This is a genomic window from Vibrio sp. Vb1127, assembly GCF_033338735.1.
Classification (GTDB): Bacteria; Pseudomonadota; Gammaproteobacteria; order Enterobacterales; family Vibrionaceae; genus Vibrio; species Vibrio alginolyticus.
Genome location: NZ_JAWOTF010000001.1, coordinates 57,672 through 115,342 on the forward strand (window position 1 = coordinate 57,672; position 57,671 = coordinate 115,342).

A 57,671-nucleotide genomic window follows, 5' to 3' on the forward strand; every position below is an offset into this window, starting at 1 on the left:
TTTTGCATTGCAGCGACGCTTTCGACTTCTTGAAAAGCAAGAATGTCGGCTTGTGTTTTATCCACATAGTGGGTCAGTTTTTCAAAATCTTGTGGTGTTCTCGACACTTTTCCACCATCTATAGATAACCATTCTATGTTCCAACTGGTTAGATTGATGGAGTTTTGAGCAAATGAAAGAGAACTAAAAAGTAATATTAACGTAACAAAAAGTGATCGCATTTTGGCCTGTTGCACTCCTATCTTTTAGCGTATTCCTTTCCATCCTTTATCCTACAAGACCTCCAAAAATAGCAAGTAGATTTAGTACCAATTTTGCAATTTTCATGGTTTTCTTCGCAACTGAGATCAACGCCAATAAGATCGATTTCTTCTTGTTCGCTAGCCAATCTTTATTGATCAAAATCAATGTTTTTGAGTGGTGCTTCTCGTTAAATACGCCACAATATATTGTGTTGCTAGAATAAAAAATAACCCCATATAGTGTGTTTGTGGATAACTCTGTGAGTATGCTCGGGTAAGGAGAACAAGGTGAAACCAATCGTAATCAAACGCGACGGATCAAGAGCTCCGTTCAACAGGGATCGTATCCAAGCAGCAGTTGAAGCAGCAGCGGAAAACAAAGATAAAGATGTCGCTATTTATGCTCTTAATGTGGCTCTTGCTGTCGAGTTACAGTTAAGAGAACACGATGAAGTTCACATCCATGAGATTCAAGACTTAGTCGAAAATGAACTCATGCAAGGTCCTTACAAAGCCCTAGCGCGTTCTTACATTGAATATCGCCACGATCGCGACATCGCTCGTGAGAAGCAAAGTGCACTAACTCGCGAAATCGAAGGTTTGATTGAAGAAAGTAATCTGGATCTAATCAACGAGAACGCGAACAAAGACGGCAAAGTAATTCCGACTCAACGTGACTTGTTGGCTGGTATCGTAGCGAAACACTACGCGAAGACGCACATTCTTCCTCGCGATGTGGTTCAAGCGCACGAAGTGGGTGACATTCACTACCACGATTTAGACTACGCACCGTTCTTCCCAATGTTTAACTGTATGCTTATCGATCTTAAAGGCATGCTGACGCATGGTTTTAAAATGGGTAACGCTGAGATTGATACGCCAAAATCAATTTCGACTGCAACAGCGGTAACAGCACAAATCATTGCTCAAGTCGCGAGCCACATTTACGGCGGTACAACCATCAACCGTATTGATGAGGTTCTAGAACCGTACGTAATCACAAGCTACGAGAAACACCTAGAGATTGCAAAAGAGTGGAACATTGCTGAGCCAGAAGAGTTCGCAAAAGCGCGCACTGAGAAAGAGTGTTACGACGCATTTCAATCTCTAGAATACGAAGTAAACACGCTGCATACAGCGAACGGTCAAACCCCATTCGTTACGTTCGGTTTTGGTCTTGGTACAAGCTGGGCATCACGCCTGATCCAGAAATCGATTCTGAAGAATCGTATTGCAGGTCTAGGCAAGAACCGTAAAACAGCGGTATTCCCTAAACTTGTATTCGGCATCAAAGATGGTTTGAACCACAAATCAGAAGATCCAAACTACGACATCAAGCAACTTGCGCTTGAGTGTGCGTCTAAGCGTATGTACCCAGACATTCTTAACTACGACAAGGTAGTGGAAGTAACCGGTTCATTCAAAACGCCAATGGGTTGCCGTAGCTTCCTTGGTACTTACGAAGAAAACGGTGAGCTGATTCACGAAGGTCGTAACAACCTTGGCGTCGTGAGCTTGAACCTTCCTCGTATCGCTATCCGTGCAAACGGAAGCGAAGAGAAATTCTACGAGCTTCTAAATGACCGCCTACGTCTTGCTCGTAAAGCACTAGAGACACGTATCTCTCGCCTTGAAAACGTGAAAGCACGTGTGGCCCCAATCCTATACATGGAAGGCGCATGTGGTGTTCGCTTGAAAGCAGACGACTCAATCGCAGATATCTTCAAGAACGGTCGTGCGTCTATTTCTCTTGGTTACATCGGTGTACACGAGACAATTAACGCGCTATTCGGTACAGAAGCGCACGTTTATGATGACGCTGTTTTGCGTGAAAAAGCGGTCGCTATCATCAAGCATCTAAAAGATGCTGTGAATCAATGGGCTGACGAAACTGGCTATGGCTTCAGCTTATATGCAACGCCAAGTGAAAACCTATGCAGCCGTTTCTGCCGCATCGATGCAAAAGAGTTCGGTGTGATTGATGGCGTAACAGACAAAGGTTACTACACCAACAGCTTCCACTTGGATGTAGAGAAGAAGGTGAACCCATACGACAAGATCGACTTTGAGATGCCTTATCCAGAAATCTCAAGCGGCGGCTTTATCTGTTACGGCGAGTTCCCGAACATGCAACGCAACGTTGAAGCACTAGAAAACGTATGGGATTACAGTTACACCCGAGTGCCTTACTACGGTACAAACACGCCAATTGATGAGTGTTACGAGTGTGGCTACAACGGCGAGTTTGACTGTACAAGTAAAGGCTTCACTTGCCCAAGCTGTGGCAACCATGATTCAACCAAAGTATCAGTAACACGTCGAGTTTGTGGCTACCTAGGCAGCCCAGATGCACGCCCGTTTAACTTCGGTAAGCAAGAAGAAGTGAAGCGCCGAGTTAAACACCTGTAAGGTTTACTACCACTCGTTTTAACACTTTGAAAATCAACTTTAAACAGGTTGATTTTCTCTTTCGCGATAACACAGAGACGCATTATGAATTACCACCAATACTATCCAATTGACGTTGTTAACGGACCGGGTACGCGCTGCACGCTGTTTGTGTCGGGTTGTGTGCATCAGTGCCGTGGCTGTTATAACCAGTCGACGCAACGTTTGGATTCTGGTGTACTTTTCACGCAAGAAGCGGAAGACAAAATCATCGCTGACTTAAACGACACGCGTATCAAACGCCGTGGCTTATCGTTGTCGGGTGGAGATCCGCTTCACCCTGCTAATGTGCCTCATATTTTGAAGATAGTGAAAAGGGTGAGAGAGGAGTGCCCAGGTAAAGACATTTGGGTTTGGACTGGCTACACGCTGACGGAACTGAATGACGCGCAAAGGGAAGTGGTGCAATACATCGATGTTTTGATTGATGGTAAGTTTGAACAAGACAAGAAAGACCTCAATCTCGAATGGCGTGGCAGTTCAAACCAAATCATTCATCGATTTACGGACATCTAATCAAGCATTCTCCGCACATAAAAAGGGCTCACGCGTGCATAACGGGTGAGCCCTTTTGGTGTGAGTTCGTTAATGTCTTTTTGGTTACGCTGTCACCGATTGGTCATCTTCAACCATATTATTTATCCAACGTTTAGATTGAATACGGTAAGTCGTCAGTACGCCTTTCACTAACTCTTCTGCGAGCAGAGACATCAAGACAAAATGCAAAGGCAGCCCTAACACCATGCCTGTGTAATAAGTAAGGGGGATGCCAATAGCCCACTGACCGAACGTGTCGATGAAAATGCTATAGCGAATATCAGCGCCACTCTTTAGTACGCCGCCAATCCCAACCATGTTAAACACCCTCAAAATCATACCTAGCGCCATGACTAAACATACGTTAAGTGCCATGTCTGCATCGGTTAACGGGCTCAGTACCAATAGGTGATGAATCATGGGCGAGCTCAACCACACTAGGAAAAACAGCAAGGTGGCTAAGATTGCGCTGGTTAACACATACCACCACGCCGTTTTCTCGACTCGGTCATAATGTTTTGCACCAATATCATTCCCAAGAAGAACGGATGCAGCGACCGCAAATCCCATAAAGGTTGAAATCAGTACCCCTTCAATCGGTGATAAGAATGAGATGATCGCCAGTTCTGAAACGCCCAATTGACCATAGATGATGCTGTAAACGATCAATCCACCAGTCCAAAGCGCATCGTGGACCAACATGGGTAAAGAAACCTTAAAGTACTTTTTTCGATACTGTTTTAAGCGGCCTTGTACCCAATCGAACTTAGTCGGAATTAGGTAAGCATATCGTTTGTAGAAAAAATAAATCAAGACGGCGGTTTGGAAAAATCGAGAAACAAAACTACCTACGGCTGCACCAAATACGCCCCATTGAGGGAAACCAAATAAACCAAAAATCAAAACATAATTAAGCGCGACGTTAACGACAATGGCGGAGATACTAACGTTGGTTGCCAGTTTGGTTTGGCCCACGGAGCGCAATACCGCTTCAATCGGTACTACTATCGCCGTAGCAATGAGGCTAAAGCCCGTAACCACAAGATAATCACTTGCATAAGTGACGTATTCAGGATCGTCTGACATAAAAGAGACGATCTCTTCATCAAAAATCGCATAAAGAACGATAAACGGCAGCGTCACCAAAATGGAAATAAACCAAGATTGCGCCAAAGTTCTGCGAATTCCGGCTAGGTTTCCTGAGCCGTAGTATTGAGAAGCAAGTACGGTAACTGCACCGCACAGGCCAAAGACAACCGCTAGGTTGAAGAAAAAGATACGATTTCCAACTCCAACTGCTGCCGTTGCAGATTCTCCGAGTAGGCTTACCATGAAAATATCCACGACACCGAGCAAAGCAAAAAGCATGGACTGAAGTGAAACAGGTAGGCCAATCGTAATCAGCTTTTGCCAAAATGCTTTATCGATGTATTCGCGTGTTAAGAGCATCGCATTTCTCCTTAAAGATTAATGCGAGTAGTTTATCCTCATGATTTGGCGGTGTATTTTTCAAAGGAATCCAAAACCTTTGTAAAACTCTCTACTAACGCACATGTGAGCCAATAAATCATGGAAGATAAACAAGAACGCTACGCGATTTCAGAAAAAACTTATCAAGAGTTTATTGATCACAGTCGAGTATTAGCACTTGAGGAGAGAGGCATTGTGCAGTGCGGCATTGCCACTTGTCGTGACTTCTTCTCTGTTTATCGTAAAAACCAAAAGAAACACATGCTGCTCTATACGGTGCGTGGTAAAGGGTGGCTAGAGAGTGGGACTTATCGATACGATTTGGAACCGGGCTCGTTGATTACAGTACCCGCAGGTGTTGAAAACGGTTTTGGTATAGAAGAAGAACCTTGGCAGATCGCGTGGCTTTTTCTTGCTCCTGATAGAGAGTGGCCGATATTAGAATGCGATGTTCGCTACCAGCTTTCATCTACACCTGAAGTGATGTATGCATGTATCCAAACGTTACTACGCAGCATTAACCTTCCAATCGATTATGGTGGTGCGGTAGGTGAGCATAGTGTGGCTCAGTTAGAGCTGATGTTAAACATGCCGCCCTCAGAGTCGATATCACGCAGCCAATTGAGGCTTCGGCGTGTATTTGACCTTGTCCAACGTCAGCTCCATAAGGATTGGAGCGTTGAGCAGGTGGCGGCTCTATATCCATGTTCGGAGCCTCATTTGCATCGACTGACTCAAAAGCAGTTTGGTCGAAGCCCAATGGCACATTTAACGCGTATGCGCATGGAATATGCTGCTAGGTTACTTCGTTCAACAGAATGGCCAATTCAGCATATTGGAGAAATAGTCGGATATCCGACCAGCGCTAACTTTAGTACACGTTTTAAAGCGTGGTCGACCATGACACCAAGAGAGTTTAGAAAAAACGGTAGAGTGGATTGGTACAACGAGGAGTGAATCGTTCTTTTTCTGAACGATAGAGCGCACAAAACTCACCGCAATCCAGAATTTTGTTCTCTAATTGATGAAATAAGTGAAAAATCATTTCGTCATTTTTTGCGATGGTGTTAACGTGAGGTTCGGTACTTGAATTTCAAAGGGTTATGACTTTCATGTTTTCTAATCTCCCAACTCCCGTATTAGATCCTATTTTATCTCTATCCGTTGCATACCGTAACGATGAACGTCCAAACAAGGTTGACCTTGGCATTGGCGTATACAAAAACAGCGCAGGCGAAACGCCGATTATGAAAGCCATTCAAATGGCGCAGGATGTCGTTGTTGAAACTCAAAAAACCAAGTCTTATGTTGGTCTTGCAGGTTGCGAAGAATTTAATAAAAGCATGATCGATTTGCTACTGACGGGAACGTCTGCAATGGATCGTGTTGCAGCAATTCAAACGCCAGGTGCAAGTGGTGCGCTGCGTATGCTCGGTGATCTAATGAAGATCGCACAGCCAGATACGACGGTTTGGATTTCCAACCCAAGCTACGTAAACCACAAGCCAGTGATGGAAGCAGCAGGCCTTAAAGTTAAGTTCTACCACTATTTCTCTTCGGAAACGAAACAAGTAGACACCGAAAAAATGATGGATGATCTTGCGAAAGCTGGGCCTTCAGATGTGGTACTTCTTCATGGTTGTTGCCACAACCCAACTGGTGCGGATATTGACTTCTCTGCTTGGCAAGCCATTACAGAATTGTCGCAGAAGAACGGTTTCATCCCATTTGTGGACATTGCTTACCAAGGCTTCGGTGATGGCCTAGAAGAAGACGCAAAAGGCCTTCGTTTTATGGCAGATAACGTTGAAGAGATGTTGATTACTACTTCATGTTCGAAGAACTTTGGTCTGTACCGTGAACGAACTGGTGCAGCGATTGTGGTTGGTAAGAACATGCATGATGTAACCAATGCAAAAGGTAAACTCCTCACTCTAGCTCGCTCGACTTACACGATGCCACCCGACCATGGTGCAGCTTTAGTTAAGACCATTCTGCAAGATGACAATCTCACTTCCGTTTGGAAGCAAGAATTGAGTGAAATGCAACATCGTTTGGTTAGCCTTCGTCAAAGTTTGTGTAACGAGTTGAGAAACAACCATAATACAGATCAATTTGATTTCATTGAGGGTCACAAAGGCATGTTTACTGTGCTAGGCTTTAGTGGAAACCAAATGGCGCAACTGCGTGAAGATTATGGCATTTATGGTGTTGGCGATGGTCGAATTAACATTGCCGGACTTACCGAAACTCATATTCCATACGTAGCGGACGCAATTAAGAAAGTATCTCAAGCTTAATTGGAGTGTGGATGAAAAACTGGAAACTGATTCTGCCGCTTATGATGAGCGGCAGTTTAATTGCTTGTACGTCAACTCAAACGACGCAGGAACCTGTTGAGCCAGAGTCGCCAAAGGTCGAAGCGCCCGTTAAAGTCGAGCCAGAAGTGAAACCTGATGTAGATCCAAAGCCAGAGGTGGAGCCCAAACCAGAAGCGAAACCTGAGAAAAAGCCGGAACCAAAGCCTAAGAAGCCAGTCAAGGTCACAAAAACACCCGATGGCATGTTAATTCTTGGTTCTGAAGAATGGGTTTATGTTCCTGAAATTGACCAGACTTTCAAGGCTAGAGTCGATACAGGTGCGACAACATCATCAATTAGTGCGACTGACATTGTTCCGTTTGAGCGTGATGGTAAAGACTGGGTTAAATTTAAGATAGATTTAGGTGACAAAGACACCAAAGAATTTAAAGTACCCGTTGAGCGCTGGGCTAAAGTTAAGCAGTCTTCGTCAGAAGAGGTGGATAAACGAGCGGTGGTAAAAGCCTACATTACCGTTGGGGATCACAAAGAAAAGACAGAGTTTACGTTAGCGGATCGCGGACATATGACGTTTCCAATTTTGCTTGGTCGAAGCTTTTTTAGAGATATCGCCGTTGTAGATGTATCGAAAAAATATGTGCAAGATAAACCTAAAAAAACCGCTAAAAACTGATGTATTACAGCTAGTTTCTGCTACAAGCTAATAATTCGTGATTAACAAAAAATGGCCTCCAAAATTGGAGGCCATTTTTATTGAATCATATGCTTGCTTGTGATGCCCTGGTAGTCATAGTCATGTCCACTAAAATGCAAAACGAGCAGACATTACAATTTGCTGGCCATAGACACCATTATTTTTGAAATCTGCACCAAGCGATAGTTGCTGAGTTGAGTGGAATCGTGCGCCCAGATTGTAAATGGTGTTCGAATCGTCATTATCTATGATTTGGCCGATACGGCCATGTAGCTCAACATTTTGCATAAACCAAATACGAGTACCAATATTCACTTCCGTGCGCCACTCGTCGCCCACTTTATCACTGCCGTTCTCTTTAATGTTGTGTACCAACATTTGGCCATAAATATCTGCAAATTGGCCTGCTGGCCCATTAAAGCCTATACCACCAGCAATGTCCCAGTCTCCGCTGAATTCACTGTCTGCGCGAGCAATGAAATGGGTATTCTCTGTAAAGTAGGTATTGAACTCGCCACCAAATGTACCAGGGCTAGTGCCCATGCGAAATTCCATCGTGTTGTAGTTGAAATTATTTGCATGTGCGGAAAGTGGCAAAATAGCACACAAACCAAAGGCTGCAACCTTTAGAGCTTTACCTAGCATGGTGTCTCCGGGCAAGATGATTAAAATGAACAAAAAAATGGTCTGCAAAAAGCAGACCAAGATTGATAAAGCTATCATTTTAAGTGCTTGCCGTCACTATTTAGCTGTAATCGTCACTACATCATGTTGATATGCACAGCAATCGGGGTTTGTTTTACATGACCACGAGTTGTTCGACTTCAATCTCTGGTTTGTTCCCGCCTTCAAATTCGCCAAACAGACGGACTTTAGTCGTGTGATCAATCGGAGTATTTAGCTGAATATCGTCATCGAGTTCGACCATCACTTCACCGGAACCATCGCTAAAGACAAACTTATCCGCGCGAACTTGACGCAATAAGTTACCTTCAACGACCACATCTTTTTCAGTAAACATATTGGAGTCGTTTAGCAAGGCATCCAATTTTTCCACAGTGACAGGACCGTTAAACTGCAAGTTTGATTGGTTTTGAGCGTTATCTTTCGCGAATGCGATAGAAGGAGCAATAGCTAAGGCGGCGATTGTTGCGATAATTGTATTCTTTTTCATGTTACATCCTCATCGGTTTGTTTTGATGGGGTCATTAAAGCAGGGCTTGTTTGAACCAATGATGATTTCAACATTCATATTCTATTCATTTGCTTGAGTAAGTGGGGACGATGACGTTATGATTATTCATCTTCCTCTATTCCTTACAAATGTTCATGAAATCAGCGATCCCATCTTTAATGGTTCAAGGCACCACTTCGGATGCCGGAAAAAGTGTCCTTGTGGCAGGTTTATGCCGTGTATTAGCACGAAAAGGGATAAATGTTGCCCCATTTAAGCCACAAAACATGGCACTAAATAGTGCGGTAACCAAAGATGGCGGTGAAATAGGTCGAGCACAGGCCGTTCAGGCACAGGCGTGTAATATTGAGCCAACTGTACATATGAATCCGGTTTTAATTAAACCTAACAGTGATACAGGTGCTCAGATCATTTTGCAGGGTAAGGCGATTTCCAATATGGATGCGGCTGGCTTTCATGATTACAAGAAAGTGGCGATGGACACGGTGTTAGATTCCTTCTCTCGTCTGACTCAAGAATTTGATTCGATCATTATCGAGGGCGCGGGGAGTCCTGCTGAAATCAATTTACGAGAAGGCGATATTGCAAACATGGGTTTTGCTGAGGCCGCTGATGTACCAGTGATCATTGTCGCTGATATTGATCGTGGTGGAGTGTTTGCACATTTGTACGGAACACTTGCGTTACTTTCTGAATCTGAACAAGCGCGAGTAAAAGGATTTGTTATCAACCGTTTTCGAGGTGATATTCGTTTATTGCAATCGGGCCTCGATTGGCTCGAAGAAAAAACAGGTAAACCTGTACTTGGTGTACTTCCTTTTCTTCATGGTTTGAATTTAGAAGCAGAAGACGCGATCACTGCACAGCAAGAGTTGCACTCTGAGGTAAAACTGAATGTTGTTGTGCCTGTTTTAACCCGGATTAGTAATCATACTGATTTTGATGTGCTGCGATTGAATCCAGACATCAATCTACGTTATGTAGGTAAAGGCGAAAAAATAGATAAAGCCGACCTGGTTATTTTGCCTGGGACCAAATCAGTGAGAGACGATCTGGAGTATCTAAGAAGCCAAGGGTGGGATAACGATATATTACGTCATATTCGTCTTGGTGGAAAAGTGATTGGTATCTGTGGCGGCTACCAGATGCTTGGAAACTTGATTGATGATCCAAACGGCGTCGAAGGCCAACCAGGTCAAAGCGAAGGACTTGGCTTGCTTGATATCACTACGACGCTAACTAACAGCAAACAGCTTACAAACACACAAGCACAGCTTTCTCTTAACGGCAAAACAGCCAATGTAAAGGGTTATGAAATCCACGTAGGGCGAAGTGAAGTACGGGGCCTGCAACCTCTTACATTCAGTTCCGGTGAAGCGGAAGGGGCGATCAGCGAGTGTGGCCAAATCATGGGAACCTACCTTCACGGGTTCTTTGACGAGGCAGATGTCTTAAGCCTGGTATCAGAATGGGTAAACGGCACCCAAATCAAACAACAAGACTTTGAAGAGTTAAAGGAGCAAGGCATTAATCGCATCGCAGATGCGATAGAACAACATATGCGCCTTGATTTTTTGTTTAAATAGCACATTAACTGATTGAACTTTATATTCAAATAACCTGTTCTTTCGCTTGCCTTGTATTGGAGTATCTCTATGAAAGCATGGAAACAGCATGCTTGCCTTGCGGCAGTATTAAGCATTTCATTTTCAGCAAACGCAGCAACGAACCTAAAAGTGTATGCAGCCTCTTCTATGACGAATGCGATTAACGAGATCGCGCAAAACTTTGAAGAAAAGTATGACGTTTCTATCACTCCCGTTTATGGTGGTTCTTCTTCTATCGCTCGACAAATTATCAATGGCGCACCAGCGGATGTATTCATTTCTGCGAACACGAAATGGATGGATTATTTGGTCGATAAAGACGTCATTTATCGTGACAATGTCACAAATCTAGTGCGCAATAGCTTAGTGTTGATTGCTCCCCAGTCTTCAGAATTAACCTCATTTAACTTTTCTGATACAAAGGCATGGGAGAAGGCATTGCATGGAAATCGTCTTGCTTTAGGCAATCCGACGTCAGTACCTGCTGGTATGTACGCGAAAGAGTCATTGACTACACTGGGTGTATGGAAAGCGGTTCAAACTCACGTCGCACCAGCAAAGAATGTGCGCTTAGCTTTGGCGTTGGTTGAACGTGGAGAAGCGCCTTTAGGTGTGGTCTACAAAACCGATGCTCAGTTAACTGATAAAGTCAAAATTCTCGGCGAATTTGCGAGTGATACGCATGCGGCTATTGTTTACCCGGCTGCAATTGTGAATGATTCTACTGAGTCGGAGCAGTTCTTCCAGTACCTAAAATCGGACGAAGCCGCACGCGTTTTTGCTCAATATGGCTTTCAGCAATAAACCGGCCTTCAATTATAGGAACTAAGCGTGACAGAACTGGAATACCAAGCCTTAATGTTAAGCCTCAAAGTAGGCGCGTACGCAGTACTTTGGCTGATTCCTCTCGGCGTTTTTCTTGCTTGGCTACTTTCTCGAAAAACGTTCTTTGGTAAATCGATTCTCGATAGCTTAATTCATTTACCACTGGTATTGCCGCCAGTGGTAATCGGCTATTTATTGTTGATTTCTTTAGGACGACAAGGGGTCCTTGGAAAGTGGCTCTATGAAAACTTAGGGGTAGTATTTAGCTTTAATTGGAAAGGGGCAGTAGTCGCTTGTATTGTCGTGGCTTTGCCTTTGATGGTTCGTTCAGTACGCTTAAGCTTAGATAGCGTCGACCCTAAATTGGAGCACGCAGCCTCTACGTTAGGCGCTTCTCCTTTAAAAGTGTTTCTCACCATCACGTTACCACTGACCATTCCCGGAATTATTACGGGCACGATGCTGTCATTTGCTCGTAGTCTTGGCGAATTCGGGGCGACGATCAGTTTCGTCTCTAACATTCCGGGTGAGACCCAAACGATTCCGCTGGCAATGTACAACTTTATTGAAACGCCAGGTGCAGAAATGCAGGCGGCTCGTCTGTGTATCATTTCTATCGCGTTAGCCTTGTCTACATTAATGATCTCTGAATGGCTAAATCGTAAAGCGGCAAGCAGATTGGGTGCGAAGCAATGACGATTAAAGTCCAATTTAAACAAATGCTTGGTGAGACTGACTTCGACATCAAACTTAAGTTACCCTGTAATGGAATTAGTGCCTTGTTTGGACGATCTGGTGCAGGTAAAACGACGTTGATTAACATCATCAGCGGATTAGTCACTCCAAGACAAGGGTATGTTGCGGTTGGTGAGCATGTTTTGTTTGACAGTGAACAGGGAATCAACCTACCAACGCACAAGCGTGGTATTGGTTATGTGTTTCAGGATTCACGTTTGTTTCCTCACTATTCGGTTCAAGGCAATTTGTTATATGGCGTTAAAGAAAAAGATGACGAGTATTTTGATGCAGTCACCGAACTCTTGTCTATCAAACCGTTACTAAAGCGCTTTCCGGTATCACTTTCTGGTGGTGAAAAGCAACGTGTTGCGATTGCGCGCGCATTGCTATCTAAACCCAATTTGCTTTTGATGGATGAGCCACTTGCCTCACTCGATATGCCAAGAAAGCGTGAGGTAATGCCTTTTCTTGAGGAGTTGTCGGAGAAGGTAAATATCCCTATTATCTATGTCACACACAGTCTCCAGGAAATTTTAAGGCTTGCTCAGCACCTTGCAATTATTGACCAAGGTAAAATTTCGAGTTCAGGTAAGCTTGAGGAAGTGTGGGCTTCTCATGCTATGCGTCCATGGCAATCTTTCTCAGATCAAAGCAGCTTATTTGAAGGCCGGATTGCTGAACATCATGAACGTTATGCACTGACTTGTATCAACCTTGCACCTAATGTATTCCTGTGGGTGCAAAAGATTGACGGAACACCAGACACGCCAATACGCTTGCAAGTGCGTGCCAATGACGTTTCTATCACGCTCGAGCAGCCCAAGGCGACGTCGATTCGAAATATTCTGCCTGCTATTGTCGATTCCATCGAAGTGTTTAACGCAGCCGATGACAAACAGAGTATTAATGTATCACTCAAGCTAGACGAGAAATGTTATTTGTGGGCAACGATCACACCGTGGGCCCTTGATGATCTCAACCTAAAAGTTGGTAGCCGTGTTTTTGCACAAATTAAAGGTGTCAGTGTGACACAAAAAGATATGGCACTAGCGCCTCATTAACCGTTTAGACTGATTTACGCTTCATGATCAACAAAGGCCGCAAAGTGCGGCCTTTGTTACTAGAAGAATGTCGGAATTACTTCGCGAATACTTCTTTGAATTCACGCTTAAGAAGTGGGTCACGACGTGCTTTCTTAAGTTGCTTAACCATGTCTTTCACACAGTTGTGAAGCACATTATCAAGTAGTTGAGCACGGTATTCTTCTTTATCTTCATCTGTCATGTTTTCTGGCAGATTAAGAGTCGGAAACTCTTCCATCACATTAATACCAGCGAATGCTTGGCCTACAGAAACTAGAGCATGAAACTGTTCAAAGTTGTCTAGAATGTTCTGTGCACTTGCTGGCATTTCGTCCCATGATTCACGTACCGCTTCTTCAGACACTTCATGGATAGAGGTAACCATTTCGAACATTTGCTCTGGAACTTCGTCAAATTCGATAACTTTACGTAGCTCTGGAGAAATGCTGGCTAGATCGATTTTTTTGCTTTCGCTGTTAGTTGCTTCTGACATGGTGTGTCTCTCATTACAAAAAGGCGGGAATATTAATACCAAATGCATCAAATAGCTATACCCATTAATCCACAAGATGACCAAAGTGAATGAGTTTGTTGAACTTCTGCTCACAGGCCATGATTAGATAGGGTAACGTCCAGTCTAACTGCTTTATGCAATGGATTCCGTGATATTCAAACAAAAATATAGCACTTAATTATGAGTCAAATGCAACAACTCTATGAGTATGGTATATGTTTAATAAAGACATAATTAAAAATGGAACGCGTTATGCAACCGACAGGGACATCGATGCGAATCCTTCTGGTTGACGATGTTCAGCTAGACAGGATGCAGTTGGCTATTCGTCTAAAGCAACTTGGACATATTGTAAAAGCCGTAGGTAGTGGACTAGAGGCGTTAAATACCTACGAGAGTTTTGATCCGGAACTGGTGTTACTCGATATATCAATGCCAGATATGAACGGTTTTGAAGTCTCTCTTCATATAAGAGAAACGTTTCCGGATTGGATCCCAATTATTTTCTTGAGTAGTCACGAAGAGCCAGAAATGATTGCTAAAGCCATAGATGCGGGCGGTGATGACTATTTAATTAAGCCGGTAGATAAACTGGTACTGAACTCTAAACTTATCGCAATGCAGCGTATTGCTCATATGAGACGAGAGCTTAAGCAAGCGACAGCTCAATTGGAGCAGGTTAATCAACTTTTGACTCAGCAAGCGAATGAAGATGGCCTAACCAAACTCTATAACCGCCGTTATATCGACCATAAGTTGGAATCGATGGTTGCATGGCATGGCCGTCACAACATGCCAATGGCTTTGATTCTATTGGACGTCGATTTTTTTAAACCGTTTAATGATAACTACGGTCATATTGAAGGCGACCGTTGCTTACAAGCGATTGCGAATCAACTAAAGGCGACGTTTTGTCGCTCTGGGGAATATGTAGGTCGATATGGTGGAGAAGAGTTTGTCGTGTTGCTAGGGTGTACCGACACTCAAACAGCAGAAAGAGAAGCCGAGCGTATACAAGAGGCTATGTATTTTCTCGATTACCCACATGAGTATTCTAGTGTGTCAAATAGAGTGACAGTGTCACAGGGTGTTTTTGTTTTTCAACCGACAGGGAAAGAAGTGCAATCAGACTTGTATGCAACCGTTGATAAAGCACTATATACCTCGAAGTCTTTGGGAAGAAACACACATACTGTAGTTAATTCTTTTTAAAAACAAAATCTTATGAATGCTATTCTTTTTGTTGCGTTGTCACTTTTGGTGGTTATTTTAAAGCTAACTCAAAGTAAGATAGGCAAACAGTGCGAACGGAATGTCGCAATCGGGCGTATACCTTATACCTTTGATTAGATAGATAACATCGGGATAGTGGCAACGATGAGTGCAGTTATTATGCTGATGGGGAAGTTCGGTTTTGTTGTAAACCCAGACAAGCTTGTTAACTTTCACGATTGGTGAGGGTCTAACGAAGCTTTATGCAGTTACGTCCGGCCTTTTTCGCTTTGTAAAGAGCTTCGTCCGCTGATTTAATGACGTCCAGAGGAGCTTGCCCATTCCGGCTATCAGCAACTCCGAAACTTGCGGTAACAAAAACCGACTTTCTTTTCGAACTGTTGCTACCACGACGTTTTTGTCCTTGTTTATGGTTCTCAGGGCGAGATTCTTCATCGCGTAATATCATCTCGTATTCTGCAATCGATTTGCGAGCTTCTTCCAAAAAGTTCTTACATTCGTCAGCGTATTTGCCTTTAAAAACGATGGTAAATTCTTCTCCGCCAAATCGATAAACTTTTGCGCCGCCTGGGGTTTTAGTGAGGCGCGAAGCGACCATTTTTAGAACGTCATCACCAGTATCGTGACCGTAGGTGTCGTTAAACTTTTTAAAATGGTCAACATCAAGCATTGCGATCGTGAACTTCTTACCCATGTGTTTTAGATCGAGATCAAGTGCACGTCTGCTCGGAATCAGCGTTAGGCTATCGGTGAAAGCCAGTTGATGGCTAGCGGAAGCGGCATAAATAATGATAAGCAGCCCTGTTAGCGTAAACATGGTGCTTGATATGTACTGCACATCAAAGAAAATGAACGTCGCAGACGCCAATACCATGGCAGAGTAGGTCATCGCATGGATAATTTCATTCTTCTTTAAAACAAGGATTCCAAGAAAACAGACAATACCCACGCAATATAAAACAAGAATTAAAGGCAGTTTAGAGACCGTAGGTACAATAAATAAAATACCGCTTGTCCATTGTTCAAACCCTCCTTCAACGTAATATGCTAGCGTTAGATAAGACCAAAGAACGAACATTGCTAACATCAAGATGTAAGTCAACATGGCTCTAGAGTCAAAACCTTCTTTACTAAACAAAAATACCGTAAGAAACGAGACAGGAAGTAACGTGGCTAAAATGGTTAGCTCAAGTAAAGCGGTACCACTTTGAAGCGGGACTTGTAGGCGGTGCTGTATCACGAAGTAGGCTAGCAACATTGCCAAGCACACCATGGACTCTCTGCCTTGCTTAAATGAATAACAAAGGAGTAGCGCACAACCTAATAGTATGTACGGCAAGTTTGCGGCAATGCCCCAGTTTGCCTGAGTCATCTGAATAATGCTGTCCATGCCCGAACTCACTATGCCCAGTAGCAAAAAAGGGAATGAGAATCTGAAGCCTGATGAAGTCATTGACGATGAGGACATCTATTACAAACTGCCTGAAAATAGTTGACTATATAATTGGTTAGGTAAATCGTTTTATCAATATGGATATTTATCCGTTATTGAATTTCGAACTTTGAGAACTAGCAAGAATACGTCTATTTGTTCCTTTTCCCAAGTATTTTGGAAGACATTACGGCAAAAAGAGAGAGATTGATTAAATTAAGAGCAATCAATAAGTTGTTATAAACAAGTCGTTGCTATACTCATTTCATAGGAAAAAGGAGATTTATAGATGAAGATAAGCTCAGATGTGCACAACTACATGGAAACATTAGTAGGCCAGGTTCTCAGTTTGCCCGAATTTTTAGAACAGTATGACAACGAACAGTTAGCCGATATTGCTTGCCTTGCGCTTATCCAGCTCAAGCCTGTCTATATCCGTCATGATATTGATTTTTTGTCTTCACTTCCTGAACAAAAATTAAGCCAGTTTAAGCAAAGCGCGGATATAGCGGTGAAAAACGCCGCAGAAATGGTGAAAGAAGACAGGCGTAAGAACCGAGAGTATGATGTGCCTGTAATTTTTTCCCATACTAGTTATGATGATGACAAAGAGTTGGATTGGTATGAAAAACCGATCCTTAACGTTAATATTAAGTAAGAGTCGCTCAGTTGACTAGTGAGCTGACCCAAGGAGGAATCGTGGGATTTTTTTCGCGTTTGTTTGGTGGTAGTGAGAAAACGGTTGAAGCCAAAAATATCGAACCAGTTGAATATAAAGGTTTCCTTATTTACCCAGAGAGCCTTTCAGAGGGCGGACAATATCGCATCGCTGGTCGAATAGAAAAGCATGACAATGATGAAGTGAAAACACATCGGTTTATTCGCTCCGATTTACTTGGCTCAGAGCAAGATGCCAATGACCTTATGTTGAAGAAATCTCAAATGTTTATTGATCAAATGGGCGATAAAATCTTCGACTAGCAATTTACTGCAATTTGATTCCAGTCATCTTAAAAAGAGCCATTAGTGTATATGCTAGTGGCTCTTTCTTTTTAACGCTTAAATCTCTGTTAAGTCAGTATTTAATCGTTACCTGGTTAGACCTCAGTCTAGTACGGTGTTGCGTTGTTATTTTTCGAGCACAGAGCGACAATCATTCATTACTTAGCGTTATATGTAATGAAATTTAGTATTTAAATTACAAAACACTTGAAGTAATGAGACGCGTTCGATACAAACAGAATAATAACAGGGCTGTTAGTCAAGGTGTTATTGTGCAAATGGGTGTCCCCAAACATCATCTTTCGTTTGCAATTGTCTTGCGTGGTAAACAGATAGAAATAAAAAAGAATTAGAGTAGAGCGACGCTCTGTTTTGGGACTAATTTATTGATATGTATACAAGGAGTATGCGTTTTGCAAATCGGTGTACCTAAAGAGATACTCGCGGGTGAATCGCGAGTGGCTGCATCGCCGAAGTCGGTTGAGCAGTTAATAAAATTGGGATTCGATGTCGCGATCGAATCCCAAGCGGGGGTGCTAGCGAGTTTCGATGATGCCGCTTATGAAGCAGCTGGTGCGAAAATCGTTTCTAGTGAAGAAGTTTGGGTATCTGGCCTTATTTTAAAAGTTAATGCGCCAATTGTGGATGATGAGCAAAGCATTGACGAAATTGCGTTACTGCAAGATGGAGCAACACTGGTTAGCTTTATTTGGCCGGCTCAAAATGCTGAGTTGATGGAACAACTTTCAAGTAAGAACATTAACGTTCTTGCCATGGATTCCGTTCCTCGTATCTCACGTGCACAAGCCTTAGACGCGCTATCTTCGATGGCTAATATCGCTGGTTATCGTGCAGTGGTTGAGGCAGCTCATGAGTTTGGTCGTTTCTTTACAGGTCAAATTACGGCTGCCGGTAAAGTACCTCCAGCGAAAGTATTGGTTGCGGGTGCTGGCGTCGCTGGCTTGGCGGCTATCGGTGCTGCAGGTAGCTTAGGTGCCATTGTCCGTGCGTTTGACGTCCGCCCAGAAGTAAAAGAGCAAGTTGAATCGATGGGCGCTGAGTTCCTGACCGTTGACTTTCAAGAAGAGTCAGGCTCTGGGGATGGCTACGCAAAAGAAATGTCTGATGACTTCAACAAAAAAGCGGCAGAGTTATACGCAGAGCAAGCTAAAGATGTTGACATCATTATTACGACCGCGCTCATCCCTGGTAAACCTGCGCCGAAGTTGATCACCAAAGAAATGGTCGACAGCATGAAAGCGGGCAGTGTAATTGTCGACTTGGCAGCTGCTAATGGCGGTAACTGTGAATATACAGTGAAAGACCAAGTTATCATGACGGATAACGGCGTAAAAATTGTTGGTTACACTGACATGGTTGGTCGTTTGCCAACACAATCTTCTCAGCTTTACGCGACAAACCTTGTCAACCTTCTAAAACTGCTTTGTAAAGAGAAAGATGGCAACATCAATATTGATTTTGAAGATGTTGTTATCCGTGGCGTTACCGTGGTGAAAGCAGGTGAAGTTACTTGGCCAGCGCCACCAATTCAGGTTTCAGCTCAGCCGCAAGTGAAACAAGAACAGCCTGTAAAGCCAGAGCCTAAAGTAGAAGAACCTACGTCTCCAACGAAGAAAATTATTGGTGTGGCAGCGGCTGTTGGAGCCTTTGCATGGGTAGCATCGGTTGCTCCGGCAGCGTTTCTTTCTCACTTTACTGTATTTGTTCTAGCGTGTGTTGTCGGATACTACGTAGTATGGAATGTTACCCATGCACTTCATACTCCACTAATGTCAGTAACGAATGCTATCTCTGGCATTATTGTCGTTGGTGCATTACTGCAAATTGGACAAGGTAATGGCGTCGTTTCATTCCTATCTTTTATTGCCGTATTGATCGCGAGTATCAATATCTTCGGTGGTTTCACCGTCACCAAGCGTATGCTTGAAATGTTCCGCAAAGATAAATAGGAGTCACAATGTCTGCAGGATTAGTACAAGCAGCTTACATTGTTGCTGCATTATTTTTCATCATGAGTTTGGCGGGGCTTTCAAAGCAAGAGTCTGCTCGTAATGGTAACTACTACGGTATCGCTGGTATGACGATCGCGCTAATAGCGACGATCTTTAGCCCAGATGCGCAAGGTTTTGGTTGGATCATTATCGCGATGGCGATAGGTGGTGCGATCGGTATTTTCTATGCGAAGAAAGTAGAAATGACCGAGATGCCAGAACTGGTTGCGATTCTACACAGTTTTGTAGGTTTAGCTGCGGTTTTAGTTGGCTACAACAGCTACCTAGATGCGCCAGAAGCAGCAACACATGCTGAGCATGTTATCCACCTTGTAGAAGTATTCTTGGGTGTGTTCATCGGTGCCGTAACTTTCACCGGTTCAATTGTCGCATTTGGTAAGCTGCGTGGTGTGATTTCTTCGTCGCCACTTAATCTGCCTCATAAGCACAAAATGAACCTCGCAGCGGTTGTTATTTCTACGCTTCTTATGATCTACTTCGTAAAAGCAGATGGCAGCATGTTCGCTCTTATTGTGATGACTTTGATCGCGTTCGCATTCGGCTACCATTTAGTCGCTTCAATCGGTGGTGCAGATATGCCAGTTGTTGTCTCTATGTTGAACTCATACTCAGGTTGGGCAGCAGCGGCAGCAGGTTTCATGCTAGCAAATGATCTATTGATTGTAACAGGTGCTTTGGTAGGTTCATCAGGTGCGATTCTTTCTTACATCATGTGTAAAGCAATGAACCGTTCGTTTATCAGTGTTATTGCCGGTGGTTTTGGTCAAGAGATAGTGATTTCAGGTGACGAAGAGCAGGGCGAATATCGTGAAACAACGGCTGAAGAAGTTGCAGAGATGTTGAAGAACTCAAAATCAGTAATCATCACTCCAGGATATGGCATGGCAGTAGCTCAGGCACAATACCCTGTTCATGAAATTACTGATGTACTTCGTTCACAAGGTATTGAAGTTCGCTTTGGGATTCACCCAGTAGCGGGTCGTCTACCGGGGCATATGAATGTGTTACTCGCTGAAGCAAAAGTACCGTATGATATCGTTCTTGAAATGGATGAAATCAATGATGACTTTGCAGAAACCGATACCGTATTGGTTATCGGTGCTAACGATACGGTCAACCCAGCCGCACTGGAAGATCCGAACAGCCCAATCGCTGGTATGCCCGTATTGGAGGTATGGAACGCGAAAAACGTAGTGGTATTCAAGCGCTCAATGAATACTGGTTACGCAGGAGTACAGAACCCACTGTTCTTCAAAGAAAATACATCAATGCTATTTGGTGATGCGAAAGAAAGTGTTGAGTCTATTTTTAAAGCACTTTAACCATTCTTGATTTAAAACTATACAGGGTCAGCAATCGCTGGCCCTTTTTTGTTCCGTTTCAATGTTATAGTAATGCAAATCCTTCTGTTAGCAGATGTCAATTGCTTGTAGATTGATGTATAGTTTTGGCTAATGTAACAAGTGACGGTAACAGTTTGATTAAAAAGTTTTTGCTCGGTTTTGCAACTGTATTGCCGCTTTTTTCGGCACCTGCATTTTCCGATTCACTACCAGAAAGAATAGATACGTTTACAGAGCTATTTAACTATGAAGTAGCTCTTAAGTCGTACGATATTCGTATTCTGCAATCAAATTATCCTACCAAGTTACTTGCGCCAGATTCGCTTCTGCCGCAAACGTCTGACTATCCGTTAAAAGATATCCAACAGCTTTACAGCTTGGCGAATACTTGTCGTGGCAAATTACCATTAAGTCCTTTAATTACTGAGCCTTTAGTATTTACAAGGGCGATTTGTAAAGGGACGCAGCTGACACCTCGTTGGTTCTCGCGTAGTGGTCTCATTCACCCTGGTGGTGGGACGTATGCGGCACGTTATGTGGATAAGTATCCAGAACTCAAACCCAAACTATCTCAGTACATGCATATAAAAGAGCGTGATAACGAGGAAGGGGATGAGTTGCTAGAAAGCTTGAAAAACATGGATGACGACGCCATTAATGCTTTGATTGCAGGCGCGAGCATGTTTATTGAAGGTAACGAACTTTGGTTAAGACGTGGTGACCGTTACTTTGTTTTCGAGAAAGATATCTGGCAAGAGAACGTAGCGAATGCGGGTCTGTCATACGCTCTAGCGTCTCAAAGCAAAAGTTGCTTTGTTAAACGAGGTAATATTTGTTGGGATGTAGAAGATCACTCGCAAGTTTTGCGGATCAGTATGATCATACTGGTAATCGCCAATATTCTTTTGGTGATTGGTTGGGCGGTGTACCGTTGGAATAGCAAGCGAGAAGAACTACGTAGTAGAATGCTCGTGTTGCAAATTTTAACGCATGAGCTCAGAACACCGATTGCATCTCTGTCACTAACGGTTGAGGGCTTTCGTCGAGAGTTCGAGCATTTGCCTGAAAGTGTGTATGACGAATTCCGCAGATTGTGTGAAGATACGCGCCGCCTGCGTCAATTGGCAGAAGCGAGTAAAGATTATTTGCAATCTGATAACCAAATGCTTGCAACAGACTGGGTACCATCCGTTGCAGATTGGTTAGAATTTAAGATCGAAGAAGAATTTGATAGTGCCGTGCTTTTTAACATCAATGAAGATGTGGCTGCTAAAGTTAATGTGTACTGGTTAGGAACTTGTATCGATAACTTGCTTCGTAATGCGCTTAAGTACGGTGTCGCACCGGTTGAATTGGATGTCTCAACTAGTGAAGAAAAAATAGTATTCCAAGTCCGAGATGCAGGAGGCCTAACGGCTAAAGATTGGGCAAATTTGAAGAAACCGTTCGTAAGTAAGAGCGGGTTAGGACTTGGATTAACAATCGTTGAATCTATGGTAGGCCGCATGGGCGGAAAAATGTCCTTAATGGGACCACCTACAACTTTTATATTGGAGATACCTTGTGAAACAGACACTGCTTCTCGTTGAGGACGATAAAAACTTGGCTGACGGCCTGTTAGTAAGCCTGGAACAAGCAGGATATGAGTGTTTACATGTGGAGCGTATTGCAGACGTAGAGCCACAATGGAAAAAAGCTGACTTGGTAATTCTCGATCGCCAACTCCCAGATGGTGACTCTGTACAATGTCTCCCAGAATGGAAACAGATTAAAGACGTACCAGTTATCTTGTTAACGGCACTTGTTACCGTAAAAGATAAAGTTGCAGGCCTTGATTCCGGCGCGAACGACTACTTAACAAAGCCTTTTGCTGAGGCGGAGCTTTTTGCGAGAATCCGTGCACAGCTACGAGCACCGGATTCAGCAGAACAAAGCAACGCTGATAAAGTGATTACAAAAGACTTAGAGATTGACCGCTCGACTCGTGAAGTGACTTATAAAGACGAGCTAATTACGCTTACTCGAACAGAGTTTGATTTGCTGCTATTTTTGGCGTCAAACTTAGGTCGCGTGTTTACTCGTGATGAGCTACTTGACCACGTTTGGGGTTACAATCATTTCCCGACAACACGTACGGTTGATACACATGTACTACAGCTTCGTCAAAAACTGCCAGGACTGGAAATTGAAACACTTCGTGGTGTTGGCTACAAGATGAAAGCATAAGTCGTAATGAAAATACTACTCCCTGTAGTTGTCTCATTAGCGTTAGTGAAACCAGTCCATGCGATGGACTGGTTTCAAACTAACACGCCTTTAACACAGGCACATCAACACTTACTTGAAGATGATCTTGCGGGTATGTTCAACTCTCTTGTTGAACTCTGGCAAACAGAACCAAGTAAAGATTTGACTCCTCACCTTAATGATCTTCTTGGTCAGTCACTATCTAAAAACTGTGGCAAGGCTCTCACTGGTGTAACGCTGCCTGATTGGATAAGTGGTGTGAACGTTATTCGTCAGACTATTCAAAGCCCTGGGCGAGATACATTTAGATTGGTGATCAAGCTAAGAGCTACAACTGACATCGAAAATATTTCATTTAATCGATGGGTGGATGATTCTATATCCGCGGACAGTTCATTCAGCTATGAACAACAGCCGAACGGGACAGAACTTGCCAACGAGCGTAGTTACTCGAAACGCTATAACTTAACAGGTAAGCTTGAAGCTGGTTTATATCACTTAACCGTTGTTTCTACTGATAAACAAGAGTATCGAACTTGGGTAATACTTGGAGATTCAAACTCTTCTCAATATGTTCGTTGGACATCTAAAGAGAATTGGAAAGTAGAAAAGAGCGCACTTCGTAATCCCCATTGTCCATTACCGCAACTTGAAGTCGGTTTGTATGACTACATTGATGGCCAGTACGAGCAAATGTGGAAAAAGACTTACGAGTCTAATTATCCAAATTCATTGGAGCTAGCGGGTGTCCCAAACGATAGATACGTATTGGCGGTAAGTATCAATAGTCGCCGTTGGCAGGGCGATATAATTGTTGAGCAGGCTCAAACTATTAGCCGAACCTATGATCTTTCCCAGGAAGAATAGTTAAAGAAATACTACTTGTGCCGATAAAGGTTCAGGACGAACTAAAATCACAAGTGTAGTATGAAAAACAAATATAAAATTCTTGCCACTTCTGTTGCTACTATTCTTTTCGCTAATGCTGCCTCTGCTGCTACTTATGCGATAGAGGCTCGTAGTGATGCAATGGGTGGCGTTGGTACCGTATCAGCAACTTATCTAACTGCGCCTTTTTTCAACCCCGCTCTTACTGCGATTTATCGCCGAAATGACGATGCAGGCATGATCGTGCCAAGTTTTGGTGGCAGCTACGATGATCAATATGATCTAGTTGATGAGATCGAACGCATCAGCAAATTGACAGACGTCGATGAAATCAAAAAATCGATGGATGCTATCGATGGGAAAAAGACAGACTTTGATCTTGGTGGTGTCGTTGCCATTGGTATTCCCAACAAATTCTTATCTGCAACTGCATACGGTAAGCTATACACTGAATCATTCGTACAACCAAATGTTGATACCTCAGGTACTAATCCATTAGATGATAGCTATGTACAAGGTGTTTCTATTGGCGTGGCTGAAGCTGGTATTTCACTTGCTAAATACACTAATTTCATGAACCAACACCTTTCTTTTGGTGTTACTCCTAAACTTCAGCGTATATACACATACTCATACGCCACGAGTTTTCAGAATTTTGATACTAAAGACTTACGTGAAAATGAGACCGCGGAAACGATGTTTAACTTAGACGCCGGCGCACTTTGGTTCTTTGGCCCATATCGTCTCGGTATTTCAGCGAAAAATTTGATCGGAAGAGACGTTAAAACAAAGTCATTCCAATATGGCAGCGATACGATAAAATCATACGAATATAGCATGCGTCCTGTATACACCGTTGGGGCAGGGATTGTTGCCGATTACTTTACGATGAGTGTTGACTACGATCTTAACGAAGAAAAACGTTTTTCATCCTTTGATGATAATACGCAAATGATTCGAGCTGGTATTGAATTTGATATTTTGCGTCAAATGGCATTACGAGCAGGGTATATGAAGAACTTAGCTCGAAGTAATGACGAAGGAACCATTACTGCTGGTATCGGGTTGTCTCCACTTAAGTTGTTCGAATTGGATATCGCAGCTCAGTACACAAACGAGAACGCTATGGGTGCATCCATTAATTTCCTTGCTACCTATTAATTGAATCGTTATAGTCAGCTCCTCAAAATGAGGAGCTTTTTATGTTTGACGATTTACCCCCTCTATCTCACCAAGAGCAACAACAAGCTGTAGAGAGAATTCAAGAATTGATGGCGAAGGGCACAAGTACTGCAGAAGCTATCAAAATTGTTGCCGAACGGATTCGATCTGAGTACGCAGAAAAACAACAGCAACAAAACTAATCAATTCATGGACAGGGCATACGCCCTGTTTTTTTTGCGTTTCTATTTTCTATTCCTTTACATTCCCAAATACCACCCTAGTTACGCTGTAACTAAAATTTACTATACCTCTATGATTGTAATCTTGTTCAATTACCTTTAAAACTAAATAGCGGGTTAGTAAAACTTTACCTCATCATATTAACCTTGGCTTACACAGTGCAGGTAATTAGGCATTTTTTAAAGAACTTATAAATTAAACTCAATTATATCAATTATTTACCTCGGTCTTTTAATCTGCCAACCATATTGGTCGCGATTGATCTTGTAATTTAATTACAAAGCCCAAGAGAGCCTCGTTCTCAGGCGGAAGATTATTCTAAAAAAAGAAAAAAGAGACACCGTAACTTATAACGATAATTCAACTGGAGTTATTAAATAAGCGATATAAAAACAGTAAGCACTCGCAGACATATGTAATAGATGAAGCGAAATTCATCTTATTGAGCTGCTTTTTTTAGCCGAAATACGTCTCCTGGATTTGAGCGGAGCGTTACATATTGAGCATGCTTAATCTAAAGTAGTTTTACTAAACTAGGCGACGTTGAAGTGGGTAATATAAAACCTCAAGAGTAGTAGAAATCAAGAGTAGTAACGCGTGTTACAACGTAATGTTTTCTGGCATCCTTCCTGTTAAATAGTCCGATAATTAGAGAAGAAATTGGAAAAACATCGTTGATCTTTGGATGAGAGGAAGCAACAAGGTTGCAATGAAAACTATTTGCCTGTTTTACACTAAACTCCTTTAACTATCATGTAGCAGTAGTTTTGATGTTGTGTTCGCTCTATGTGGACTAGACTTAATATGAGAACAAAAACTAACCTAGGGAGGAATGATGGGTTATAAGCACGTTTTGGTTGCTGTCGACTTATCTCAATCTAGCCAAGCCGTTATCGAAAAAGCAATAATGCAAGCAGATAACTCAAGCAGCAAACTCTCATTTGTTTACGTAGATGTTGATCGCATAGTCATGGAAGCGAAGGAAGAGCAAGAATTGGAAAGAAGGCTGCAAGAGCTCGCTGATAAATGCTTATACCCAGTAAACGAGACCATGGTAGTAATAGGCGATCTTCATATAAAACTATCGGGAATCGTCAAAAAAGAGGGGATAGATTTAGTTGTCTGTGGTCATCATCACAACTTATTGAGTCGCTTTTTTTCATCGATACCAAAGGTTGTGAACGAAGTTGAAGCTGATTTATTAATCGTCTATTTAGACGAGTGATCGACAACTCTTGTTCGCACTCATCATTTTTTGTCACTAAAAAGCCGAACGTTTATGTTCGGCTTGGTGTATCGGTGATAATAAAAGTTTTTAGCCAGGAATGATTGATGCCTCATGAGATAAAACAGATGCAGACTCCGCGTTTGACTGCAGATCAAAATGTACGTTAACTTGCACGCCTTCTCGCTCAAAAGTGACATCATCAAAATCGGTCATAGTGATTTTGAATCCATTTCTAGCAAAAAAGCCAGTCACCATAGTTCGCTGCTTAATTTCTAATGCAGACGCGAGTAGCTTATCCATGGCATTCTCCTTGGTTATTGTGGGGATATGGGTAGAAGATACACATAGATTGGTATGAAATCAATTTTATACAAAGTTGCTTTTGATGAAAATTTTAATGTAAGTCAATCTATCGTTTACCCCACGTGATTTATTCCACGCAAAACCTTGATAACAAGACGGCAGAGCATCTCACATTGTGATAGCAAGCATAAAGATGGGGGTGTTAATAAATACCGCTGAAACAATATGTTACAAAGATTAGCGTTAGGCCTAGTTGCGTAGACAACGCAAAATTCTAAATCTGAACAACCGCCCTAAAATGACTCACTCTTCAATACTTGTGATAACTCAGACCTAATAAAAGTAGATATCTCAGCTAGCTTTCTTGGCAAAGGGTTTTGATAAGGGTAGGCAATATACATGGAACGTTCTATATCAAAAGTTTGCGATATTCGGATGTTTTTGTCTATATAGTTACTTTTAATAAGATAGTTTGGAATGACACCAACCCCAACTCCCTCAGAAACAAAGTTTATTAAAATAGAGGTGTTATCAACTTCGATAACATCAGTATATTGATTTTTAATTGATTCCTTATTCGAATGATGTTTGTAGATTAATAGTGTTTTGTTGTTGGCATTACTTATCCTAGATATCAAAACATCACTATAATCACCAATTTTATGTGCAATAAGAGTGTCATCAATAACATTATTAAGCCTAATCGCTAAATCTACATTGCTTTCTAATAAATTTTCTACATTGTTACTTGACGATATTTCAAAATCAACTTTTGGATATCGTTCTTTTAAGTCTTTAAGAACAGAACCAAAAATAGAAGAGGCTATAGAGTTGGGCATTGTGATTTTAAACTTTCCATCAATGCATTCACTCAACGAGCTAGCTCTGTAATTTAACTCGTGCAAACTCTCTAACGTCTTGATAGCAAGCTCTCTAATGCTTTCGCCATGATCAGTTAAAACGAGTTTCCTTGTTGTTCTGTGGACGAGTGTTACGCCAAGTTGTTTTTCTAATGCTGCTAGCTGCCTGCTGACTTGAGCCTTCGACTTTCCAAGTTCTTTTGATGCCTCTGTAAGAGAGAGGTGTTTACAAATGGCTGCAAAGCAGATCAGCTCATTGTTCATCAATTCCATGATTGTTACCTTTTTGCAACTCTGAGTCACGTTGTCTTTTAACTGGTGGGAAAGTATAACTTGCATCATCGGAGGGGGACAATGATATTTAAAAGCCGCCATGAAATAATGGCAGACTACTATCTTAATAAAACTATATTGGATATTAAGTTAAACCGATATCCTGAAGAAATTAACTCAATCGGATTAAATATAGAAAATAAAGATTTAAAAATAAAGAATTTGTCTCGTGAAATTACTAAGTTGGATTCGGGTGATTTAATTGTTGATTGTGCATCATTGATAATGACTCATTACATATCGAAAAAAGTAATAATAAAAGTTGAAATTGATTTTTTAAATTATAAAGTTAAACGTGTAAGGATATTGAAATATGAAGACTGCAATACAAAATTCGAAAAGATGTGTTTATCAGAAAGATACATTGTATAGAATAATAAATAATATTAGTACTTTGTATACCAAATCACTAGTAAAATTATTTGGTGAAGAGTTGAGAATCCATCATTGCAAACATAAGATTAATGTAAGAACCACTAACGAGTTGAGTGAACATATGAAGAAAGATCTAGGTATAGATTGAAAAGTAGAGAGTTTACATCTGTTAGATTCCTTGTTCCTATAAAACTAATGTAGTACTTACACGTTTGGGTTAAGCAAATGCGTGTCCATGTTGACTCATGTTGAATGAGCAAGATGCAGAACCAACGTGTACTGTGTTGAACGTAACCCAAGATACAATGAAGGAACTTAATTAGCCACACGGTTTTAAAGTTGATGACTGGTTATTATCAAGTTGTCGCTGTGGTGAAATCGAAGTTCACGGTCCATACAAGACAGCTGATGAGGCTTGCAAAGCAGCAACAGCCAAATACGGTGTAACTAAACTGACTTCACCAATGATAATCTTCTAACCCTTAAGTTCGCATTATGTATATTATGTTAAATTGTATATCGCCGTACGCCAAATGTTGTCTGAGTATGCTCCTATTCCCCTGCAGATTTTAAATTTAAGGGCCTTACTGTGAGCATTAAACATAATGGTTATTTACCATAAAATAGCTAATATCGATCTATCAATCTACGATTGCTTGCTCTTCAATTAGCAACTTATAAAAAATGGCGTCTATTTCTTTAGACGCCATTTTTGTTTACTGGAAATATTAAATTAGCCACCGGCTAATTTGACTGTCATGCCTTTCTTTTCAAGATGTGCCTTGATCTTGTCTCTAGCATCACCTTGAATCTCGATATTGCCATCTTTTACAGAGCCACCACAGCCACAGACTTTTTTGAGTTCTGCCGCTAATAACTTTAAAGGTGCATCATCCAAGTCTAAACCTGTAACAATGCATACGCCTTTACCTTTACGGCCTTTCGTTTGGCGCTGAATCCGAACAACACCATCGCCTTTAGGGCGAGATACTTTTTCTTCTTCCGGTTTAATTCGACCGGTTTCTGTTGAATATACCAGAGTCATTCTATTGTTTCTTTTGTTGTTGAGCTTGCATCGCTTTTTGCTTTGCAACCAAATAAGCTTCGATATGGCGTTGAATAGCGGCTTTACTGCCCTTAATCAGTTTACCATTAAACATACAGTACCAAGAGTTAGGTTGGCCTGTATCGTTTTGAATAGTATAGCCGTTAAAGACCTCTGATTTTGCAACACCAGTTTGCTGCACTCTTTGCCCGAGTGAAGCAAACTCTTTGGGATCAATAATCGATGCGGTGTCACACCACCAATCAATGCTTTTCTTTACCGCCGTCAAACTGCCCTGTAAAACGTGGTTCTTGATTTTAACCTTCCAAACACTGCCATCTGATCCGACTGACTGCAGGTTAAAACCTCTATAATTTGAAATCGCCATACCACTGAGTCATCTGTTTAATGCGTTGATATAATCATAATTGCTACTGAGCAATATTCAAATACGGCTTGAATAATCCTTGCTCTAGAAAACAACTTGTATCATAAAACGCGTCTCGATAACGTTAATCACTTTGCACTGTTTATACAATCTTCCAAGAACTCATGAAATTTGTGCCCGTTGTTTTGAAGCATTTTAGGGAACATTGAGATCGGAGTCATTCCTGGAAATGTGTTTACTTCGTTTAAGTAAATCTCATCATCTTCCGTTAGGAAAAAGTCGATACGAGATAAATGACGAAGATTCATTTGTCTAAATACCGTCTCTGACGCGTGTTGGATGGAATCTAATTGTACTTGAGTTAGATTCTTCGCCTCAACTTCTGTGAGCGAGTGACTTGAACTGCTGTACTTTTCATCGTACGAGTAAAAAGCACCATCAGGCGCGATGACCTCGCCTGGCTTAGTGATATGTAGTTGGCCATTCATCTCATATGCAGCAACTTCAAGTTCTCGAGGTTTTACTGCTTTCTCAACCAACACTTGGTCAGAAAACCCAAAAGCATCATTTACTGCATTAGAAAGCTTGCCTTTTTCTGTGACACTGTAACAACCAACGGAAGAGCCTTGGCGAGCGGCTTTAACAAAAACTTTTCCCCATTTTTCAAAGGCTTTATGAGCTTGAACGTGAGCTTCTTCATCGTTTCGCGTTAAGAATAAGTATGGCGTATTGGGTATGCCGATAGCGTCGTACCAAAGCTTAGATGTGATTTTATTGAAACTATTGCTACTCGCTTCTGGCCCGCAGCCAAGATAAGGAATACCTGCGATTTCAAACAGAGATTGAATGTCGCCTGTTTCGCCAGGAAAACCATGTATACAAGGCACGATGAAATCAATGGTTTGATTAGATTCACTTGAGCACAACTGCTTGGTATTGAGATCCAAGTAAACCAACTCACCTTGGTTGGTCATCCAACCTTCGTTTTTTATTTCTACGCGTGTAACGTGAACGTCTTCAATAAGATTTAGTTGTTGTTCGACAAAGTTTGCAGACAATAATGAAATCTCGTGCTCAGAAGAGCCACCGCCGCATAGTAAAAGAATATTTTTAATCATGAATCCATCTTTCCGTGACCTACAAAAGATACTATTTATTATGATAAACCTTTGAAGTGTGACGTACAGTAATTTTAATGTGAGGAATGTTGTTCGAATAGGATTTGAGCAAATAAATAAGGGAGCTATTCGCTCCCTTATTTGATGTGTTAATTTAATTTGTTAAGCGTTGGGTAAGCTGAGTTTTTGATTGCATCAATGCTTTTAACAAATGGTCTTAACTGCTGAAATTGAGCTGGCAAAGTCGAAATCGCTTGCTTGGCTTCTGCGCTTGTTGCGTAGTCTCCGTATAAAACTGAGAACCACTTAGTACCGTTTACAACTTTGTAGTTTTCCCAAATTGGCTGACCGTTCTGTGGCAGCTTATTTGCAAACTGATCGACTTTAGCTTGGCTACCCACAGCTGCGACTTGAATGGTATAGCCGAATCGTTGAATGCCAGCTTGCTTTTTACTTGGTGGTACGATCTTAACTGGCTTCGCCTGCTCTTTTGGCGTTAGCTTGACTACTTTCTTTTCTTCAGGCTTTGCCGTCATTTTCACAACAGTTGGTTGTACGTCTTTTTCTACTACAGCGTTTTCAGACGCCATAATTGGTTTAGAGATACGATCTGATTTGTAGTCCTCTCGGTAACTTTCTGAGGTCACATCCGTGATGTAAGTTTCAGATGCACAAGCAGAAAGCAGAACTGACAAGCCGATGATTGCGATTTTTTTCATGAAGTAACAAATGCTCTGGATAAATATTACGATAAATCATGCCGATAGCAGGGCCGTTTATCAAGCATCAAATACAATAATCTGTGATTTTGATGTGATGAATAACACAAACTCCATAAGCATCGTACACATTTTCTGCAATGTCTGGTCTGAAGATGTTTTATCAGTAAATTATTCGTTTATGATTGATATGAAACCGAGAAGCCAACGTGACTTACAAACGGCCAGGAGTCAGCATGAATAAACTACATAAACTCTTTAAACCCAACTCTGTGGCCGTTATTGGGGCATCTCAAAAAGCATTGCGAGCAGGACATGTTGTGATGCGCAACCTTCTACAAAGTGGATTTGGTGGCGCGATTATGCCAGTAACGCCGCGATATAAAGCCGTATCTGGCGTGATCGCTTACCCTGATGTAGCTTCCCTGCCCTATACGCCAGATATTGCAATTTTGTGTACGAACGTTTCACGTAACGAGCAATTGCTTAAAGAGCTAGATGAGAGAGGCACACCGTTTGCGATTGTTATCTCTGATGACCCTAATCCTTTAGATATCTCATCATTGAACATTCGAGTCTTAGGCCCAAACAGCTTAGGTATCATCCTTCCTTGGCACAATTTTAACTGCACGTTTTCCCCTGTTGCAGCTAAACCCGGAAAAATTGCTTTCATCTCACAATCCGCGGCGGTTTGTACCACGGTTTTAGACTGGGCAAATGATAAGAACATTGGTTTTTCTTCGTTCATTTCGATTGGGCGCGGACAAGATATCGATTTTGCAGATTTGCTCGACTATTTGAGTATGGATGGAAACACTGAAGCTATTCTGCTTTATGTTGATAATATCCAAGACGCTCGCCGATTTATGTCTGCTGCGCGCGCCGCTTCACGTAACCGACGTATATTGGTGCTAAAAGCGGGCCGCTCTAAAGAGATGAATACTTTTGAGCAGCAAGACGGAGATACACTTGACGTAATTTACGATTCTGCTATTCGCAGAACTGGTATGTTACGAGTCAGCAATACGCATGAGCTTTTTGCCGCGGTAGAAACACTCACGCATTCTGTGCCACTTCGTGGAGAGCGTTTAGCGATCATCACCAATGGCGGCGGCCCTGCTGTTATGTCCGTTGATACTTTGATTGAACGTGGTGGCCAACTCGCAACGCTTGATGACGCTTCCATTGAGCAATTACAAGCAGTACTTCCATCCAACTGGCGTGCTCGAAATCCAATTGATCTGTCTGGTGACGCAACCCAAAAACGCTATATTGATACCATTAACGCACTGATGAATAACGACTGTGCAGATGCGATATTGATTATGCATAGTCCTTCTGCTGTTTCTGATCCTCTTGAAACTGCTCAAGCCGTTATTAATGCAATCAAATCTCACCCTCGGCATAAGCATTTTAATATCTTGACCAACTGGTCAGGAGAACAAACGTCGAGAGAAGCGCGACTGGCCTTTACTCAAGCAGGCATTCCAACCTATAGAACACCTGAAAGTGCGGTTGTAGCATACATGCACTTGGTCGAATACAGACGAAACCAGAAACAACTAATGGAAACGCCAACGACGGCAGAGCCATTACATTCTGGAAGTGTGAGTTCAGCAAAAGAATGGGTAAACGAACGACTACTGGATAAAAACACAGTCACCTTGGATACGCATCAAACCAGCCCATTATTTAAGCTGTTCGGGTTTAACGTTTTGCCTACGTGGATTGCATCTGACGACATTGAAGCCGTTCATATGGCAGAAAATATTGGATATCCTGTTGCGGTTAAATTGCGTTCTCCAGACATTCCTCATAAATCGGATGTTCACGGTGTCGCTCTAAATTTAAGAAACAGTCGAGAAGTTTCCAACGCAGCGCTATCCATTTTAGATACCGTAAAGCTCAGCTACCCTTCCGCCAATGTACATGGGCTGTTGGTACAAGGGATGGCAAAGCTCGGCAGCGCTGAAGAGCTACGGATTAGTATTGCAGTAGATAAAGTCTTTGGACCAGTGATCTTGCTTGGTCAAGGCGGCTCTGAGTGGAATATCGCCCAAGATGCCGTCGCTGCACTTCCTCCTTTGAACATGACGCTTGCGCGCTACCTTGTCGTTGTTGCCCTAAAGTCTGGAAAGATTCGCCTGCAGAAACACAAAGATGCGCTCGATATTACTGAGTTGTCGAAGTTCTTGGTTCGTATCTCCCAAATGGCAGTTGAGTTACCAGAAATACAAAGGCTGGATATCCATCCAGTGCTGGTATCCGGAAGCGATTTAACTATCCTTGATGCAGATGTCACACTGTGTAAATACGAAGGAGACGCCCAAAAACGGCTAGCGATTCGCCCTTTCCCGGCAGAGTTTGTCGAAACTGTAACGCTTCGAGATGGCCAACCTATCCTGCTTCGCCCTATCTTGCCTGAGGATGAACCGCTGCATGCTCAATTCATTAATAGCGTATCGAAAGAAGATCTCTATAAACGTTTCTTTTCTGAAGTTGGAGAGTTCAACCATGAGGCTTTGGCAAACTTTACTCAAATCGACTACGACCGCGAAATGGCGTTTGTTGCGGTAGCGTTTAATACTGACGGACCGTCTATCATAGGGGTAGCCCGCGCATTGATTACACCAGACAATAGTGACGCTGAGTTTGCTATTTTGGTTCGTTCAGATTTGAAAGGAAAAGGTTTAGGCAAAGTGCTGATGCAGAAAATAATCAGCTATTGCAAAGTTAAAGGCACAAAGCAAATGTCTGGAATGACCATGCCAACAAATAGAGGAATGTTGATGTTGGCTCAGAACTTGGGGTTTGAGATCGATGTCCAGTTTGCAGACGGTACGGCAGATATGGTGCTCCCTTTAAATTGAAAAGCTCAGCATTAGCGATGACTTTTACTTCTTACATTCGATAATCAATGGGAATTTAAGAAGTAAAAGTTACGTTGTTACTTTAGTTTCCAATTCTTTTTTAGGTACTGAATACACCAGGATTTTGCTTCACCCATAGTGTTCCGGCGCCATGCCAAAATAATATCCATCGGCTGTTCTTCAGTGCCTTCGATTCGTTTCAATACACCACTATCAATAAGAGGTTGCGCAATTTGGCTTGGTAATGTACCAATGCCTAAACCTGCAGTGAGCGCTTCTACTTTTGCCGTAAAGTTGGTGACGGTCAAGCGAGGCTGTTTTTGAATGATATTAATTGAGAGCGCGGGTTGCTCACGTGCGGTATCTGCAATAGCAATAATCCGATACTTTTCTCGCGCTGCTTCATCAAACTTACCACTACGCTTGTGAACATAGTGATCAGCGGAAGCTACCCAATACATACTCATTTTACCAATTTTTTCTGACTTAACTTCTTGAGGAAGCGTATCCAGTGATGGGCAAATCAGTAAATCAGCTCTCCCCGTATTCAACGACTCCCAGCTACCAGCCAGAATCTCCTCTTGCAGCCTGACTCGAGTTGAGCTGACCTCGGCCAGCGCATCAACCATCGGGAAAAAGTTGGATATAGGAATAATGCCATCGAAGGCAATGGTAATATCCAGTTCCCAGCCATTCGCCAATAACGTTGCATCGTTCACTAACTTTTCACTGGCTTGTAAAATGGCTCTTCCTCTTTCAAGAATAAGCTTACCTGCTTCAGTAAAATGGGCTTTGTGACCAGAGCGATCGAAGATAATAATGTCTAAGTCTTGCTCGAGTTTCTGGATTTGATAGCTCAGCGATGACGGGGCTCTGTCTAACTCATTCGCAGCAGCAGCAAAACTCCCTCTTCGATCAATAGCATCTAGAATATGGAGTGCTTCTAACGTAATTGGACTCTGCACACGGCCTCTCTTAATGTGACATTCATCACATTCGTTGTATTTGGATGAACTTATCAAGAACTAACGACAAATAATATAACATATTGATAACTAAAGACTAGGAATGCTCATAGCCTAAGAAGAAGATTCAATACAAATCAATAAATGACAATGGTAATGATAGTAATTACCATTTAGATCCATTAATATCCGCGTGTTGTTACCTATTATGGATCTAAGGTATTGAAGCCAATGTATAAAAAATCAATTTTGTCAGCCTCCATTTTAGTTGCCCTTTCCCATACAGCTTATGCGGAAGAAGCTTCTAAGTTTGAAGAAGTCGTTGTGTCGGCCACCCGTACCAACCAAACCATAAACACTGTTGCTGCTTCTGTTGCTGTTGTATCAGAGAAAGACATCGAAGAAAACATGGTAAAGGACTTGAATGATCTATTCGAGTATACGCCAGGTGTTACTGTTAATGGCACTCAACGCCAAGGCGTCCAAAGTATTAACATTCGCGGGATGGAAGGTAAACGAGTTAAAATCTTAGTAGACGGTGCATCTCAACCAGGTGTATTCAGCGGTGGACCATATTCGTTTATCAATTCTAGTGCCGTTACTGTCGACCCCGATATGCTAAAGAGTGTCGAAATTGTTAAAGGAGCAGCTTCTAGCCTACATGGTAGTGATGCAATTGGCGGTGTTGTCGCATTCGAAACAAAAGATCCGAAGGATTTCCTCAAAGATGGTAAAGACTTTGGTGGTCAAGCTAAACTCTCTTATTCATCGGAAGATAACTCTTTTAGTGAGCATGTAGCTTTAGCAAAGCGTTTCGGTAATACAGAAGCACTTATAGCCTTTACACGCCGTGATGGTGCAGAGCTACAAAATTTCTCTAAGGCGCCTTACGATAACTATTCTGTGGACAACCAAGATTATTACAAAAACGATCTATTGGTAAAACTTCAATCTCAATTGAATGACGCTCATCGCTTGGAGTTTTTGGGAGAAGTTATTTACAACGAGACTGACTCAGAGATCGCACATAAAAGTTACAAAAACTTCAACGCTGAAGACACAACCAAGCAAAATCGCATTGGGCTCAAGCACATTTGGTTTGCAGATGCAGCTATCTCGGATACGATCACGTCCAAGCTTACATGGATTGGTAAAGAAGAAAACGGCGTCTCTAATCGCTTTATCGAAGCTAGCCCTGGTTACCCACCTTACGTACCGCCTAGTGGTGACAACCAACAGAAAAAAGATTACGAATATACTGAAGACAAATTTGAATTCGAAACTCAGTTAGATAAAGAGATTCAAAATCACTATATTGTTTACGGAATATCGTACAAACATAGTGACATCAGTAATACCAATCGCGAGTTTAATTCCGATCCTGGCACGCCAGATACTGTTTACGTTTACACACCGGATGCAAAAGAAGAAAGCTTTGGTTTATTCTTGCAAGATGAAATTTCGCTTCTTAATGACAAGCTAATTCTGACTCCAGGTGTGCGTTACGATTACTTCTCTACTAATCCTTCAAATACTTCTGAAGAGTCATTCGAGAAGTTTAGCGACTCTGCATTAACTGGTCGTTTAGGAGCAACTTACTCTATATCGCAACCAGGCACGATATTCGCGCAAGTGAGCCAAGGGTTCCGAGCGCCATCGTTCGACGAGCTTTACTACACCTACGATAATCCGGCTCATGGCTATACCAACCGCCCTAACCCAAATTTGGGATCTGAAAAGAGTTTGTCTTATGAGCTTGGTTACCGTCATAACACTGCAGCGTCGGCAACTGAAGTAGCGTTCTACTACAGTGATTACAGTGACTTTATTGAGCAAACGTCATCAAACAATGGTGGCTTAACTGAATTCACAAATATCAATATTAGTGAAGCAAACATTAAAGGGGTTGAGCTCTCTAACCGTCTTGATTGGCATGCCATTGCTGGTCTTCCATCAGGCATGACAACTCGCTTTGTTGCAGCATACACAGAAGGTGAAGATGGTGATGGTAATCCTTTGAACAGTGTAAACCCATGGAATGCCGTAGCTGCTGTAAATTACGATTCACCAAATGCACTTTGGGGGACAAGCCTAAAAGTAAACTACACGGCTAAGAAATCGAACAGTGATATCAACTCTGATGGTGATAAAGGCGGAATCAAAGACCAAGTTGCTTTGCCGTCTGCGACAGTCGTTGACTTAACGGCGTACTACAAACCAATGAAAGATATAACCATTCGTGCTGGTGTTATGAATCTAACGAATGAAGAATACCATCTTTGGAACGATGTTCGCGGTAAGACTGAGTTAAGTCGAGACAAAACGCAAGCTGAGCGTAATTATAACATTAGTGTTAAATACGAGTTCTAAACCTTAAAAACACAAAAGCCAGCGTAATGCTGGCTTTTTTTATGGCTTTCATTTCAAAAATGTAAAGAAAAGTATGAAAAATGAAAGTTTACTGTTTTGCCATCTCTTTTTTCACCATTACTGCTGCTGCAATGATGAAAGTGATGATCAGACCGAGTTCCATGAACTACCCCAATAGCTATGAGAAAATTTATAACCCAAATTAAGAGTCGGGCATAGTTTAACAGCTCTATATATACTTGCTACCTTTTAACCAGTAATTTACGATTTTTTCCGATTTGGATCAAAAAAGACGCAATCACGCGCCTTTTTGTTACTATTATGTAAATTAAAGATTAGGCATCTGGATAACCTTGAGGGTTAGTAGACTGCCAGCGCCATGTATCGCCAGTCATTTCTTCTAGAGTGCGAGTTGCTTTCCAACCTAACTCATTCATCGCTTTTGATGGATCCGCCCAACACTCTGCAATATCACCTGGACGACGCTCAACAAGTTGGTATGGGACATCTTTACCACTTGCGGCTTCAAATGCTTTCACCATGTCCAGTACACTGTAGCCGTTACCAGTACCGAGGTTATAGATATGAAGGCCAGCTTTGCTACCTACTTTTTCTAATGCAGCAACGTGACCATCAGATAAGTCCATTACATGAATATAATCACGTACGCCTGTGCCATCTTTGGTCGGATAATCACTACCAAACACAGAAAGGAACTCTCTGCGCCCTACCGCAACTTGAGAAACAAACGGCATTAAGTTGTTTGGAATACCTTGAGGATCTTCACCTAGCTCGCCTGTTGGATGTGAACCTACCGGGTTAAAGTAACGAAGAAGTGTAATGCTCCAGTCAGGGTTCGCATTTTGGAAGTCGGTTAAACACTCTTCTACCATTAATTTGCTGCGCCCATATGGGTTAGTTGCGCTAGTTGGAAAGTCCTCTGTGATGGGTACAGATGCAGGATCACCATATACAGTCGCTGATGAACTAAATACCAACGATTTAACTCCGGCTTCACGCATTGCATCAACCAATACTAAAGTGCCATTAACGTTGTTGTCGTAATACTCTAAAGGTTTTGCTACAGACTCACCGACGGCCTTTAAACCTGCAAAATGGATAACAGCTTCAATATTGTGCGACTTTAGTGCTTCTACCATCGCCAATTTATCTCTGATATCGGCTTTAATGAAGGTTGGCTTTACACCACATACCTTTTCAATTCGATCTAATACCGTAGATTTACTGTTGTACAGGTTGTCTAGAATCACTGGCGTCATGCCAGCTTCGATCATTTGAATACACGTATGACTACCGATATAGCCCATACCACCCGTAACGAGTACTTTCATTTTATTATTCCTTCTGACGCGAATTGAGTTAGTTTAAAGCTTTGACGTTACGATTTAAACTGTCTCTTGTAATTCGCATCCCATTAATATTGCTTGGCCTTTTCCGGCTTTCTTTGCTTGATACATTGCCGTATCCGCACTTTTTAAAACTCGAGTAGCATCGCGCTCATTTACGCCGACTAATTTTACGCCGATACTAACGCCAACTTTGAGTAAGTGACCTTTGTACTCAATTGGAGCACATATGCTCTCGAGCAACTGTTCTGCTATTCGGGTGACCACTTTTTGATTGGCGGGATTTACCAACATGACAAATTCATCACCAGAAAGTCTTGCGATTAAATCACTATGTCTCGTCGCAGATGTTAGACGCTCGGAAACTTTTTTCAAAACTTCATCACCTGCATCATGACCGTAGGTATCGTTAACTTCTTTAAATCCATCCAGATCGAGGTACAAAACTGCAAATTCGTCACGCAAGTATCCAGAGCGTTGTACTAGTTGTTCCAACTCTAAATGGAACTTAGATCGATTGGCTAACCCCGTTAAAGCATCGTGATGAGCTAAATGCTCCAATCGTTCCATCTCTTTTGCGCCGGAAAGGTCGGTAAGAACAATAACCAGATCATAGAAACCATAGTCTTCACACTTAACGATACGATTGACTCGAGCAAACATCGGTACAAACTGACCAATATGGTTCTTCTCGATAACTTCACCTTGCCAAACGCCATAATTTTCTATCGACTCGATGATACTAGGCATCATTTCCTGTAACTTGCGCCACTTTAGCGTTTGGATGAATGATTTCCCAATAAGCTGATCCACCTCTAAGCCGACTAACTTAGTGACGGCAGGGTTTGCCATCGTAATGACACCGCGATGATTAAGAACAATGAGACCATCTTGGCTGCTTTCAAAAACACGCCCCGCAACACGTTGCCGGTTTATGGCTTCTTCAATTTCGGTGATATCTTGAATCGAAAACAGTAAGTATTCATGTGTCGAGAGGCGACGACTGGTTAGGCTCAACTGCTGTTCGTTATCTGCATTTTTGAGGTGAATATCATCGCACTCTAGGCCTCGACTCAGGATCTGACTCAGCTCATTCGGTGTTTTGGTTTTAATTAGATCACGAATATTGGCATATTTAAGTTCATCTAATTTTTTTTGAAATATTTGCTGGGTCGCCGTATTACAATGAATAACACGTCCGGAATTGTCGGTAATAACTAATGCATGCTGAACAGATTCGATAACCTCTTCTGAAAATGCGCGCTTTTGTTCTAGTGTGTCTAGCGAATGTTGCCGCTGCTTCTCACGTACTGTTAACCTATTCATCATTTGATTGAAAGAGCGCGCGAGGTCTCCAATTTCATCCTTGGCGTAATAGCGAGCTTGATTTTCCGTGTTTCGTCCGTGTGTCACATTCTCTATTACGCGGTTGAGTTCCATCACGGGCTTGAGAACAAGCCTCTCGATACTTATGTAAAAAACAGTGCCACCAGCGATCAGAAACAGAAGAAGTAAAGCGCTATCTTGAAGTAAAGATTGCATGGCTTCTACGATTGGACGATGAGAAAGCGTGACTCTAATGCTACCAATGACATAGCCATCATGGATAATCGGCTCTAGAACATAAAGAAATTTGGTTGATAAGGCATAGCCTAGAGCGTGCAACCTACTTCTTTCGGTTTGACTGGGAACGGGTGCTAGTGCCCCACTTATCTCCATAACAGCGAATGGTTGGTCATCTTGGTCATAAAGTTTGACCCGCGTTACATTTGGCTGGTTTAAAAAGTTGGCGAGAATAGTTTGAGCTTTTTGCTTGTCCTTTGTCGTCAGCGCATCTTTAATTGAGAAAGAAACGTTGTTAATCAACTTTCTTGTCTGCTCGACCAGTTCATGCTTAGACGATTGGTATACAGTATACGAGGTGTGACCTTTTGAGATAACAAAGATAGCCGTTAAAAAGACCAGAAGAGGCCAAATAAGCTTCGCTCGTAATGACATATATATTCCTGTCGCAGACAACCACAAAAATGACAGAAGAACCATTATGCAATCTATCACCCATGAAGGGCGACAAGATTAACACGATGCTAATGCAAAATAACCTTAAATTCTCAAAAATTGGATGGAAAAGAAACGAAATACCTTAAAATTCGGATCAACTCAAATAACGGCAACATCTTTATGGACTAACGTGATCTTTTTCGTCAGCTATCTGCTCAAAAAGCTTCGTTTTCATGATAGAAGAATGAAGTGAGTCACTGAACCTAGATGCATTTTCCTGCATCGTAAACCCATTGCTTGTGTAGAAATAAAACGTATGACATTGAATAAACAGCAACTTACATTGAACTGTGATATGGGCGAGAGCTTTGGCTCTTGGAGTATGGGCGCAGATGAAGACGTGATGCCCCATGTTGATATGGCGAACATCGCGTGTGGTTTTCATGCCTCCGACCCTAATGTCATGCACGACACCATCACCCTAGCGAATGACAACGATGTTGATATTGGCGCACACCCAGGTTACGCCGACCTACAAGGCTTTGGCAGACGAAGCATAAGCATGACGGGTGATGAAATTACGAACATGGTTATATATCAGGTTGGTGCTTTACAAGCATTATGCCGGGCGCAATACACAGACATCAGTTACATAAAGCCTCATGGTGCTCTATACAACGACATGATGAAAAGTGATGCGATATTTAGAGCGGTAGTAAAGGCGGCAGCACTGTTCAAAGTACCGTTAATGATCCTAGCTTCACAGGAAAACGAAAAATACTTAGAAATCGCAGACGATTATGATGTTCCCTTGCTATTTGAAGCATTTGCAGATCGTTTATACCAAGATGACGGCTTACTGACTCCTAGAACACAGCCCAATGCCGTGTTAAAAAGCGAGCACGCGATACTTGAGCAAGTCCGGACCTTAGCTGACTCTGGGCGTGTCAAAACCGCTTCAGGCGGTTACATATTATTGGAAGCCGATACAATTTGTGTTCATGGTGACAATGAAGAGTCGATCGCGCTGCTCCAAAAGATCCGCCAAAGCCTATACGCTGGAGGAAATTAATGCATAAAGAGAAATTTAATATCTCTTTGATCTCCGAGTGCAGTATTTTCATTAAGTTTGATGAGAGTATTTCTGAAAATGCAGTCGGAGAGCTTGCTCGCAGCATAAGAGAAACTTTCGCTTCAATTGTTATGAACGTTGTCCCCTCCTATCAAACTATTCTCATTGATTACTTACCTTTTCGAATCAACGAAAAGAACTTAGTCAATGAGCTGCAACAAATCGTGAGCCAGTTTGATACTCAATCACTTAAGCTTTCCCAGCCGAATCACATTACTATCCCTGTATATTACTCTGAAGAAACCGCGTTAGATCTATCTCGTTTTAAAAAGCGAGGTCTGTCATTAGACGATCTTATTACCCTGCATACGAAAACCGAGTACGCGGTTTCTGCAATTGGCTTTGCTCCAGGCTTTGCATTTCTCTCTGACGTTGATACTCAATTGCACATGGCAAGGCTTGCCACACCAAGAACTCACGTGCCGGCCGGAAGTGTCGGAATCGCAGACTCTAAAACGGCCGTCTATCCATCAGATAGTCCTGGCGGATGGAACATTATTGGTAAAAGCCCGCTTGCGCTCTTCTCCGACTCTCCTCCTTTTATACCGTTTGAAGTGGGTGACAAGGTCACCTTTAATGCTATTTCAAAACAAGAGTTTATCGATTTAGGAGGCGTACTATGAGTTACGGTGGATTACTGGTGGAAAAGCCAGGACCGCTCTCTTTAGTTCAAGACTTTGGTCGTTTTGGCTTGGCGCATGTCGGTGTGACTCAAGGTGGCCCGGTCGACGACTATGCTTACAGTTGGGCCAACCATTTGCTTGGTAACGTAGTCAATTGCGTTGCGATTGAAATTACTTTGGGTAACGCTTGTTTTATTGCCTTGCATAACTGCCACCTTGCTATATGTGGCGGTGATTTAAATGCAAAAATAGATGGTGAACCTATTTCAAATTGGTCTGACTTTACGTTGAAAAAAGGACAGAAGCTTCAGTTCGGAGTCGCAAGGAATGGGCTTCGCTCCTACCTAGCGGTTAAAGGTGGATTCAATGTTGCTCAGCACTTAGGAAGCGCATCGACCGTCTTGCGAGAATCTCTAGGTGGTTATGATTCAAATGGTGGCGCTTTGAAAGCTGGCGATATTCTTCCCTTTGTCCCTCATAACTTACCGAAACGTAAACCAAGGCAAATGACGTTTCGCTTTAAGCCAGATTACAACTTACCCATTAAGCTGAGAGTGATTGAAGGCTATCAGAACGAGGACTTTGATGAAGACGCTCGCCAAGTATTTTACAACAAAGCATTCATCATCTCCCCCAATTCGAATCGCATGGGCTACCGTCTTGAGGGCAATAACATTCGTCCACCTTACGAAGGCGTCCTATCAGAGGGAATTGCATTAGGTTCAATTCAAGTACCTAGCGATGGTAACCCTATTGTGCTGCTCAACGATCACCAGACTATTGGCGGGTATCCTAAATTTGGCTGCGTAGCCCGTATTGACTTACCTAGACTGGCACAGGCGAAGCCCGGACAAAAAGTCAATTTTGTGAAAGGAGATAGGCTAGGCTTGCAAGAAGTATGGTGCCAATGGGCTCAGTTTTTTGGGTACTAATACAACCACTGAGCCCAAACACAGCCGATTATGTAGGCATACCATAACGCACTGCTAAAGCTTGTGGATAGCCTCGCTCTTGAGTGAGTTTAATCGCGTACTGCTCGACCTCTTGTTCAGACAACTTTACAGCGACCGGATGCTGTGTTTCCACATTTTGGTTAGGATCGATGTCAAACCAGAATTGAAGCATTTTTTGCGCTGCGAGTAGTGTCGATGACGCTTTTACCACCTCTATTCTCGCGTAGTGGTTATCTTCAAAAGTCACATCTGCCGCTCTGAGTACTGGATCTGTTCCGGGAATTTGCTGAGCGCCAAATAATGCTTTTCCTCCTTTTACAGCAGAGTGATAGTCGGGAATGAACTGTGCCATGTGTTTGATGGCGTTGTTCGTTCGCTCTTCTAACACTTCTTCTCTCCAGCCGTTACGGATCTTCGAGAGTAAAGGCATAGGCAGTTCAGGTTGAGCAGATGAGTTCGTGCTCTCTACTAAACCATCTTCAAACAGCGTGATTCCTTTTGTCATACCATGAAGTTGAAAGTAACCATCGCCATAAGGCGTCAATTGAGCCATTCCTTTATCGGTTCCACGCGGGCCATGAAAAATAACTTCTGGCCATTGTTGTTCACAGTCTGCCCACCTCGTAACGTAAGCGGCTTTAAACTCCACCAACCTGTCACGCTTGGCACCAACTGTGTTGTCAATTGAGCCTGTTTCAAAGCCACACGCGTTAACCAAGTAGTCGCATGTCATCAGGTAATCGATACCTTCACGTTCATAGCCAAGTTGCCAGTGTTCCCCCATCCAATCGGCTTGCTTAAACCTTGCTTGTGTGAAGACCGAAGCATTAGGAAGCGTATCTAGTGTTAAGTTGGCAATTGCGGCGAGGCGAAAAACACTCCAACCATATTCTTGAACTGCGACAACAGGATACTTTAGCGCTTCAAGATCAGCATGTTGAGCAAAAGGAATGCACCACTCATCGAAGTTTGTAGGATGACTTGGTTGAGTACGTTGCGCGAGAGCTTCTAGCTCCGCTTTTGAATACAGTTTGTAGTATTCACTTGGCTCGCCGAGCACTTTATTACTCTCATCTTTATCAACGAGCGTTTGATAAGCACTTTTCACAACCTCTAATCGCGGAATTAGTGTGGATGGGTCTCCACCATCGGAATGAGGAACCGCGATGATTGTCGGACGAATATTCAGTGAAAGCGGATACAGGCGAACAGTATCAATAGATTGTGCTAACAAGTCTAAGCATTGTTGCTCGGAAATCTCTCGATATAAATTACCACCAGCATGCAAATGACAAATGGGTGGACCATTTACTAGTGATACGCCCTTCTCTATTACGGAAACTTTAAAACCCAGCTCCGCAAAATGAATTGCTGCTGTTGCACCTGCTACACCGCCACCAACAACAGCGATATGCTTATCTTTATAACTTGGAAACTCAGACTTCATTGCTTCACTAAAAATTTTATAAGGAAAATTCTTTACTAACGGTGGATTCTACTCGTGTTTGGACTTGATTAAAATCACAAAAAGTTCATGGGTTTGCGAAATATCCAACAGCGCCTGTAAAGTGCATTAAAGTAGAAAAAATTTGCGAAAAAGTACTTGACGACATGGTTAAGAAGACACTTTTTTGTGTCTATGTGAATAAGAATTTCACTGTAAGACCCATGGCGCAAAGCCTGCAGAAACACCCCACTTTTTACCCCATTTAGTTATCCCAAAAGTTATCCACTGTTTTTGTGGATAACTAAAATAAAAGTGTCATGGAGTGTTCCAAACTTGATAACACTCGCTGCGATTAAGTGTTTACTGGCGTTAACAATCTTTTCAACAAACTCATCACTACAAGTGCCAACGTAACAAATGTTGCAAGCGGTAAAGCTATCCACAATTCGGGGTTCTCAGATAAGTAAAACACGTGCTTTCCGGTAGGTTAGCATGATTATCTGGATGATATACACATGTCATACGTCTGGTCATACACGAATGGTTCAAATTACCTAATAAAAAGAGGAAGATTTTTTTACATTTCTATCCGTTGCGAAGGGAAAATTTTTAGGAAGTCACTTAAAACCGATATACTACCGATTGCTCAAGAGATGGTAGAAAATGTATTAATCGAAACAAGGAGAATTGGGAAAATGTCTGTAGAGCTACTGAAAGCTATTGTTGATGACCAGATAGAGATTGCGTTAGATGCTGTTACAGCCGTTCTATATCCCCGTTCAATTCAAGGTAAGGCAGCTATCAAAGCTCACTACAAGCAGACTATAGGCGCGACCTTACACAATATGCAGGTAGAAGATGCAGAAGGAATGGCAAGCGAAGATCTAAGCCAGCATTACAAACATGTGCCTACTTTTAGAGAATCACAGGTTGATAAGCTTCGCCGACCTTCGAATTTACCTCAAGCAGATGAAAACGATTGTGGTTTAGAAGAACATTATGAACAGCCTACCCAAGAGTTAGGACTACTCGACACATATAAAAAATCGATTGCTAACGCTCTAGCCAATGATGACCTAGTTACGGCTCACAACAACCTAGCTGCTTTAAAACAAAGTTTTGAGATTGGTACAGCGTCACAAACTGAGTTAGTAGATTCCCCAACCACACCGACTTTCAAAGAAGCCTTAGATCAATATATTCATGATAAATCGAGCAACTTGTACATTAATAAAAACAAGCCTGTTAGTAAGAAAGCCTCAGATGAAAAGATTAACTATCTATCAGGTTTAATTCTGCACTTGTTGAAGGATAAACCAATCGGCGACATCAACGGTAAGGATATTGATAGAGCTTTCAGGTTGTATAGTCAGTTCCCTTTAACCAAACACAACCCTTGGAAGTCGATGACCCTTGAGGAGCGCATAGAAGCAGCAGAACAAGGTGATGTTCCAGAAGGTGAACGTGTAGGTAAAACACTAGGTAGGATTAAAACGGCTGTTAATTTGTTTTTTGACCACTTTTGGCGTTTGGCTGTGATAGATAACAATCCAGTGAAAGATATGCGCTTTAATGACTTTGTTGGAGGTGGTGAACGTGGTTCATTTACAAAAGCTCAGTTGAATGACTTTCAAACCTTTGCAACGACTAATGATTTAGATGGTTTCAAAGTAGCGATCCTTCTTCAAATGTATAGTGGGATGAGGAATAGTGAAATCTCTAACATTCAACCAGAAGATATTAAGACTGAGCAAGGTGTTGATTACATACATGTAAGAGGAACTAAAACCGTCAATGCTGAGCGTTACATCCCTATTCACTCTAAGCTAAAAGAGTTCGGTGTGGTCGACTATATTAAAGCAGGTGGTGAAATATACACCTCTCAAAGCATCACACAACGTTTTAATCGTTTGATGCAATCTCTCAGTATGTCTAAAGAAGATAGCAAAGGCCTACCACTAAGCTTTTACAGCTTTAGACATAACTTTGCTTCTGGTTTGGCTTCTGGTGGTGTTTCAGAGCTTCACATTGAATGGTTAATGGGTCACAGCCATACAGGAACAAAACAACGTTACATAGATAGAGGTGTTGAACACGTTCCATCATTAGCGGAGAGTATCAATTGCTTAAGCTATGAATTCACGTAGAACTACAGGCAGCAACGCGGCCGCCTTATTTACCTTTCAAGTTCGCACCTCGCAGCGTTTGCCAGTGTACAAAGTCGTGTTCGTTGTTGATTCTTACAAAGGGGTACGGTGCAGCAAAATAGACTAACTGATTACAGCTAGAACAAAGGTGTGGTATCTGATTGTGTCTCGTTATCGGGTGGTCTTGAGATACACGATAAAAACCTTCACCACATTCACAACGGTATTCTACGAGCAATGCAGATTTTAACTGTCGTGTACAATGGCTCTCAGTAAGTTTCATATTGACACCCTAACATCTAAAGTAATGCAAGAATACACTATAACTGTACATTTATACAGTGACGTGGGATTTTTCCATAAGTGCAATTTCTACACTTTTTGAACTAGTGCAATCTTACTTTAAGGTTAAGGCACTAAAATATGTAACTAGATGAGCATGATCTAGGGTGTGTTGATGGCATTGATAACGTGTACAGAGTGTGGAAAGGAATACAGCGACAAAGCAAGCGCATGTATAAACTGTGGTTGCCCTACTGAAGTAAATATTCCACCACCTCAACAAGAACCTGAACAAACAGATATACAAAACGGTTTAGAGGTTGAACCTCAATCTTTTACTCCTGAACCTACAGTTCAAAATGAGCAAGCCGTTCAGGAGGATTCAGAAAGTGAAGTAAAACAACCATCTAAGGTTAAAACGTTATTGATTTGGGGGCCAATTATATTTTTAGCGTTGACGATTATGGGTGAGATTCAGCAAAAAGAAGCTTCTCAGGGTAAACAGCCGACACGCAAGCAAGCTTTCACTCACCCGTTACTCGAATCAGGGGCTAATGTTCCAAAAGGCATCAAAGAAAACCCCGAGGCAATCAATCAACTTACAGAGATCATTTCTTTGGACGGTTACAAGTGCAATACAGTATCAGGTATTGTTGAAATGTCATTTTCTCGGGGATTTTCCGTGTGGTGTAACAATCACAACTATGAATATGAAATTGAAGATAAAGGTGGTAACTGGGTTGTGACGCTTCAATAGTAGTGTTTATGTGAAGGTATTCACTTTTCAAATGAAGATTTTTAACGTAACTTCTATAACCTACTGATTAATTAAATAAATAATGCATAATATGAAAAAAATCATACTTGGTTTATCGTTAGGCATGTTGTTTGGTTGCACTTCAGCACCGACACGTCAAGATGTCGAAGAGTTTGAGTCACTAATGACTGGATCAATCGCTCCTTCGTCGGTTCTAGATTTTACTAGCTGTTTGCACGATGGTTTCTCGCAAGCTCATGCCATACTAAGTGATATTGATACAAAGCAACAGATTCGCTCTGACGGATATCGAGTAGAAACATTTGCAGGGGGACGGATCTTGGTTATAAGTGCTGATGTCTTAAACAGTGGACATGTTGAGTTGTGGGAAAGTAGTGCAGCAGCTTTAGTTAATACGTCAGGGGAACGAGAGGCATTTACTTCGTGTTTAGTTAAGTATCAAAATTGAGCTACAGGTTTAAGAAAGCATTCAGACTGCTCCCAACGCTTGGCGGTTTTGCCTCCACTAGACCAAGTTTTATGACTTGATAGTTAGTTTTACCAGTAACATTACCCACGACTGCTACCGAATAAGGAATTTCATGAGTTCTGAAGACGAAATAACAATAAATACAAATGGTATTACTCTTAAAGGTGAGATCGTTAATGATGTGCGGCCTCCAGTTAAGCGTGTGGCTAAAACCGCTGACTCTATTCTACGCTTAATCGACAATGTTGTAGGTTTGCCTGCAGATTTCCTAAGTAGTCATTTGGAGACGTTTCGAGAACAATACAAAGAGGGTTACAAAAAGATCCCTCAAAAAAGAAGAATCGAGCCTACTTTGAGAGTCGGTTGTTCAGTTCTTAAAAATGTAGCGTATGCAGCAGAAGAGCCAGAAATACAGAAGCTCTTTGCTAAATTGTTAATTTCCGCTAGTGATACTGAGTATGCAGATAAGGTTCATCCCGGGTATGCCTCAATAGTTAATGAATTAACTACAATTGACGCAAAAGTTCTGATTTCATTTGTTTCTCGTTATCAACGGACTTCTTTGACAGATCAGGAACAGCCGTATGAATCTCAATCTATTTCTAACTTGATACGTTTAGGCTTAGTTGGGTGGGTTGAAAGAGAGTACACCCCTTCAGAATTAAATAATTTTGTCGGTCGCAGGAGTTACTCTGCACCAAGAAGACTTGAGGACACCCAAAGGGTAGTAATTGACCTTATCAACGATATACAGGATTTGAAAACGAGTATTGTCCACGATAATGCATTCGCAAAAGACCGACAAGTTTTGCGGCTGACCGAATTTGGTAAAAACTTCATTGGTGTAGTTTTTGAAAAATCAGAATAACAGCACAGTATTCATTCTGGGAATACAGCCCCAAACGTAATAACACATTTCTCATCACTCAAAGATGGGATTACGTTTGTCTTAACATGCTCCCAAGCAGCTTGTAACGTCCCTTCTTCTACATCATCATACAAACACCCTACTTTATCGCTGCAAGCTGTACAGAACTCTTGAAGGACGTATAGAAGGTATTTAACACCATAGTCACCACCGTTAACTAAGACCGCTTGCAGTAGTTCTTGATGTTGTAGAATCGACCGCCATAACGTAGCTTTCGTTTCTGGTGAGGATAACGTAATCAGTGGTAGGTAGATATGATGCTGATTAAGGGTTTCTTCATCGAAGCCCCAAACCGATAGCAGGCTATGGCACAGTTCAGCATGAACACCGAAGTAATTAACGTGCATTATTTCTCGCCTCCATACATTGGTGTGTCCAGTGGAATGCGAGGGAGTGAAATTTTTTGTTTTGAAGAAGGTTTACTTGGAGTGTGTTTAGCCTCTTCTTCATCTTGGTAGATACGAACCTTTTTAATCAACTCCTCAATATCCGCTACCACTTTGTTCAGATGTTTGTGTTCAGCGAGTAAGATCTTGATGCAATCTAGCTGTGATTTGCTGATTTCTTCTTTACCTTGGGCAGCAGCAATAAGAGATTTAATCAATCCGCTATAAGCTTTATTGATGGCTTGCAGGTTTTTATCTTGAGCACTGGCTACATCTAGAAGTGTATCGAGGTGATTTTGTAAAGAGTGACGGTTTCCGATGTTTGTTACAACGGGTAAAGGCTTACTATTCATTATTATTATCCTTATTAGTTAATGCCGTTAATACTGTAAAGATTGGCTGTTTCTTCTTGTAGGCAATCTACAACCTGTTTGTGTACAGATTTAATTTTTCGTAAGTAGGATTGTTTAAATCCTGTTGTTTCTTCAATGTATGAATAAGGTAGATTTAGCCCTAATAGGTATATTACATGCTTAATTTCTGGTGAAATTTTAGTACTGCTTAATAAACTGGAATTTAGGCTTAAGATCTCCCCTTGAACATACAAAATCTTTTGATTTCGGTTCATGAGTAAGAGTCCTACATGTTGTCAAAAAGGAGTGCTGCTTATTTATAGATCAATAACTTACACAACTTTCAGTAATTATATTTTCAATAAAATGCGCGTTAAAATGGTAAAAACTCTCAGCAATCTTATGATGAAAATATCTAGAATTGGGTGTACTGCTTATTTAGAGGTGTTATTAAGAGGATTAATCAAAAATCTTATCTTAATACATGTAACAATTATATCATAAGTAGCAATATTTATATACTTACCTAAAATTTTTGTTACACATAAAATTAAATTTTTCAATGGTTGTTTATTAGTGGCGAAATATCCATTGTTACAGGTAAATATCGTAATCAAAGGTTTGGAAGGTTAGAAATGAGCGAGAGACCATTTAAGCACAGCACACACGCCCAGATGTGAAAATCGTAGAAATGTAGAAATATTTATGCACCTTACCTGCATACAGAAGACACTCTATTCAAACACCCCACTCTATGTACGTCCGTACAAGCACACACAGCCGTTTTATAACTACTCCATGCAAGTGTCTTCTTCGAACAATTAACCTTCTCATAGAAGCGTACACAAGCTCTAAACATTACCCTTTGCAACGACGTTGCTGTTACAATTCCTTGTCACGGTGTGACCAACATAATTTATTGAAACAATAGGAAAATTATAATATACGCACTGCCCTATAATCAGAGATAAAGTATTATACAACAATAAGTTAAATCACTTTTCGCCCATCAACACCCTGTTTCAAGTGCGCGATAGATCCATTATGTTAAATTAGGTTATTCTAATGTTTGTAAATTGAGGTTGAACGGTGTATTTTCGATAGTTTTCTATCTTTAAAGTTGGGAGTTTTGAACAAGAAAAGTTTGAAATTATTTGCACTATATTGGGGCATTGCAAAAACAGGTAGCTTTGTATAGATACCTCACCAACATCGTATATAAAGATAAATTAGAATTTACTAATTCATTGTTCATTATCCCTGTCCTCTCACAACGTCCTAATCAACATTAATACAATTACACCAATTCACCGCTAAAACGCTTGTCTGAGCCGCATAGAAGCATTTACACACCAATTACCCCACACTCACACATCCAATGCACAAATCGACTTAATATCAGAGTATTTTCATTTATATTGCACATATGGTCTATATTCATTGATTGAATTATTATTCAGCATCGATTGTTGCATTTTTGGTAAATTGATTACCATTTATGGAAAGTTTTAATCGGTGGGGTAAGAATGGATAGAGAGGTGTGCTAAACAACCCTCTATGAATCTGAATTGATTAACTGTACTGCTTAACTACCTATGAATAGAACTGTAAATATGTTGATGTTGCTTTGTGAGCAGGCTAGATAACATGATTATTCAGTGTGCTAAGGTTTGATTCTCTCAACTAACTATGGAAGATTTTAAATGACAGATGTAATCAACCTCAAAGTTCATTACGTTTATAAACGATTTCTTGGTGATCACTCCGAACTAGAGCAGGACAAACCTGTTTCTCCTACCTATCTCCCGTCTTTAGTAATGGAAAACGACTCTATCATTTCTGTAAATGAAGATGAATTAATAAGGAGTATTGCTCCTTACCTGAATTTAACCGAGGCAGTAGAAAGGGAGGTTTCTAAGTTTATACCGTTTACACTCACTGCAAATGATAAAGCGATTATTCATGCTATTGAATCTGTGTACATTAGATATGGAGATGATGATAAAAAGGCATACCACACTAAGATCACTGGTGGTTTCGGTGGACTTTTTATTTTCTTAGAACAAGGTGAAACAAACTGTAAAACTCTAATGATGGGAATGGAAGAATTCCGAGCATGTATAAAATCTATAGAGGATAACAAGTCGACAACAGAGCATGAACTAAGACAAGACCTGATTGAAACATTCGAAGATCAGTATTTTGAGAATGGTATGGTTGGAACTGAAAGAGGTAAAAAGAGATTTCGCTCAGAACGAGAAGCAAAAGATGTGATTAAGAAACTGTGGGCTATTACTCTTATTGAAACAAACCAAGATGTTTCTAAGATAAAAATTCAGAACATCATTTAATCCGTACATCTTACGGCACCGTGAGGATCTTTCTTACAGATTGATCCGTCCGACCCCCTCAAGTTTCCGTGAGCATCTTCTCGCCACGTATTACCCTTGTTATCCCTAATGATTCCGTTTGAATCAGTCTTATATATTGAGCCGTCAGAGCCTCGTATAGCTCCATGAGCGTCAACCTTATACGTTGTTCCGTCCGATGATCTAACAGTGCCTTGAGTGTCCGTCCTGTACCTTGTCTCTACCCCATTGGAGTCCTTACAACGTGTTATTCCTATCGCATCGGTTTTACAGATGGTTTCTGCTTGGGTAACAACTGGGAGTAGACAGAGAGTAGCTAGTAATAATCGTTTCATGGTGATGACTCTTGTACTTCTGAACAGGGTTAAAGCAACAAGTTTGAGTATAGCAATATCATCAAGTTTTAATTTGATTTCCTAGTTAAAATTACTCGGAAGTCTTATGTATCAAGGGTTCTGGTTACTACATAGTGTATATGAGTGGAGGAAGAAGAGGAGGAGGAGAAAAAAAAAAAAATATATGAACAAAGAAATGCAGATTTTTGATTACGATGGTATGAAGGTTGAGACAATTCTTCATGAAAACGATAAAGGTAAAACGGTACCTTATTTTCATGGAAGTAGTGTTGCTATAATCTTGGGTTATGAGGACGTAAATCAGGCGGTACGTAAGAACTGCACTAAACCTTTGAAATTATCAAAACTTGATGTTGCTAAACTAGCATCCGTCTCTGAGACAAATGTTACACCATACAAGGCTCTTACTGATAGTGGTTACTCACATGGAGAGATTATTGCTAAACAATCGTGGATTCCTGAGTCAGATGTATATCGCCTTGTAATGAAATCAACACTCCCCGCTGCAGAGAAATTCCAAGATTGGGTGTGTGAAGAAGTGTTACCTAAGATCCGTCAAGATGGGATGGACTTTTCGACATTGTTGTCGGAAATCGTTGTCCGTGGTTGATATATTCGGAAACGCTATAAAACAGCGTTGCCAGTGATTTCAACAACTTACCCACCCTCGCTTGACAAACTATTTTTAAATGGTAGATTGGTAAGTATAGATATAAACAAAAGTCAACTCAAATAACTTAAAAAGCGACATTCATCACAAATAGTTGTTGACAATCATTCTCATTTAGTGTTATTATATAAGAATAGTAATTCAGTTTACTACTCTAGCATTCAGATCGTCCCCGATCACCTTACCACCTCACAATCTAATTTATACACTACGTGCTGAACTTGTTCAGAACCACACGTTGGTGGTTTTCTCGTATCTGCAATATAAGGATTTTTAATATGACATACACACTACCAGATGAAATCAACTTAACTACCCTACCGCAACTTCGGCGGTTAATGAATGGTGACACCACTCCAGCTAATGTTAGTCAACGAAAGAGTGTTAGAACTAAAGAAGGCAAATTCAGCGAGGCTATTCATTATGGGTTAGCAGTGTATATCTTTCGATTGATTGAAGAATTTAACAGTAATATTGAAGAGGAAGTTTGATGAATAAAATTGATGATGAGAGAAAGAAAACTATAGACCGTGTTATTGAGTTAGAACGTAAATTCTATAAAGGACAATGGGAACATAAAGACGGTGAGGAATATGCTTACTTAGTAACTGGGAATTATATGATATGGCTTACTCCTGAATCATTCCTATCCTATTAATCTAATCCTCCACTCATATACACTATAGATACTCTGTAACCCAAGCCACATAAGGGATTGAGTTAATTTTAACTATAAACTGAAATTAAAAATCAACGGAGAATATCAATGAGAGCAACAATATATAACGAGCAATCAAAGCAAGTAATTGCAGAAATGGCACAACAACAAAACAAATCTATTAGTTACATCATTAACCAACTTGTTTACAAAGCTATATCCCAACAAGAGGAGACGGAAACATATGCAGGGAACGAAGTACGATAATAAATCTCACCCTAAAGTAAGAGAGCAATCCCCCCACTTCATTGACAACGTTTACTCTTCATTAAAACAAACCGAAATCAATATAGAATATAACGGCGGTGTTAAGTTTCACAGACAATACAACCGTGTCATTACACAACTACAAACCCTATCAGGCAGTAAAAAATCCTATGGTGCAAGGCTTTTCCTTTACATGGTTAATCTTGCAAAAAGCCGTAATAACGTTGGGTTCAAAGTTAGCCTAGATAAACATCTATTCAAAGACAAAGGTAAGGATGATGTATCTTTTCAATCATGGATAGACATGCTTCAGGTTGCGGTCAATGAAGGATATGGGGCACTTTACATTGGCGACAGTACAAACGAAGAAGGGATCTGTAAACAATACGTAAGCGTGTTTCAACTTAGTGATAAAGCATTCACTCTACTTGATGGGATGAACGAAGATAAAGCACCGAATACCAAGATTAAAACCCTTAGAAACAGCGTAAGTACAACTATCAAACACAGTAAAGTTTGGGAAGAAGAAGTTCCAGCAAAGGGTAAAAAGATTCAACAGGGACGATTGAACGAACTGAACACACACCTACTCGATTTCACTTTTAAAAATCATCTTGGCGTAATTGTCGATCCACAAATGGGTAGAAAATTCTCTTTGTATTCCAATGAGAAAAAGAATAATGGTTTAACGATGTTCGATAGCTATGGTCGTTATGTGAATGCATTTCAAAGTATGAGACAGCCACAGCGTAAGGACATTACGATTAATGACTTACCAGTATGTGAAGGAGACTATTCATCGAATCATGCTTTCATTGCCTACGAATTAGAAGGCATTAGGCCAGAGCAAGCGCACGGAGAGTTTAAGCCATACATGATCCCTGATTGTGATAGCCCAATTAAAGGAACCCAAGAGGCTAAACGTGCTGTGTATAAACTCGCAATGATGATGATGTTTAACAGTGGTAATCCTGGTAAGAGTTTATTCAATGAAATAGATAAGATTTTCACTAAACTGGATAACTATTTACCCTCTGAAATTGTCGGTGATAAGGCTTTAGTCTTCAAAGACCTGCACAGACAACCAACAGAAACTGAGTGTCATGATATTGTTCGCCAGCTACGGAAAAAGAACCATAAGATAGAAAAATATTTTAATGGTAAATCGGCTGCCCTACTACAAAATTATGATAGTCGTATTGCTGAGCAAGTAATGCTCTACTTGAAAGCACATGGCCTACCATACATCTGTATACATGATAGTTTCATTACTTTCTCATCTGCATGGAAAGCCTTAGTTGATGCAATGTTTTATGGCTGGCGAGAAGTATTGGGTTCAGACATGAATTGTAAGGTTGATTTCAAATACGGTAAACCAGCACCAACGGAAGAACTAGAAGAACGTGAAGATTATGATCTTTGGATGGAAACAACTACCGAGCAAGAACGCCGATTATTTGTTAACGGTGCGGTTCAACACTTCTTTGATTGGGAACAACTTGCAGGAGTTTGGCGGCAGTCAGGTCGTGAGTTAACCCCATTAATGATAAACAATAGAGATAATCTACCCATCCCCTTTTAGCGCAACGCTAACACCTTATTCAGCCTCTACAGGCTAATCCAAACAACACTAAAACAAACCTGATACATGCTTGAATGAAGCACAATGTAGGGCTACTTGTATGTATCACTCCAAACAAGAGGAAACAATGATATGAACACTTTCACGGTATTAAAGCCAGAGCAAGGTTATGACACCATTTTTATTACTCGCCAAGATCACAAGATCGAGGAGATTTTTGTAAATAGTTCGGTTGAACTAATGCTCACTGAGTTACCTATTTCCACTAAGGAAACAAAGGAGATTATCGAGCTATATGAAGATCAGTGGTTAGATTTGAATGACAACGAATTTAAAGTTCCAACATCAAAACAGCATGACGTTTTTGTATATGAACAACTAGATTCAGATGACTTTTTAGCCTTGTTGATAAGATACCCTCGTGTGGTTGGCAAATTAATAGCTAGAGAGTTTTATAAGGACATTGAAGAAGTGACAACTCGATTAGATAACGAGTTGTACGAGTTTTATCAAACTCATAAGGCAACCTAACCCAACCTAACCCCTCTCTAAATACAACCGAATACAAAACCTCTCGTATACATGCTGAATAGCTTGTAGACATGTTCACACCTTTGTATGGGGAGGTAATAACAATAAGGAAATCATATCGTGAAGAAATACCGAATTAGAAAGCTGAAGCAATTTCGCCGCCGTTTTAACTATGCAAGGTTGGTGTGAAATGGAAGACTTACACAAAAAGTATGAAATGCTTCTTTCAAAACTAGAGCCAAAGAAACAGGCGAAACTTGAGGAACTAGTTAATGAGTGGCTACCAATCTACAAACAAGATTTAGCTTGTGTCCTAGCTAACACTGATTATGTCATCGAGCAAAGCCCTCAATTGATACCTATGGGTGGTGGATTATCAGTTTCTAAAATAAGGTTTCAGGCTTACCTAAAACACTCACAGACATACAAAACCATTCTTCTAGATGTAGGTTTCAATAGTTATAAGATTAAACCTGAAAAGGCACGAATGCCTTATTTAAATAACTGGTTAGAACGTTCTTTATCACCTCCTAAGAGACAAA

At 41.4% G+C, this 57,671-nt stretch carries 56 protein-coding genes (2 of these 56 cut by a window edge); 38 read left to right on the forward strand and 18 right to left on the reverse strand.

The genetic code is table 11. The annotated features are described in order from the left end of the window. Positions 1-221: the 5' end (the start) of an endonuclease/exonuclease/phosphatase family protein gene (locus R7H07_RS00270; protein ID WP_064369248.1), read on the reverse strand. The gene continues 643 nt to the left of window position 1, outside the view; the window shows 221 of its 864 coding nt (coding positions 1-221); the start codon lies at positions 219-221; the stop codon falls past the left edge of the window. 309 nt (positions 222-530) lie between these two features. Here R7H07_RS00270 and nrdD point away from each other — a divergent pair, with 309 nt between their 5' ends. Continuing rightward, positions 531-2,651, forward strand: a complete 2,121-nt coding sequence (gene nrdD, locus R7H07_RS00275) for an anaerobic ribonucleoside-triphosphate reductase (protein ID WP_138940298.1) — start codon at positions 531-533, stop codon at positions 2,649-2,651. Between the two features lie 84 nt (positions 2,652-2,735). Next, a complete protein-coding gene (gene nrdG / locus R7H07_RS00280) occupies positions 2,736-3,206 on the forward strand; it encodes an anaerobic ribonucleoside-triphosphate reductase-activating protein (protein WP_005376213.1) in 471 nt (156 codons plus the stop codon). A gap of 84 nt (positions 3,207-3,290) precedes the next feature. Here the strand turns inward: nrdG and R7H07_RS00285 are convergent, their stop codons facing one another. Continuing rightward, entirely contained in the window at positions 3,291-4,676 is a 1,386-nt protein-coding gene (locus R7H07_RS00285) for an MATE family efflux transporter (protein ID WP_206958861.1), read from the reverse strand. A 120-nt stretch (positions 4,677-4,796) separates the two neighbouring features. Between R7H07_RS00285 and R7H07_RS00290 the strand changes: the two genes are divergently transcribed. The 3 genes from R7H07_RS00290 to R7H07_RS00300 all read left to right on the forward strand — a co-directional run bounded on the left by R7H07_RS00290 (position 4,797) and on the right by R7H07_RS00300 (position 7,692). Beyond that, a complete protein-coding gene (locus R7H07_RS00290; RefSeq protein WP_025767758.1) occupies positions 4,797-5,654 on the forward strand; it encodes an AraC family transcriptional regulator in 858 nt (285 codons plus the stop codon). Positions 5,655-5,809: 155 nt separating this feature from the next. Beyond that, positions 5,810-6,997, forward strand: a complete 1,188-nt coding sequence (locus tag R7H07_RS00295) for an aromatic amino acid transaminase (RefSeq protein WP_047101084.1) — start codon at positions 5,810-5,812, stop codon at positions 6,995-6,997. A gap of 11 nt (positions 6,998-7,008) precedes the next feature. Continuing rightward, positions 7,009-7,692 carry an ATP-dependent zinc protease gene (locus R7H07_RS00300; RefSeq protein WP_064354793.1) on the forward strand — a complete coding sequence of 228 codons (684 nt, stop codon included), beginning with the start codon at positions 7,009-7,011 and terminating at the stop codon, positions 7,690-7,692. A 129-nt stretch (positions 7,693-7,821) separates the two neighbouring features. On the opposite strand, the gene R7H07_RS00305 is transcribed toward R7H07_RS00300, so the two are convergent. Together R7H07_RS00305 and R7H07_RS00310 are read right to left on the reverse strand one after the other, a co-directional pair. After that, positions 7,822-8,358 carry a hypothetical protein gene (locus R7H07_RS00305; RefSeq protein WP_017634623.1) on the reverse strand — a complete coding sequence of 179 codons (537 nt, stop codon included), beginning with the start codon at positions 8,356-8,358 and terminating at the stop codon, positions 7,822-7,824. 154 nt (positions 8,359-8,512) lie between these two features. Then, a complete protein-coding gene (locus R7H07_RS00310; RefSeq protein WP_005376220.1) occupies positions 8,513-8,887 on the reverse strand; it encodes a YgiW/YdeI family stress tolerance OB fold protein in 375 nt (124 codons plus the stop codon). A 155-nt stretch (positions 8,888-9,042) separates the two neighbouring features. Between R7H07_RS00310 and R7H07_RS00315 the strand changes: the two genes are divergently transcribed. From R7H07_RS00315 to modC, 4 genes are all read left to right on the forward strand, one after another. Then, a complete protein-coding gene (locus tag R7H07_RS00315) occupies positions 9,043-10,494 on the forward strand; it encodes a cobyric acid synthase (RefSeq protein WP_047101159.1) in 1,452 nt (483 codons plus the stop codon). Positions 10,495-10,563: 69 nt separating this feature from the next. Further along, a complete protein-coding gene (gene modA / locus R7H07_RS00320; protein WP_065275320.1) occupies positions 10,564-11,319 on the forward strand; it encodes a molybdate ABC transporter substrate-binding protein in 756 nt (251 codons plus the stop codon). Positions 11,320-11,346: 27 nt separating this feature from the next. Beyond that, positions 11,347-12,036, forward strand: a complete 690-nt coding sequence (gene modB, locus R7H07_RS00325) for a molybdate ABC transporter permease subunit (protein ID WP_054575444.1) — start codon at positions 11,347-11,349, stop codon at positions 12,034-12,036. Then, positions 12,033-13,139 carry a molybdenum ABC transporter ATP-binding protein ModC gene (gene modC / locus R7H07_RS00330; RefSeq protein WP_054575980.1) on the forward strand — a complete coding sequence of 369 codons (1,107 nt, stop codon included), beginning with the start codon at positions 12,033-12,035 and terminating at the stop codon, positions 13,137-13,139. Before modB ends, modC begins: the two co-directional genes overlap by 4 nt. A 76-nt stretch (positions 13,140-13,215) precedes the next feature. Here the strand turns inward: modC and R7H07_RS00335 are convergent, their stop codons facing one another. Further along, entirely contained in the window at positions 13,216-13,653 is a 438-nt protein-coding gene (locus R7H07_RS00335) for a DUF3069 domain-containing protein (RefSeq protein WP_005376232.1), read from the reverse strand. Between the two features lie 273 nt (positions 13,654-13,926). Here R7H07_RS00335 and R7H07_RS00340 point away from each other — a divergent pair, with 273 nt between their 5' ends. Next, positions 13,927-14,886: a diguanylate cyclase gene (locus R7H07_RS00340; protein WP_017634619.1), complete on the forward strand. Its 960-nt coding sequence runs from the start codon at positions 13,927-13,929 to the stop codon at positions 14,884-14,886. 250 nt (positions 14,887-15,136) lie between these two features. Here the strand turns inward: R7H07_RS00340 and R7H07_RS00345 are convergent, their stop codons facing one another. Next, positions 15,137-16,375 carry a sensor domain-containing diguanylate cyclase gene (locus R7H07_RS00345; protein ID WP_065275318.1) on the reverse strand — a complete coding sequence of 413 codons (1,239 nt, stop codon included), beginning with the start codon at positions 16,373-16,375 and terminating at the stop codon, positions 15,137-15,139. Between the two features lie 253 nt (positions 16,376-16,628). Here R7H07_RS00345 and R7H07_RS00350 point away from each other — a divergent pair, with 253 nt between their 5' ends. The 10 genes from R7H07_RS00350 (at position 16,629) to R7H07_RS00395 (ending at position 26,481) form a co-directional block, all read left to right on the forward strand. Continuing rightward, the gene (locus R7H07_RS00350; RefSeq protein ID WP_065275317.1) at positions 16,629-16,997 is read left to right on the forward strand and encodes a late competence development ComFB family protein; all 369 of its coding nucleotides are present in this window, start codon (positions 16,629-16,631) and stop codon (positions 16,995-16,997) included. A 41-nt stretch (positions 16,998-17,038) separates the two neighbouring features. Further along, a complete protein-coding gene (locus tag R7H07_RS00355; protein ID WP_005376244.1) occupies positions 17,039-17,320 on the forward strand; it encodes an HlyU family transcriptional regulator in 282 nt (93 codons plus the stop codon). Between the two features lie 434 nt (positions 17,321-17,754). Then, positions 17,755-19,311: a Re/Si-specific NAD(P)(+) transhydrogenase subunit alpha gene (locus R7H07_RS00360; RefSeq protein ID WP_065275316.1), complete on the forward strand. Its 1,557-nt coding sequence runs from the start codon at positions 17,755-17,757 to the stop codon at positions 19,309-19,311. An 8-nt stretch (positions 19,312-19,319) separates the two neighbouring features. Then, positions 19,320-20,696 (forward strand): Re/Si-specific NAD(P)(+) transhydrogenase subunit beta, encoded by a 1,377-nt coding sequence (pntB, locus tag R7H07_RS00365; protein WP_005376248.1) that lies wholly within the window; start codon positions 19,320-19,322, stop codon positions 20,694-20,696. Positions 20,697-20,851: 155 nt separating this feature from the next. Then, positions 20,852-22,306, forward strand: coding sequence for a sensor histidine kinase VxrA (gene vxrA, locus R7H07_RS00370; RefSeq protein WP_025767766.1), 1,455 nt, complete (start codon positions 20,852-20,854; stop codon positions 22,304-22,306). After that, on the forward strand, positions 22,281-22,943 hold the full coding sequence (vxrB, locus tag R7H07_RS00375; protein ID WP_005376251.1) for a response regulator transcription factor VxrB: 663 nt from the start codon (positions 22,281-22,283) through the stop codon (positions 22,941-22,943). Before vxrA ends, vxrB begins: the two co-directional genes overlap by 26 nt. A 6-nt stretch (positions 22,944-22,949) precedes the next feature. After that, complete coding sequence (locus tag R7H07_RS00380; protein WP_005388048.1) at positions 22,950-23,831, forward strand: DUF2861 family protein; 882 nt, start codon at positions 22,950-22,952, stop codon at positions 23,829-23,831. 60 nt (positions 23,832-23,891) lie between these two features. Next, positions 23,892-25,013: a conjugal transfer protein TraF gene (locus R7H07_RS00385; protein WP_005388052.1), complete on the forward strand. Its 1,122-nt coding sequence runs from the start codon at positions 23,892-23,894 to the stop codon at positions 25,011-25,013. Positions 25,014-25,054: 41 nt separating this feature from the next. Further along, a complete protein-coding gene (locus tag R7H07_RS00390; protein ID WP_005376257.1) occupies positions 25,055-25,216 on the forward strand; it encodes a YoaH family protein in 162 nt (53 codons plus the stop codon). A gap of 875 nt (positions 25,217-26,091) precedes the next feature. Next, the gene (locus R7H07_RS00395; protein ID WP_017634770.1) at positions 26,092-26,481 is read left to right on the forward strand and encodes a universal stress protein; all 390 of its coding nucleotides are present in this window, start codon (positions 26,092-26,094) and stop codon (positions 26,479-26,481) included. Between the two features lie 90 nt (positions 26,482-26,571). On the opposite strand, the gene R7H07_RS00400 is transcribed toward R7H07_RS00395, so the two are convergent. Beyond that, complete coding sequence (locus tag R7H07_RS00400) at positions 26,572-26,784, reverse strand: hypothetical protein (protein WP_065275314.1); 213 nt, start codon at positions 26,782-26,784, stop codon at positions 26,572-26,574. A 296-nt stretch (positions 26,785-27,080) separates the two neighbouring features. Further along, complete coding sequence (locus R7H07_RS00405) at positions 27,081-27,920, reverse strand: LysR family transcriptional regulator (RefSeq protein ID WP_065275313.1); 840 nt, start codon at positions 27,918-27,920, stop codon at positions 27,081-27,083. Between the two features lie 81 nt (positions 27,921-28,001). Here R7H07_RS00405 and R7H07_RS00410 point away from each other — a divergent pair, with 81 nt between their 5' ends. Further along, entirely contained in the window at positions 28,002-28,352 is a 351-nt protein-coding gene (locus R7H07_RS00410; RefSeq protein ID WP_065275312.1) for a hypothetical protein, read from the forward strand. A 736-nt stretch (positions 28,353-29,088) separates the two neighbouring features. Here R7H07_RS00410 and yciH read toward each other — a convergent pair. From yciH to R7H07_RS00430, 4 genes are all read right to left on the reverse strand, one after another. Next, complete coding sequence (yciH, locus tag R7H07_RS00415) at positions 29,089-29,400, reverse strand: stress response translation initiation inhibitor YciH (protein WP_005376292.1); 312 nt, start codon at positions 29,398-29,400, stop codon at positions 29,089-29,091. A 1-nt stretch (position 29,401) separates the two neighbouring features. Continuing rightward, a complete protein-coding gene (locus R7H07_RS00420; protein ID WP_005376294.1) occupies positions 29,402-29,788 on the reverse strand; it encodes a DUF3319 domain-containing protein in 387 nt (128 codons plus the stop codon). Between the two features lie 128 nt (positions 29,789-29,916). After that, the gene (locus R7H07_RS00425; RefSeq protein ID WP_047101118.1) at positions 29,917-30,906 is read right to left on the reverse strand and encodes a D-alanine--D-alanine ligase; all 990 of its coding nucleotides are present in this window, start codon (positions 30,904-30,906) and stop codon (positions 29,917-29,919) included. 149 nt (positions 30,907-31,055) lie between these two features. After that, positions 31,056-31,625: an SPOR domain-containing protein gene (locus R7H07_RS00430; protein WP_005390018.1), complete on the reverse strand. Its 570-nt coding sequence runs from the start codon at positions 31,623-31,625 to the stop codon at positions 31,056-31,058. A gap of 236 nt (positions 31,626-31,861) precedes the next feature. Between R7H07_RS00430 and R7H07_RS00435 the strand changes: the two genes are divergently transcribed. After that, positions 31,862-34,495: a bifunctional acetate--CoA ligase family protein/GNAT family N-acetyltransferase gene (locus R7H07_RS00435; RefSeq protein WP_206952983.1), complete on the forward strand. Its 2,634-nt coding sequence runs from the start codon at positions 31,862-31,864 to the stop codon at positions 34,493-34,495. A 77-nt stretch (positions 34,496-34,572) separates the two neighbouring features. Here the strand turns inward: R7H07_RS00435 and R7H07_RS00440 are convergent, their stop codons facing one another. Then, a complete protein-coding gene (locus tag R7H07_RS00440) occupies positions 34,573-35,460 on the reverse strand; it encodes a LysR family transcriptional regulator (RefSeq protein ID WP_017634152.1) in 888 nt (295 codons plus the stop codon). A gap of 231 nt (positions 35,461-35,691) precedes the next feature. On the opposite strand from R7H07_RS00440, the gene R7H07_RS00445 reads away from it, so the two are divergent. Continuing rightward, positions 35,692-37,830 (forward strand): TonB-dependent hemoglobin/transferrin/lactoferrin family receptor, encoded by a 2,139-nt coding sequence (locus R7H07_RS00445; RefSeq protein WP_065275286.1) that lies wholly within the window; start codon positions 35,692-35,694, stop codon positions 37,828-37,830. Between the two features lie 335 nt (positions 37,831-38,165). Here the strand turns inward: R7H07_RS00445 and galE are convergent, their stop codons facing one another. Then, the gene (gene galE, locus R7H07_RS00450; protein ID WP_005376309.1) at positions 38,166-39,182 is read right to left on the reverse strand and encodes a UDP-glucose 4-epimerase GalE; all 1,017 of its coding nucleotides are present in this window, start codon (positions 39,180-39,182) and stop codon (positions 38,166-38,168) included. A 54-nt stretch (positions 39,183-39,236) separates the two neighbouring features. Continuing rightward, positions 39,237-41,195 carry a diguanylate cyclase domain-containing protein gene (locus tag R7H07_RS00455; RefSeq protein ID WP_206958860.1) on the reverse strand — a complete coding sequence of 653 codons (1,959 nt, stop codon included), beginning with the start codon at positions 41,193-41,195 and terminating at the stop codon, positions 39,237-39,239. A gap of 319 nt (positions 41,196-41,514) precedes the next feature. Between R7H07_RS00455 and R7H07_RS00460 the strand changes: the two genes are divergently transcribed. Genes R7H07_RS00460 through R7H07_RS00470 form a run of 3 tightly spaced genes read left to right on the forward strand, consistent with a single transcriptional unit; the run spans position 41,515 to position 43,885 of the window. Next, positions 41,515-42,270: a 5-oxoprolinase subunit PxpA gene (locus tag R7H07_RS00460; protein WP_064354779.1), complete on the forward strand. Its 756-nt coding sequence runs from the start codon at positions 41,515-41,517 to the stop codon at positions 42,268-42,270. Beyond that, positions 42,270-42,953, forward strand: a complete 684-nt coding sequence (locus R7H07_RS00465) for a 5-oxoprolinase subunit B family protein (protein WP_064354778.1) — start codon at positions 42,270-42,272, stop codon at positions 42,951-42,953. Before R7H07_RS00460 ends, R7H07_RS00465 begins: the two co-directional genes overlap by 1 nt. Then, positions 42,950-43,885: a biotin-dependent carboxyltransferase family protein gene (locus R7H07_RS00470; RefSeq protein ID WP_064354777.1), complete on the forward strand. Its 936-nt coding sequence runs from the start codon at positions 42,950-42,952 to the stop codon at positions 43,883-43,885. Before R7H07_RS00465 ends, R7H07_RS00470 begins: the two co-directional genes overlap by 4 nt. 28 nt (positions 43,886-43,913) lie before the next feature. Here R7H07_RS00470 and R7H07_RS00475 read toward each other — a convergent pair whose 3' ends face one another. Beyond that, the gene (locus tag R7H07_RS00475; RefSeq protein ID WP_206958859.1) at positions 43,914-45,353 is read right to left on the reverse strand and encodes an FAD-dependent oxidoreductase; all 1,440 of its coding nucleotides are present in this window, start codon (positions 45,351-45,353) and stop codon (positions 43,914-43,916) included. A 515-nt stretch (positions 45,354-45,868) separates the two neighbouring features. Between R7H07_RS00475 and R7H07_RS00480 the strand changes: the two genes are divergently transcribed. From R7H07_RS00480 to R7H07_RS00495, 4 genes are all read left to right on the forward strand, one after another. Next, the gene (locus R7H07_RS00480) at positions 45,869-47,500 is read left to right on the forward strand and encodes a tyrosine-type recombinase/integrase (protein WP_206958858.1); all 1,632 of its coding nucleotides are present in this window, start codon (positions 45,869-45,871) and stop codon (positions 47,498-47,500) included. Positions 47,501-47,957: 457 nt separating this feature from the next. After that, positions 47,958-48,539 (forward strand): zinc ribbon domain-containing protein, encoded by a 582-nt coding sequence (locus tag R7H07_RS00485; RefSeq protein WP_206958857.1) that lies wholly within the window; start codon positions 47,958-47,960, stop codon positions 48,537-48,539. A 91-nt stretch (positions 48,540-48,630) separates the two neighbouring features. Beyond that, entirely contained in the window at positions 48,631-49,008 is a 378-nt protein-coding gene (locus R7H07_RS00490) for a hypothetical protein (RefSeq protein ID WP_206958856.1), read from the forward strand. A gap of 133 nt (positions 49,009-49,141) precedes the next feature. Beyond that, entirely contained in the window at positions 49,142-49,897 is a 756-nt protein-coding gene (locus tag R7H07_RS00495; RefSeq protein ID WP_206958855.1) for an Abi-alpha family protein, read from the forward strand. Between the two features lie 11 nt (positions 49,898-49,908). Here R7H07_RS00495 and R7H07_RS00500 read toward each other — a convergent pair whose 3' ends face one another. Together R7H07_RS00500 and R7H07_RS00505 are read right to left on the reverse strand one after the other, a co-directional pair. After that, a complete protein-coding gene (locus tag R7H07_RS00500) occupies positions 49,909-50,304 on the reverse strand; it encodes a hypothetical protein (protein ID WP_206958854.1) in 396 nt (131 codons plus the stop codon). Then, on the reverse strand, positions 50,304-50,696 hold the full coding sequence (locus R7H07_RS00505; protein ID WP_206958853.1) for a hypothetical protein: 393 nt from the start codon (positions 50,694-50,696) through the stop codon (positions 50,304-50,306). The genes R7H07_RS00500 and R7H07_RS00505 overlap by 1 nt, the downstream gene beginning before the upstream one ends. 1,703 nt (positions 50,697-52,399) lie before the next feature. Here R7H07_RS00505 and R7H07_RS00510 point away from each other — a divergent pair. From R7H07_RS00510 to R7H07_RS00545, 8 genes are all read left to right on the forward strand, one after another. Then, positions 52,400-53,047: a hypothetical protein gene (locus R7H07_RS00510; RefSeq protein WP_025606981.1), complete on the forward strand. Its 648-nt coding sequence runs from the start codon at positions 52,400-52,402 to the stop codon at positions 53,045-53,047. Between the two features lie 537 nt (positions 53,048-53,584). Beyond that, positions 53,585-54,031 (forward strand): Bro-N domain-containing protein, encoded by a 447-nt coding sequence (locus tag R7H07_RS00515; RefSeq protein ID WP_206958852.1) that lies wholly within the window; start codon positions 53,585-53,587, stop codon positions 54,029-54,031. Between the two features lie 338 nt (positions 54,032-54,369). After that, a complete protein-coding gene (locus R7H07_RS00520; protein ID WP_206958851.1) occupies positions 54,370-54,582 on the forward strand; it encodes a hypothetical protein in 213 nt (70 codons plus the stop codon). Next, entirely contained in the window at positions 54,582-54,749 is a 168-nt protein-coding gene (locus R7H07_RS00525) for a hypothetical protein (RefSeq protein ID WP_193237675.1), read from the forward strand. The genes R7H07_RS00520 and R7H07_RS00525 overlap by 1 nt, the downstream gene beginning before the upstream one ends. Positions 54,750-54,857: 108 nt before the next feature. Beyond that, positions 54,858-55,016: a hypothetical protein gene (locus R7H07_RS00530; RefSeq protein WP_180764294.1), complete on the forward strand. Its 159-nt coding sequence runs from the start codon at positions 54,858-54,860 to the stop codon at positions 55,014-55,016. Continuing rightward, positions 54,994-56,598, forward strand: coding sequence for a hypothetical protein (locus R7H07_RS00535; RefSeq protein WP_025606974.1), 1,605 nt, complete (start codon positions 54,994-54,996; stop codon positions 56,596-56,598). Before R7H07_RS00530 ends, R7H07_RS00535 begins: the two co-directional genes overlap by 23 nt. A 132-nt stretch (positions 56,599-56,730) precedes the next feature. Further along, positions 56,731-57,129 (forward strand): hypothetical protein, encoded by a 399-nt coding sequence (locus R7H07_RS00540; protein WP_206958849.1) that lies wholly within the window; start codon positions 56,731-56,733, stop codon positions 57,127-57,129. A gap of 190 nt (positions 57,130-57,319) precedes the next feature. After that, positions 57,320-57,671, forward strand: the 5' portion of a protein-coding gene (locus R7H07_RS00545) for a hypothetical protein (protein ID WP_206958846.1). Its footprint extends 236 nt past the window's final position; only the first 352 of its 588 coding nucleotides appear in the window; the start codon lies at positions 57,320-57,322; its stop codon lies off the right edge, out of view.

Coding starts and splice junctions, on each gene's coding strand:
- R7H07_RS00395 (WP_017634770.1), top strand. CDS start 26,092: ATGGGTTATAAGCACGTTTTGGTTGCTGTCGACTTATCTCAATCTAGC.
- R7H07_RS00290 (WP_025767758.1), top strand. CDS start 4,797: ATGGAAGATAAACAAGAACGCTACGCGATTTCAGAAAAAACTTATCAA.
- pntB (WP_005376248.1), top strand. CDS start 19,320: ATGTCTGCAGGATTAGTACAAGCAGCTTACATTGTTGCTGCATTATTT.
- R7H07_RS00490 (WP_206958856.1), top strand. CDS start 48,631: ATGAAAAAAATCATACTTGGTTTATCGTTAGGCATGTTGTTTGGTTGC.
- R7H07_RS00345 (WP_065275318.1), bottom strand. CDS start 16,375: ATGTCCTCATCGTCAATGACTTCATCAGGCTTCAGATTCTCATTCCCT.
- R7H07_RS00530 (WP_180764294.1), top strand. CDS start 54,858: ATGAGAGCAACAATATATAACGAGCAATCAAAGCAAGTAATTGCAGAA.
- R7H07_RS00315 (WP_047101159.1), top strand. CDS start 9,043: ATGAAATCAGCGATCCCATCTTTAATGGTTCAAGGCACCACTTCGGAT.
- R7H07_RS00480 (WP_206958858.1), top strand. CDS start 45,869: ATGTCATACGTCTGGTCATACACGAATGGTTCAAATTACCTAATAAAA.
- R7H07_RS00335 (WP_005376232.1), bottom strand. CDS start 13,653: ATGTCAGAAGCAACTAACAGCGAAAGCAAAAAAATCGATCTAGCCAGC.
- R7H07_RS00390 (WP_005376257.1), top strand. CDS start 25,055: ATGTTTGACGATTTACCCCCTCTATCTCACCAAGAGCAACAACAAGCT.
- R7H07_RS00520 (WP_206958851.1), top strand. CDS start 54,370: ATGACATACACACTACCAGATGAAATCAACTTAACTACCCTACCGCAA.
- R7H07_RS00470 (WP_064354777.1), top strand. CDS start 42,950: ATGAGTTACGGTGGATTACTGGTGGAAAAGCCAGGACCGCTCTCTTTA.
- R7H07_RS00300 (WP_064354793.1), top strand. CDS start 7,009: ATGAAAAACTGGAAACTGATTCTGCCGCTTATGATGAGCGGCAGTTTA.
- R7H07_RS00385 (WP_005388052.1), top strand. CDS start 23,892: ATGAAAAACAAATATAAAATTCTTGCCACTTCTGTTGCTACTATTCTT.
- R7H07_RS00535 (WP_025606974.1), top strand. CDS start 54,994: ATGCAGGGAACGAAGTACGATAATAAATCTCACCCTAAAGTAAGAGAG.
- R7H07_RS00475 (WP_206958859.1), bottom strand. CDS start 45,353: ATGAAGTCTGAGTTTCCAAGTTATAAAGATAAGCATATCGCTGTTGTT.
- R7H07_RS00515 (WP_206958852.1), top strand. CDS start 53,585: ATGAACAAAGAAATGCAGATTTTTGATTACGATGGTATGAAGGTTGAG.
- R7H07_RS00420 (WP_005376294.1), bottom strand. CDS start 29,788: ATGGCGATTTCAAATTATAGAGGTTTTAACCTGCAGTCAGTCGGATCA.
- R7H07_RS00460 (WP_064354779.1), top strand. CDS start 41,515: ATGACATTGAATAAACAGCAACTTACATTGAACTGTGATATGGGCGAG.
- R7H07_RS00340 (WP_017634619.1), top strand. CDS start 13,927: ATGCAACCGACAGGGACATCGATGCGAATCCTTCTGGTTGACGATGTT.
- R7H07_RS00455 (WP_206958860.1), bottom strand. CDS start 41,195: ATGTCATTACGAGCGAAGCTTATTTGGCCTCTTCTGGTCTTTTTAACG.
- nrdG (WP_005376213.1), top strand. CDS start 2,736: ATGAATTACCACCAATACTATCCAATTGACGTTGTTAACGGACCGGGT.
- R7H07_RS00350 (WP_065275317.1), top strand. CDS start 16,629: ATGAAGATAAGCTCAGATGTGCACAACTACATGGAAACATTAGTAGGC.
- R7H07_RS00410 (WP_065275312.1), top strand. CDS start 28,002: ATGATATTTAAAAGCCGCCATGAAATAATGGCAGACTACTATCTTAAT.
- R7H07_RS00525 (WP_193237675.1), top strand. CDS start 54,582: ATGAATAAAATTGATGATGAGAGAAAGAAAACTATAGACCGTGTTATT.
- R7H07_RS00400 (WP_065275314.1), bottom strand. CDS start 26,784: ATGGATAAGCTACTCGCGTCTGCATTAGAAATTAAGCAGCGAACTATG.
- R7H07_RS00445 (WP_065275286.1), top strand. CDS start 35,692: ATGTATAAAAAATCAATTTTGTCAGCCTCCATTTTAGTTGCCCTTTCC.
- galE (WP_005376309.1), bottom strand. CDS start 39,182: ATGAAAGTACTCGTTACGGGTGGTATGGGCTATATCGGTAGTCATACG.
- R7H07_RS00285 (WP_206958861.1), bottom strand. CDS start 4,676: ATGCTCTTAACACGCGAATACATCGATAAAGCATTTTGGCAAAAGCTG.
- R7H07_RS00510 (WP_025606981.1), top strand. CDS start 52,400: ATGACAGATGTAATCAACCTCAAAGTTCATTACGTTTATAAACGATTT.
- R7H07_RS00425 (WP_047101118.1), bottom strand. CDS start 30,906: ATGATTAAAAATATTCTTTTACTATGCGGCGGTGGCTCTTCTGAGCAC.
- R7H07_RS00500 (WP_206958854.1), bottom strand. CDS start 50,304: ATGCACGTTAATTACTTCGGTGTTCATGCTGAACTGTGCCATAGCCTG.
- R7H07_RS00430 (WP_005390018.1), bottom strand. CDS start 31,625: ATGAAAAAAATCGCAATCATCGGCTTGTCAGTTCTGCTTTCTGCTTGT.
- R7H07_RS00380 (WP_005388048.1), top strand. CDS start 22,950: ATGAAAATACTACTCCCTGTAGTTGTCTCATTAGCGTTAGTGAAACCA.
- modC (WP_054575980.1), top strand. CDS start 12,033: ATGACGATTAAAGTCCAATTTAAACAAATGCTTGGTGAGACTGACTTC.
- R7H07_RS00495 (WP_206958855.1), top strand. CDS start 49,142: ATGAGTTCTGAAGACGAAATAACAATAAATACAAATGGTATTACTCTT.
- R7H07_RS00540 (WP_206958849.1), top strand. CDS start 56,731: ATGAACACTTTCACGGTATTAAAGCCAGAGCAAGGTTATGACACCATT.
- R7H07_RS00405 (WP_065275313.1), bottom strand. CDS start 27,920: ATGGAATTGATGAACAATGAGCTGATCTGCTTTGCAGCCATTTGTAAA.
- yciH (WP_005376292.1), bottom strand. CDS start 29,400: ATGACTCTGGTATATTCAACAGAAACCGGTCGAATTAAACCGGAAGAA.
- R7H07_RS00435 (WP_206952983.1), top strand. CDS start 31,862: ATGAATAAACTACATAAACTCTTTAAACCCAACTCTGTGGCCGTTATT.
- R7H07_RS00465 (WP_064354778.1), top strand. CDS start 42,270: ATGCATAAAGAGAAATTTAATATCTCTTTGATCTCCGAGTGCAGTATT.
- R7H07_RS00305 (WP_017634623.1), bottom strand. CDS start 8,358: ATGCTAGGTAAAGCTCTAAAGGTTGCAGCCTTTGGTTTGTGTGCTATT.
- R7H07_RS00310 (WP_005376220.1), bottom strand. CDS start 8,887: ATGAAAAAGAATACAATTATCGCAACAATCGCCGCCTTAGCTATTGCT.
- R7H07_RS00295 (WP_047101084.1), top strand. CDS start 5,810: ATGTTTTCTAATCTCCCAACTCCCGTATTAGATCCTATTTTATCTCTA.
- modA (WP_065275320.1), top strand. CDS start 10,564: ATGAAAGCATGGAAACAGCATGCTTGCCTTGCGGCAGTATTAAGCATT.
- R7H07_RS00505 (WP_206958853.1), bottom strand. CDS start 50,696: ATGAATAGTAAGCCTTTACCCGTTGTAACAAACATCGGAAACCGTCAC.
- R7H07_RS00485 (WP_206958857.1), top strand. CDS start 47,958: ATGGCATTGATAACGTGTACAGAGTGTGGAAAGGAATACAGCGACAAA.